We start from the raw sequence: 55761 nt of genomic DNA, 5'->3' as shown, positions 1-55761 counted from the left end.
GATCGCCGAACCCGTGCAGAGCTTTCACATCATCATCCCGCCGGAATACAGGAGCCGAGGCTGTCTCCCGGCGGAGCAGTTCATTCCGCAACTGATGGGGCTGATCGGAGAGCCCTACTACTTTGCGCTGCTCAGCGCGGCTCAGAGACACGGCGCGGCCCACCAGCGTCCGCAAGTCGACAAGGTCATGATGCGAAAGAACCGCCCCTCCATCGAGTGCGGGCAGGTTCGCGTCGAGTTCGTCGCACGTCGTGATCTCCGCCGAATGCCTGTGCGCGAGTTCAACACACCGCGCGGGACGGCTCGCTACTCCACCCCGGAACTGACGGCGCTGGAACTCGTCGGCTACCCGAACCATGCGGGGGGGTTAAGCAACGTTCTTGCGGTCCTGCACGATCTTGTCGACGAGATGGAGGCCGAGAGTCTAGTGGAGGCCGCACACCTCTCACCGGTGAGCTGGTCGCAGCGCCTCGGATATCTCCTTGAACGCATCGAGGAAATTGATCTTGCCCGAACGCTGCGTCCGTTTGTCAGCGCGCACGCTCAAAGCTTTACGCCCCTTCGCCGCGCCGTCAGCCGCACCGGGGCCGACCGCAATGGAACCTGGAAGCTCATCGTGAACATCGACATCGAGCCGGACGAATGATCCCTCGGGACTACATTACACGCTGGCGCGCCCAGGCGCCGTGGGTGATCGACGCGCAGGTTGAGCAGGATCTTGTGATAAGTCGAGCACTGGTCGAGCTGTTTCGAGTGCCCGATCTGGCAAACAGGCTCGCCTTCCGCGGCGGCACGGCACTGTACAAGCTCCACCTGACGCCGTCGCCAAGATACTCGGAAGACATCGACCTCGTTCAGGTCCGCCCTGAGCCGATTGGGGATACGCTTGACCAGATGCGGTCGCGGCTCGATCCGTGGTTGGGAGAACCTCGACGGACTCTCAAGGAGGGTGCGGTCAAGCTGATGTACCGTTTCGCTTCGGAAGATGTGCCGCCGCTGAAACTACGCTTGAAGGTTGAGATCAACACCCGAGAGCACTTTTCCGAACTCGGGCTCAGGAGTGTAGCGTTTTTCGTCGACAGTCCATGGTTTGGCGGATCTGCAGAAGTGACCACTTACGCACTCGAGGAACTGCTCGGAACCAAGCTCAGGGCGCTCTACCAGCGCAAGAAGGGGCGCGATCTCTTCGATCTCTGGTATGCCTCGGAGATGGGTTCGGTCGACCCGCGTACCGTGCTGACGTGCTTCCTTCGTTACATGACGGAGAATGGCCACTCCGTCACGCGGGCACAGTTCGAGGAGAATCTCCACGGTAAACAGACACTGCACGACTTCCGCGAAGACATGGACCCCCTGCTCCGACCTGGACTCTTGTGGGACATCCGCACAGCCATGAACGTCGTTCGGGACCGGTTCGTCGCCCTCGTGCCGGGCGACCCGTGGAAGGGGTCGGCTTCATTCCCTGATTCCAGCGATTCCCAGGAGAGTGCCCTATGACTTCAACCCTCCCCTCCCGCTTCCCGACGCTCGCCACACTGGCCGCCCTTGGCGGTCTCGCGCTCGTCCTCCCCTCCCCCGCCTCCCCCCAGGACCGCCCCCTCGTCACCCCCGACGACTACGGCCGCTGGGAAGGACTCGGCGTCGTCGAGTTCTCGCCCTTCGGTGAGTGGGTCGGTTACGTGGTCACCCGGGTGGACGAGAAGTCGGAACTCCGCGTGCGCAAGCTCGAAGAGGACTCCGTCCGGATCTTCCCATGGGGCTCAGCGCCGCGGTTCTCCCCCGACGGCCGCTGGCTGGCCTGGACCATCGGTCTGCCGCCGGAGGAACGGGAGCGGCTTGAGAAGAGCGACGAGCCGATCCGTGAGAAGGCTTCGGCGATGGATCTGCAGACCGGAGAGACCCATGAGTTCGACGCGGTCTCCGAGCAGCGCTTCGACGCCTCCGGCAGTTTCATGGCGCTACGCGGCTACCCGCCGGACGAGCCCTCGGGCAAGGGCGCCGACCTCCGCATTGTCACGCTGGCAACGGGGACGCAAACCAGCTTCGGCAACGTGAGCGAGATGGCCTGGAGCCCGGCCGGATCCCTGCTTGCGCTCGCCATCGCGACGGGCACCGATGTGGGCAACGGGGTGCAGGTGTACGATGCCGCTGCCGGTATCCTGCGTTCCGCCGACGCTTCCGGTTCCGCCTACCGGAGCCTCCGCTGGCGCGATGACTCCGCAGATCTGGCCGCCCTCCGCTCCAGGGATGCCGCTTCCGCCGACGGCAGCGCCTACGACGTTCTGGCATGGCGCGACCTGGACCGCCGCGTCGAGACGACGGTCCTCGGTGCGAACACCGCCGGTATCCCCGACACGCTCGAGGCGGTCCATCACCGCGCCCCCGCCTGGTCGGACGATGGCCGCATGATCTCTCTGGGGCTCCGGCCGATCGAGAAGGAAGAGGGCGACGATCCCGGCGACGGCACGGAAGACGAGCCGGAGGTAGAGACGGAACCGGATCAGGGCGCCCCGGACGCCCCGGCCTCCGACTCCGAACCCGACCTCCCCGCCCTGCAGATCTGGCACACCGGGGACGTCCGCCTCTTCCCGGAGCAGCAGGTCTCCGAGGACCGCGACAGCACGCGATCGCTGCTGGCCGTCTGGCACCTGGACGACGACCGGGTGGTCGTCCTCGGGTCCGACCTGATGAGCGCCGCTCAACTCCTGCACGGCTGGGAGTACGCGCTGGAGGACATCAGCGAGCCCTATCCGTGGGGCGCGATGTTCGGCCGTCCGTACCACGATGTCCGGGCCGTCGACGCGGGCACCGGCGAGCGCCGCCAGCTCCTGACCCGCGTGCGCTACGAATGGCCAAGCGCGAGCGGCGACTGGCTGCTCTCATGGGACGGCTCCGCCTACCACAGCCTCCATATCGCCACGGGCGCGAAGCATGACCTGACGTCGGGGTTGGCCGCCGAGTTCGCCGACACGGACTACGACACGCCCACCGACGTGACGCCCCCGCACGGTTTCGGTCCCGGCGGGTGGCTGGAAGGCGACAACGCGGTTCTGCTCTACGACGAGCACGACGTCTGGCGCGTCGCACCGGACGGCTCGGGCGGCGAGCGGCTGACGCACGGCGCGGAGACGGGACTCACGCACCGCATGACCCGCGTCACGGACGACGACGATGAACCCGGTCTCGACCCCGACTCGCGCCCCTACCTGTCCCTCTACAACGAGAAGACGGAGGAGCGCGGCTACGCCCGCTTCACGACCGGCTGGGCCGGGGCGCCGGACCGGGACCTGGCCGAGACCCTGATCCTGGAAGATGCCTACGTGCGCGGCCTCGAACGCGCCGACAGCGCCGACGTGCTCTTCTACCGCGCCGAGCGCTTCGACGACCCGCCGGACTACTTCGTGGCGGGGCCCGACCTCGCCGACTCCGACCAGGTGACCGGCATCAACCCCTTCATCGACGAGGTGGCGTGGGGCCGAGCGGAGCTGGTCGACTTCGTGAGCGGATCGGGCCGCGACCTTCAGTTCGTCCTCCTTCTTCCCCCGAACTACGAGGAAGGCAGCGCGGTCCCCACGATCGTGTACACCTACGAGATCCTCTCCCCGCAGATGCACCTCTTCGAGGTCCCCAGCGAGCGGGACTACTACAACTACACGGCTTGGACCCAGCACGAATACGCGGTGCTGCTGCCCGACATCGTATACCGGGTGCGGGATCCGGGGGTGAGCGCGCTGGAGTCCGTGCGGGCGGCGGTGGCGAAGGCCGTCGAGATGGGAGTGACGGACCCGGACGCGGTCGGCCTGATCGGGCACTCGTGGGGCGGCTATCAGGCGACCTTCCTGCCCACGCGGACCGACATCTTCGCGGCTTCCGTGGCGGGCGCGCCGCTCACCGACTTCGTGAGCTTCATGGGCGCGCTGCACTGGAACCCGGGCATCGCCGAGCTGAGCCACTGGGAGACCGGCCAGGCTCGCATGGAGGTGCCGTTCTGGGAGGATCCGGAGGCGCATCGCCGTAATTCGCCGGTCCACGAAGTGCACAACATGGAGACGCCGCTGCTGATGGCCTTCGGCGACGAGGATGGCGTGGTGGACTGGGATCAGGGGACCGAGTTCTTCAACTTCGCCCGCCGCGCCGGGAAGCAGATGGTGCTGCTCGTCTACGAAGGGGAGGACCACGGTTTCCGCGAGGAGGCGAACCAGAAGGACTACCACCGGCGCATCCTGGAGTGGTTCGGGCACTACCTGAAGGGCGAGCCGGCGCCGGCGTGGATCACGGACGGGGTGGCGCTGGACGCGCTGGAGGAGGAGAAGAAGCGGGTGGCGGGGAAGCCGCGCGGCGCACGTTGACGGGTATACGGTAATACAGCTATCATGGGCGCCATGAAGGCGACCATCGATATCCCGGATGACCTGTACCGGCAGATCAAGTCGGAGGCAGCCCTGCGGGGCCTTACGATTCGCGAAGTCACGACGCAACTCTATCGGCGCTGGCTGAGCGAGGACGAAGGTGCGGATACCCGTGAGGCCCCCAAAGCATGGCTGCGCTCCTGGCTGGATGCGGCCGACGAAGCGCTCAAGCGTGCGCCCGGGGGCCGTTCGGCGAGGGAAGAGCTGGCCGCCGACCGGAACCGGTTGGGAGCCGAGTGACGGCGCTGGTCATTGACGCCAGCGTGTGGGTCTCGGCGGCAGACGCAACCGATGGATTGTCCGAGTCAAGCCGAGCCTTTCTCTCCCTGGTAGCGGAACGAGAGCTCCCGATTTCTCTCCCGGAGCTGGCGAAGCTGGAGATTGCCTGCGCGCTCGCCCGGAGGCTGCGCGACGCCGAGCGCGGCCGGAGCCTGGCCGATCAAATGCTGGGCTCTCCGCTGGTCACCGTGCACTCATTGAACCGGGCGATGCTCCGACAGGCCCTCGAGGTCGGCACCCGAGACTTACTGCGCTCCGGGGACGCTCTCTACGCCGCCCTCGCCGATTGGCTGGGTGCCGAGGTCGTGTCGTGGGATGGGGAGCTGATCGATCGGGCCGGGGCTTTCACTCCCACCGATTGGATCGAACGGAACGCGTAGGAGAGAAAACGATGTCGGAGTCCAGCCACGACAGTAAATTGCCCGCCGCCACGAGCGAATGCCCGAACTGCGGACGCGAGCGGCCGGAGAGCTTCTGTTCTCAATGCGGGCAGAGCGACCGGTACTACGCGCGTTCGCTCGGCTCCGTGGTTGTCGAGTTTCTGCGCGAGATGTTCGAGCTGGATTCCAGGCTCTTTCGCACGCTGAAGCTTCTCCTTTTCAGGCCCGGAAGCCTCAGCAGGGAGTTCTCGCGCAATCGCCGGGTGAGCTTCGTGTCACCGGTCAGGCTCTACATCTTCGCCAGCTTCGTGTTCTTCCTCCTGCTGTCGCTGGTGGGGGACCTCGGCGAAGCGGTCGTGATGGGCATGACCGAGGAGGACCGGGGAAACGCGGCAACCCCGCTCCCGACGGAGGAGCGCCTCGCGGCTTTCAGGGCGGCACTACCCCCGGAGCAGCGGAGGAAGGTCGACGACATTCTCGGTCGTTCGGAGGACGATCTCGGGAGGCAGGCCGTCCTCTTCGCAGCCTCGGCAGGGGACTTCGAGGAGCGAAGCTGGATTGAGAGATTCGGACTGTTGGGGATGATCGACATGTTTCACGATCCCTCGGTCATCCCCCGGCGTTTGATCGCGAACATGCCGATCGCGATGTTCTGCCTGCTTCCGTTCCTCGGGCTGGTGCTCGCGGCTCTCCATTTTCGGAAGAAGCGCTTCTACGTGGAGCATCTGGTCTTCGCCATCCACATCCAGACCTTCACCTTCTGCATCTATGCGGTCGCGCTTCTGCTCCCCGATTCGGGGCCGGCGGAATGGCTCCGGGTGGGTTGCCTGCTGATCCCGTACCCCTATTTCGTGATTGCCCTCAGGCGCTACTACGAGAACGGCTGGATATTGACGGTGGCCAAGTCCGTCGGCGCGTACATGCTCTACTCGCTGGTGCTGATTCCCGCGTTCGTGATCTCCGTGTTCGTGACCGGCTAGCCCGACATCAGTTCGAGCGCCGCCAGCGCGAGCACCTGCGTGCTCGCCACAAGGTCGTCGACCGCGCAGGACTCGTCCGGCTGGTGGGCCTCCTCGAGGGGGCCGGGGCCGTAGGCCACGCAGTGCTCGATGCCGGCGATCCGGGCGAAGTGCTTCTGGTCGTAGGTGCCGGGACTCGCCACGAGTTCCGGGGGACGGCCGCGTACCGTCTCCACCGCACGGGACAGGGCGGCCACGAGCGGCGAGCCGGACGGCGCGGACGTCGGGTGCACCACCATGCGCTCCTGGATCGTGAAGCGACGTTCCGGGTCGTCGCCCTCCACCGACGCGACCAGGCGCGCGATTTCGGCGCGGACCTCGTCGAAGGGCTCCTCGGGGATGAAGCGGCGGTCGAACGTCGCCACGCAGCGGTCGGCCACGCAGGGCGACTGGCCTGCCGCGCCGGACTGGCCGCCGGTGACCGCGTTGACGTTCAGAGAGGGGCGCCGGGAGGGCTCCGGCACGACGGGCAGCGCGGAAAAACGCGTTGCAAGCTCGGGGGCGAGTCTGGTTCGGAAGGCTTCCAGCAGGGCGCCCATGTCATCGATGGCGCTGCGGCCGAGGTGGCTCATGCTGCCGTGGGCCGTGTGGCCGTGCGCGATGACGTCGAACCAGTAGACGCCCCGGTGCCCCAGGCACACGCGAGCGGGTCCGAACGGCTCGGGGATGATGGCGTAACTGGTGTCATCGCTCGAGATGATCCCGGCCTCGCACAGGTGCGCCACCCCTGCGAAGCCGCCGCTCTCCTCGTCGACGGTGGCACTGATGTCCACGGCTCCATCGAGTTCGACTCCGGCCCGTCGCAACGCCTCGAGCGCGAAGACTGCGGCGGCGATCCCGGATTTCATGTCCGACGCCCCCCTCCCGTAGATGCGCCCTTCGCGCACCACGCCCGCAAACGGGTCGACCGTCCACCCGTCACCCGGGGGGACCACGTCGAAGTGGCCGTTCAGGTGGAGCCGCGGGCGTCCCGGAACGGCCAGGCCCCGCCCCACCACATTCACGCGGGGGTATTCGGCAGTGTGCTCGGGGCGCCCCTCGGCCGCCACGTACTCCACTGCCAGGCCCGACATTCCCAACCGCCGACCGATCAGCTCGGCGCAGTCCCGGTAGCACTCTCCCGGGGGATTCACCGTGGGGATCCGGATCATCTCCGCCGTGAAGGCCACGATCTCGTCGCTTGCCGCCTCCACTTCGGCGAGGACGCGGTCCTCCCGGCGGATGCTGGCAGATGGGTTTACGTGGTGCATGCCGTTACATTGTGCCCCGCCCCTACACCACACGAAACCCTGCCAAAGACTCCCCATGACCACGATGTTCAGCCTGGAGGGACGCACCGCCGCGGTCGTCGGAGGCGGCTCCGGCATCGGCGAAGCTGTCGCGATCGGGTGTGCGGAGGCGGGCGCGCACGTGTCCTGCCTCGACATCGATGCGGACGCCGCGACCCGCACCGCGGCGACCATCCGCGCGGTGGGGGGCGAGGCCGACTCCGCCCGCCTGGACATCCTGGACGGCGCGGCCGTCACCGGCGCGTTCGAGGACATCACCACCGCTCGCGGATCCCTCGACATCGTGGTCTGCACGCCCGGAGTCAACGTGCGCAAGCCTCTCCTCGACTACACGGACGAGGAGATCGACCGCGTTCTGGGCCTGAACCTCAAGGGCGGCGCGCACGTCCTCCAGGCGGCGGGACGGATCATGAGCGCGCAGGGATCGGGGTCCGTCATCCTCTTCAGTTCGATCCGGTCAGTCGTGGTCGAGCCGGGCCAGAGCATGTACGCGGCCACCAAGGCGGGGATCGTGCAGATGGTGCGCGTGGCCGCGGCCGAACTGGGGCCCCACGGGGTGCGGGTGAACGCGGTCGCGCCGGGCGTGATCGACACGCCGCTCACGATCCCGATCAAGGACGACCCGGACTGGTACGGTGCCTACGCCGCGCGGAACATCCTCAACCGTTGGGGAAGCGCCAGGGAGATGGCCGGCCCCACGGTGTTCCTCGCCTCGGACGCGGCCAGCTACGTGACCGGGACGGTCCTGTTCGCGGACGGCGGCTGGACCGCCATCGACGGGAGGTACACGCCGCCTTCAGGCTGACCTCGATCGCCCGATCGCCGGTATTCGACCGCGCGTAACCTTCTTCCGGGAGAAAGAACATGGAAGACGCCAAGCCGGCGACCGGCGAAGAGACAAGCTCGCACTCCGGCTTCCGCGACCCGACCACGCTCACGAAGTGGACACGGGTCTTTCTCTACGCAGGCATCGCGCTGGCGCTCGTGTCGGCATGGGAGGTTGCCGGCGGCCTGCAGATGGGCGGAGGTGAGGGATCGCAGGAAGGCCTGACGCCAGGCGCGATCGTCTGGCGCTTCGCAGAAATCGCGATCGGGCTCACCACCGCGATCCTCGTGCTCACCTGGATCTATCGCGCTAATCACAATGCCAGGCAGTTGGGCGCGGCCGACATGCACTTCACGCCGGGTTGGGCGGTCGGGTGGTATTTCGTACCGATCGCGTGGTTCTGGAAACCGTACCAGGCGATGAGAGAGATCTGGCGTGCCTCCGTGAGCCCTTCCGACTGGCGCGCGGTACCGGTATCAACCCTGCTGCGCTGGTGGTGGGGTCTGTGGATTGTGCGGTTCGGGGGAGCTTTGGAGATCGTGGGTTGGGTGGCGAATCGCAATCTGGACGAGGCGGGCACGGAGACCGTGGAGGTGGCCACAGAGCTGGTCGATTGGGTTTTGGAAATTCCACTGGCTCTCGTTCTCCTGGCCATCGTCGGAGCAGTCAGCCGGATGCAGGCGGCACACTACCGGCGCCGAAGCGAGGCTTGACCAAGGGTCAAACATTGCGATCGACTTCATGTACGCCCTCCCGTACCCTGGCGTGGGGCGTCGCGGTGATCCTCACCGCAGCCCTGGCCACCAACCAGGTACCGGGGATCCACAACGTTCTTGTCCTGGACCGCGTGTTCGTGTCAGCCTCCTCGGCCGACTTCACGCTGTACTGGCACTACGACAAGGGATTCGCGGGCATCCTGCTTTACGCGGTGTGTGTCCAGCCGCAGGGAAACACCGACTGGAATCGCGCGATCGTCGCCACCGGGAGAATCGTCATTCCGACGCTGGTCGTTGTGCTCGGGACGGCGAAGTTTCTGGATGAACCTGTGCAGGACGCCATATGAGCAGGGGCGCACCGGCGGGCCCCAAGCGCACACGCAGCCAGATTTTCCACGCCTTGGATCCGCTCCGTGACCTGCGTAACCGCGTCTCTCACCATGAGGCCGTTTGGGACCGGAAGCTCAACCGAAGCCACCGGGAGATCCTCGAAACCATAGCCTGGATCAACCGTGACTTGGCGGCACTGATCTCCCTGCGTCACAGCTTCAGCGGCCGCCTCTCGATCCTGCGGAGTCCGAGCCACGCGATACCGGTCCACAGGACGAAGTGATAGACGGCCAATCCCGTCGCTCCCCAGTCCCAGGCCGCGCCGGACCCGAAACCCGCGACGAGATCGTCTATTACTCCAGCGGGAAAGATGACGAACGGCAGGACAGCCCGGGCCGATTCCGCCGCTGTCGAAGTCTCTAAAAGGGGGTTTCCGAGCAGCGCCGCCACAGCCCCCGAGAGCAGATAGTACAGCAGCCCGATGAGCGCGGCACGGCGGATGCCGAGTGCGGTGATGGCGAAGCTGATCGCGCACGCGAGCACACCGGTGAGGCAGACGTTCACCACCCCTCCCAGTTCCGTGGTCGGCGCCGCCCCGGGCGGCAGGGCAGCGACAGCGCCCGTCAGACCGAAGATTGCGAACGCGGCGAACGTCGCGACCTGTATGCCGACGTATCGCTGCAGATAGAAGGAGCGCAGCGGCATCGGATGTTGCGCCCACAGCATGATCGCACCGCTGCGTCGGTCGTGCGCGACGATCCCGCCCGGCATGAGGAAGGCGAAGAGAATCGTGCCGAAGCCGAAGGCGAGGTTCAACAGGCTGAAGAGGGCGAACGCTGCCGCGCCGCGCGCCATGGCTTCAACCTGCTCGCCGGACGGCTCGGCGCCTTCGCTTTCGATCTGCTGGCTCACGGCCTGTATACGTTCGAAGGTTTCCGCCACGTCGTAGGCGTGCGTGAGGACGACGACCCCGGCGCCGAACAGGAACACCACCAGCGCAAACTTCCACTTGCGGCGCACCGCGTTCCGGAGGGAAACCTTGATGATGTTCATGACACCGCCCCTTCCAGCCCGACGAACTCCGTCTCCAGGAACTCGCGCGTAAACCCGCCTTCCGGTTGCTGCACGACGCGCCCGCGCCCCTGGTCGATCAGGAGCACGCGGTCGCTCATCATCGCCAGTTCGCCGAGGTCGTGGCTGGCGACCAGGATCGTAGTCCGGCCGCGAATCTCCTCGATCCGCCTGCGGAGGCGGATGCGTTGCCCGGGATCCAGTCCCGATTCGGGCTCGTCCAGGAAGAGCAACCCGGTCGGTCGCATCAGAGCCATGGCGAGCGCCAGTCGGCGCCGCATCCCTTTGGATAGCGAGTCGGCGAGACCGCGGGTGTCGAAGTCCAGCCCGGCCAGACGACACGCGCGCTCGATATGGGCCTCGGGACCGGCCGCGGCGGCCGCCAGCGCCAGCAGCTCGTCGCATGTCCAGCGCGGCGGGAGCACCGTGTCTTCCGCCAGATAGCCGATACCGTGCCGGCGCCGGTAGTCCGCCGGGCCGGCGCCGGACACTGTGGCCTCGCCGTCAATCGGAGCCAGCACCCCCAGAAGCGTGCGGAAGAGGGTCGTCTTGCCCGAGCCGTTGGGTCCCACCACCGCGAGCACCTCGCCGGGCACGATGTCGAGGGAGAGTCCACCCAGCACCCACTGCCCCCGGCGATACCCGACACGCAACGTGCGAAGCCTCAGTTCGGCCGGTCCGCTTTCGATGGTCATGTCCTCCTCACTTGATCTATTTCACTCTTTAGGGCGTTTTCAGCGATTGCTGAAATGCCATCATGTGCCCCGGCGTGACCAGACCAGTACCCCCTCGATGCCGGATCTCGAGTTGGCACGGCACTACGAGGGGTACCCGTACGACTGAGCGGGTATTCTGGCGTGCCTACCTCAGGGACACATGCAGATGGTCGGCCGTGCCCACGTGGCGGAGCGTGTGGAAGCCCATCGCCCGGAACGCCAGTTCGGCCAAGAGGTTCCGCCATTCGGGCCGGTTGATGGTGCGAAGATCCAGCGCATGGACGAATCCGTCGTCCTGGCGGAGGTGTAGTGAAGACTCGTTGGATGGGAGCCCCGCGCGAGCGTAGAATTCGGGTGTGCGAGCCGCATCGGTGATCACGGCGTCGGCGTCGGCCAGGACGAAGACCGATACGGCCATCCGCAACAGCGGATGAAGACCCAGGTACTCGGCTCGCACCTCTTCCGATTTCACGTTGCCGCCCGCGATGACCAGCAGCGAGTAGAGCACGAACGCGGCGGCGGCAAGAGCCGCGACCCGAATCGTGAACTTCCGGAGCCGCTTGCCTGCCCCCAGGCGCCGGCTTGCCGCCCACGCGTAGAACGCCAGGAGTAGCACGGTGGCGGCCGCCGAGACGGCCAGCGAGGGCCATGCCCCGAGCCCCCATTGCTGGTAGGCGAAGACGCCTCCGCGGACGAGGAGGATGAAGGGAAACACCGCAAGCAGGACAGCGGTCACACCCCACCGCACGACTCTGCCAAGCAATCGCCGCGGTTGTGTCCCAGCGCGCCGGTTCGCCTCCCTTGGTCCGGCCGCGGCCTCGGCACCCGGATACCTCACCAAGGCTTCCTCGCGACGAAAAACATCCTGCCTTCGTGCGACGCGCCGCCCTCTACGATGGGTTCGTTCCCATCGACAGACTGCAACTCTTCGAATCCGGCTCTTCGCAGTCGTTCCCTGATTTCACTTTCTTCGTACCAGCGCTGAGTCAGAGAGAAATCGGTCCGTTCCCATCCTGAACCCTTCGGTTCGAACAGAGTGACATCGACTCTTCCGATTCTCTCGTTCGCATCATGTGAAGATCGACCCGCGCAGACGTGATCCCCCTCCACATATGCGAAGGAACCACGCCACCTGGACCGGTAACCTTCTTCCATGTTGAGGTCGAACACGAAGTAGCCGCCGTCTTCCAGGACGGCGAATACACCTTGAAACACCTGCTCCAGTTCGCCCAGGCTCATCACGTGGTTCAGGCTGTCAAAGGTCGAGAAAACCGCCCAAAAGCTGCGAGGCAAGGCGATGCTCCGAGCGTCCTGGACGACGAATTCCACGTCCGGAGCGTTCTTCCTCGCGATGGTCGAGGATCGGGCACACGTTCGTCGCGAAGAACCCCCAGTGCCCATCGTAGATACGCGCAAAGGGGTCATATGCGTCGTAGCGGTTCACTCCTTGACCTCCTTCCGCGAGTGTCCTGACCACCTCACCTGCGCAGTCGGTTCCGACAGGGTGGGCGAGTCAGACTACAAACGGAAGACTTCTTGGAGTGGTTTCACGACGGCTTTCCAACTCTCGTGCCCGCAGATCGGCTACCGCCTAGGGGCGAGCGCGTCGGCGCGGGCGTTCACGGCCCTGGCGATTTCGATACTCACGGCGCCGGCGTCGCGTTCGGGGAGCCAGGAGACCGGCTTCCCGTACTTGCGGCGCCACGCAGCCGCGGCGCCCGGGTCTTGGCGCTCGATGCGCTCAAGGACGTCGCAAAGGGGCTCGCCGGGCACGAGGCGAACGACGGGCTGTAAGTTCACGCAAACAGCCCCGAGCCGGGAATCGAGGGCGTCAGGATGCATGTCCCTCCCTCCGCATAAATCCCATGAGTTTCGGTCCAATCAGTAAGCGGGGAACCTTCGCCGCGCCACTCGGCTGCGAGGACGCTGATCAGTCGCGCCGGAGTCGGTTGCGGGTGAGACGCCTGATGCCTACGTAGTAATGCGAAGGCTTTCGATCTCGCTCGTCCAGCGCAGGAGACTCCATGTCTACGTTCGTGATGGTTCGTCGTGTCCAGGCATCGGACACCCAGGCGTGCGGACCTCTCGCAGCACTTCCTCCGGAGCAGGTCGCTTGCGGCTAGCCTGATCGCTCAGGCTCCCGTCAAACGAAGCGATCTGGTCGTCGAGATCGGGCCGGGCCGTGGCATTCTCACTCGAGAACTGGCACGTCGATGCCGTGAGGTCGTCGCGGTAGAGTTCGACGGAGCGCTGTCCGAGGCGCTCCGCACGCGCTTCCTGAGTGACAACCGTGTCACGATCGTCAGGTCCGACTTCCTGCGTTTTCGGCTGCCCGATGTCCCCTACAAGGTCCTGGGGAACATTCCGTTCAACCGGACCGCCGCCATCGTCCGGCGGCTTGTCGAGGCCGATTCTCCGCCGCAGGACGCCTGGCTTGTGATCCAGCGTGAAGCGGCCGAACGGTTTGCCGGCGGTCCCTGTTCCCGGGAGACCCTGTCCTCGCTGCTGCTCAAGCCGTGGTGGCAGATCGAGATCGTGCGGCGCTTTCGCCGTACCGACTTCGATCCCCCTCCCAGCGTCGACGCCGTCGCGCTCTGGCTCGCCCGTCGAACCAGACCGCTTGTGGACCGATTCCAGGCCGTGGACTACCGGCGCTTCATCCAGAGTTGCTTCGGTCGCGACGGCCGCTCGATCAGGTGGTGTCTGCGATCCGAATTCACGCGAACGCAAATCTACCGGCTGAGTCGAGATCTCAGGTTCGATCCTTCCGGACCACTCCGCGGCCTCACCTTCGACCAGTGGCTCGGATTGTTCAGGTTCCGGAGGCTGACGCGATCGTAAGCTCCGAATCTCACGACGCGGGTTCCCAAAGCTCGATCGCGTTTCCTTCGGGGTCGTGGATGCGGGCGAAGCGACCGATACCCTCCATCTCGCTTTCGTGGCTGACCTCGATATCCGCGGACTTCAGTTGTGTGATCATCGCGTCCAGGTCGGCCACGCGGAAGTTCAGCATGAAAGTCTTGTCCGCTGCGAAATAGTCCGTGTCAGCAGCGAAGGGTGAGAAAACCGTGACCCCGGACTCGGTCACCCAGGCGCCATCTCCATGTTCGTCGGAGCAGGATTGATGCCAAGGTGATCCTGATACCATTTCGCAAGTCCTTTCGGGTCCTTTGCCCGAAAGAAGAACCCGCCGAATCCCTGAACGTTTTGCACGCTACGTCCTCTCGATGATGGACTGCACGATCTGCTGCATCGGGAGTTTCGCGGAGAGAAGCCGTCTCCGCCAGACGGAGGACGGCCCGCTTGTGTCGTCTGGTGCTTTGGTCCTGTTGCCGTAACGTCCGAATCGAGCATCAAACGGGAGTCGGTATTCGCTCCACGTCGATCCGGCCGGCATTCTTCATGGCCTGCGCAAGGTCGTAGGCCGACTGAAGGCGATACCAGGTTGCAGCCCCGCCTCCAAACGCCTTGTCCAGGCGGATCGCCATTTCGGGAGAGATGCCCGAACGGCCGTTGACGAGTTCGGAAAGCTGCTTTCGGCTGACACCCAGCCTCCGCGCCGCCTCCGTCACGGTGAGCCCCAAGGGCTCCAGACAATCATGGCGCACGGACAGGCCCGGATGCGGCGGGTTCTTCATCGGCATGTCGCGGGTTTCCCAATGGTAGTCGGTCAAGTCCACGTCCCTGACATCGCGCCCGTCGAAGCGGAAGACCACGCGCCAGTTGGCGGAGACCTTCACGGCCCAATATCCTGCGCGGTCGCCTTTCAGCGGGTGGAGCCGAAGACCCGGCAGGTTCATGTCCTCGACCTTGGCGATCAAGTCCGGGGGAATCCGGCTCCGGTCTCCCTTCTCGAACAAACGCTCGAGGCCTCGGTGGCGAAAGCCAAGAATCATTGCGTGGGAAGTGTAACGTATCACCACGAGGGCATCGTTCTAAGCAGACTCTGAACTCCCTTGGCGAGCGCGTCAATGAGTCTTGCGTACTCGCATTTACTATTCCCATAGTAGGTGGGCCCCGTTGGGAGTGACGCCTCTTGCTGGCGGGGAATGAATTGTGCGGAAGCCTGCCACCCGAACTCGCCGCACTCAGCAGACTCGAGACCTGAATCTGTCCTCTCGCGTGAGAGACGCCCGGGCACATGATCAAGGTGACGGGGTACACCCGAACTCGATGGGGCTCTGGCGCGGCGTTTCGTGGAGCGGACCCCGTAGATTCTCGCCGAGCAGAGGAGGGTGAGCGAGGTCCGAACTCCGAATCCGGGATCTGGAGCAGTTCTTGGGCAAGAGCCCGGAGGCCGGGCGTCCAAGTCTCGGAGATCACGATACGGACAGTTAGTTAGGCGGTATGGAGATATGAGGAAGCTGCTAATACCACTGCTGGCTTTCATGGGAGCATGTGGAGATGAGATGGTGGTTTCGGAGGGGCCGTTGCCACCTCCGCCACCACCACTACCTCCGATTATTCCGCCTCCGCCTCCACCACCGCCTCTAGGACCACCTGCGACGACGGGAGGTCCGTCGAACGTGTACACGACTTATGCCTTTCGCGGCGGGTATCACGAGAACCTGGAGTGGACGTTTCGACCTGTGGTAGCTCCGCCAGCGAGTCTGCATGAGAAGCGTCAGCGCCACGACTACTCGATGCAGTTCGCTGTGGGACCTCGGAGGTTGCCTGGATTTGCCGGGTTTCAGACTGATGGGACGATTGGAGGTCATCGGGGTCTGGGACGGGGGATCCATCTAGTGATTCAGCATGCACAGGACTGGCGAACGAGAAACGGCAGGATCAACAGGGATACGAGACACTCGTATTTCGGGTGTCATTCTTGCGGTCAGATTCAGCACAGTTACGAGTGGGAGGTAGGGAAGGAATACCGATTCAGGATTGCTACGGGACCGAGTGTCTCGCCGGAGCGTTCGCGATGGATTGGGCTCTGGGTGACGGATGTCGAGATGGACTCGACAGTCTACGTTGGCGAGGTACTGACGCCGCCGAACCAGAAGCTCATCGGCTCCAATCTGACTGCCCGGAGTGACGATTCACATCGATGCCCTCTCTGCCAACGCGCGAGACACGAAGGGAGAAAGAGATTAGAGTAGGGCGAGGCAGGGAGATGAAGGATGGAACGAGGAAAAGGAATGAAGTTGAACGGAACGCCCCTCCCTTCGGGGGAGGGCAAGCGAAGCGCGGCAGCGGGGCCGGATCCGGAGGTGTCGGCGAAGGCGACGCGGCGGCGTTTCACGGCGGCATACAAGCTTTCGATCGTGGAGCAGGCGGACGCCTGCCGACGCCGGGCGAGATCGGAGAGTTGCTTCGGCGCGAGGGGCTGTACAGTTCGCACCTGTCGTCGTGGCGGAAGGCGGCGCGGGAGGGGTCGCTCAGGGGGCTGGCGAAGAAGCGCGGCCCGAGGCAGGAGATGCGCGACTCCGCAAGGCGCGCATCATCATCGATGTCCAGGGAAAAGTTGCGGGGCTGCTGGGCGTGAGCCCCGGGGACGGGAAGCGCTCTTGCGCGGCCGGGGATCTGGCCGGGCACGTACGCGCGGCGTGCGACCCTCGGGGTCGCGCGCGCCACGTTCTACCGTCTCCCGCCCGGGCCCTGGGCGAAGCGGAGCGCACGGAGGTCTTCGGCGTGCTGTGCTCGCCGCGCTTCGCGGACCGCGCTCCCGGAAGTGTACGCGACGCTGCTGGACGAGGGCGTCCATCTGTGTTCGGAGCGGACGATGTACCGCGTCCTGGCCGAGAACCGGGCGGTCCGGGAGCGCCGGGCCCAGCGCAGCCACCCGAACCACCCGAAGCCCGAGATCGACGAGTGTGGTCCCTGGGACACGCGGCTCCTCGGGCCGGAGAAGTGGCGGTACTTCTATCTCTACGTCATTCGGACATCTTCAGCCGCTACGCCACCGGATGGCTGGTGGCGGAGCGCGAGACCGCCGGCCTCCGGACACCTGGTTGGCGAGACGTGTCTCAATCCCCGGGTGCTCACGCTGCACTCGGACAGGGGATGACGGCCAAGTGCACGGCGCAGCTCCTGGCCGACACGCAGTCGAACGACAACCCCTACTCGGAGGCCACTTCAAGACCGTCAAGTACCACCCGGCGGCCGGTTCGGTTGCATCGAGGAGGCGAAGGACTTCTGCCGGGAGTTCTTCCAGTTACAACACCGAACACCGGCACGGCGGCATCGGCCTGCTCACGCCCCAGCAGGTCCACCTCGCGAGGACTTCGAGTCATCCGCAATCGCTGTGCTGGACGTGAAGTTGGGTGAGCATGCGCCATCGGAGATCAAGGCGTGGACCAACGGGGATTCTGTCCGTGTTTACCCGAATGGCCATGAGGCACCGATCTGCAATACAGCAAGTGTGTACGTAGACGGTCTGGATGTTCAGCAGAACCTGGGATATTGGACAACGCCACCTGTGAATTCGTTGGAGGGGGATAGATGATGTTCTCGATGCAACTCCGTGAAGAGTCAGCACATGGTGTTGCCAGGGGTCTTATTGCATGTAGATGGGACATGGAATTAAAGGCGTATATGCCTATTCCGACGAAGTCGTCCATCGATTCCGAGCCAAGGCGTCCACCGGTTCCGGGCGGAGTCGTCCACCGGTTCCGGGCGAAGCCGGGGCGTACAAGAACGGTAATCACCTGACACCCGGCCTCGCCGAGGTCAGCGCGTCAGGCTGCGGTCTTCACCTCCTTAGTCCTGGCGAAGACTTCACATGGTTTCATCCAGCCGAGGGTTCGCTTGCGGCTGGCCTGATCGCTCAGGCTCCCGTCAAACGAAGCGATCTGGTCGTCGAGATCGGGCCGGGCCGTGGCATTCTCACTCGAGAACTGGCACGTCGATGCCGTGAGGTCGTCGCGGTAGAGTTCGACGGCGCGCTGTCCGAGGCGCTTCGCACGCGCTTCCCGAGTGACGACCGTGTCACGATCGTCAGGTCCGACTTCCTGCGTTTTCGGCTGCCCGATGTCCCCTACAAGGTCCTGGGGAACATTCCGTTCAATCGGACTGCCGCCATCGTCCGGCGGCTTGTCCAGGCAGGTTCTCCGCCGCAGGACGCCTGGCTCGTGATCCAGCGTGAAGCGGCCGAACGGTTTGCCGGCAGTCCCTGTTCCCGGGAGACCCTGTCCTCGCTGCTGCTCAAGCCGTGGTGGCAGATCGAGATCGTGCGGCGCTTTTGCCGTACCGACTTCGATCCCCCTCCCGGCGTCGACCAGACTGCTTGTGGACCGATTCCAAGGCGGCTAACTCCCGTCTAAGAACTCGTTCAAGTCGGCCGAACGCGGTCCACCAAGTGTCCCCCCTGGGTCGAGGATCCACCGGGCGGTTGGGATCAGCACCCATCTGCGCGGGGGACCCCGCCGTGCTCGATCCCGAACTCCGAGAGGCTCCTCCGCCTGCTGGCGAGCCATGCGGCAACGAACCAGACGACGATCGAGAGCGTGGCCGCGATCACTCCTGGACCTCCTTCCGCCTGACCAGATGCGGTCGGTTCCGACAGAACGGGCGAGTCAGATCTCGTGGACTTGGCGCGCTCTGACGGCTCAGAGGCACGGTGCCGGATTGAGCCGAGGCCGCCAAGCACAGGCGACACAGGTGGCATCGACGCGTCTGACAGCAGCTGGGGATAGCCCGCGGCGAGGTCGATCGGGCTGGCCTTTGACGCCTGGCGGTGGCGTGGGTGCGACCGGTCGCCGTCGCGCTCTGGCTCGCCCGTCGAACCAGACCGCTTGTGGACCGATTACAGGCCGTGACTACCGGCGCTTCATCAAGAGTTCCTTCGGCCGCGACGGCCGCTCGATCAGGCGGTGTCTGCGATCCGAATTCACGCGAACACAAGTCTACCCGCTGAGCCGAGATCTCAGGTTCGATCCTTCCGGACCACCCAGCGGCCTCACTTTCGGCCAGTGGCTCGCATTGTTCAGGTTCCGGAGGCTGCTGCGATCGTAAGCGCCGATGGCGCATCGGAGCACTAGCTTCCGTTGGAGTGACGACGGGCCATGCGAGGTCGAGGTCGTGGATTATCATTGAGAGGCGTGTGACATGAACGCGAGGAACGGCATGAGGCCGGTGCACCCGGGTAACCATGATCCTCAACGGCCAGCGCGGCGTGAGCGCTGATACGGCGTTGCGGTTGGCCAGGTACTTCGGGACGACGCCGCAACTGTGGTTGAACCTTCAGAAGACCTGGGAGCTTCGCCGGACGGCGATCGAGGCGGGTCGCGAGATCGCCGAGCAAGTCACGCCGCGGCATGCGGTGGTGTAGAGAAGGCGACCAGTGCCGTCTCCACGCTCCAGTCCGGGCCTCCTGCCGCGCATCACGGAAGTGAGTCGATGCGCCATCTCAAGGTGTCAGGAATCCGGCTGGCGGCGAAACCCTCCAAGTCTATGTGCCTGTTCGAACATGTGCCCCTCGTGCGGTTCATCCCGTCAGGTATCAGGCATGCGAGGCCATCGGACTCCGACGAGGTTCCGCGTAAGCGGCCACCAAATGCCTTACAATCCGAACCGGAAAGGCATCCCCCACACCCGCGCGGTCACTCACCAGGGCGAGGACGAAGTGGACCAGCCAGGCACCAGAAGCCCGCACCCCATCGGCCTGTTGGGCCTCGGCGTCTACCTGCCCGAGCGCGTCATGACGAACGACGAATGGACGGAGTACGTCGACACCTCGGACGAATGGATCGTGACGCGCACAGGCATACACACGCGCCGAATTGCAGGGGATGAAGAGAGTACGGCCGATCTGGCGCTGGCCGCAGCCCGGGCAGCTCTGGCCGACGGCGCCTTCGAGCCTGCGGATATCGACGAGATCGTCCTTGCGACCGACACGCCCGAGGTCTTCATCCCCGATACGGCGGCGTACGTCCAGACTCGTCTCGGCGTCGGCCACATCCCGTGCTACGACCTGGGCGGCAGCGGCTGCGCGGGGTTCGTGCTGGCACTGGACATCGCCCGCTCTCGGGCCCTCGCGGACGGCCGCCGGGTGCTCGTGATCGGCGTGGAGCTCCTCACCCGGCTCATGGACTGGGAGGATCGCAACACCTGTGTACTCTTCGGCGACGCGGCAGGCGCGGCGGTCGTCGGACCGGACCCGGGCGCGGTCGAAATCGTGGCCGCTACGGCGGGAACGGACGGCAGCAAGAGTCACATTCTCGGGGTGGAGGCGGGCGGCACGCGCGTGCCCACCACCGTCGAGCGGGTGGAGCAAGGGCTCCACAAACATGTCGTCATGCGGGGACGGGAGGTATTCCGCGAGGCCGTCAGCCGCATGAGTGCGGCGTCCCACCAGGTGCTGGAGAAGGCCGGTGTCTCCATCGACGACGTAGCGCTCGTCGTGCCGCATCAGGCCAACCTGCGGATCCTGGATGCGGTCAGGAAACGGCTGAACCTCCCCGATGAACGGGTCTTCGTCAACGTCCACAAGTATGGCAACACAGGCTCGGCGTCCGTGCCCCTGGCCTTGTGGGAGGCCCGGGATCAGGGGCGGATCAAGCCCGGTGACCTGGTCCTGCTTACCGCATTTGGCGCCGGGTTCCATTGGGCGGCGGCACTGCTGCGCTTCTAGGGAGCCCGCGGACAAATCCTGCCAGCATTCGAGCGGCGATGCGGTTGGCGGAGATCGGAGCCGGCGGGAGAGAGGGCCCGGGTGGAGTTGGTGAAGCACCGACCTCACGCCTATCAGGTGTGCTTGAGATGGCGTGAATCCGGCAAGACATCGTCCAAGTTCTCGGCCTGTTCCGGCGGTAGAACCTCGCAGGCCGTCAGCAGCAGGCTGCACAGGAGGAGGGCGGCGGAAGACGGGCGGGACGTCATGGCTTCGATCACGTCCGGCTCAGGTGGCGATGGGCAGGTGTGGTCTCGAGGGGAAGCCTATTGGGGCCAAGTCGGGGGGCAAGCGGGGGGGCGTGTCCATCCTCATCTGACCTGCCGGCGAGTTCCGATGCGGTGTTGGGGAGTGGGATCTGTGCCTACTACCCCCGCGTCGACAGGTGGTCCAGATCGAGCGGGTCGCTCTCGACGTAGTCGCGGGCGGTCAGGTCATCCAGAGTTAGGACCACGCCATCCACACGGACGAAGCGCCCCGATGTCGAATGCGGCTGAGGCAGAGCTGTCAGGCAGTGCTCCCAGTCTTCGGTCTCGAATGCTGGCTCGTCGTCATTCCGGATGAACCAGAACATCAATTCCACGGCATCGGCGTCCCACGATGGGGCCGCTCTAACTCGGATTTCGCGGAGCGAGCGGAGGGCCCGCCCCTCATCGCTCTGCCTGTCGTGTCTCTCCGACATCCGGTCCATCAACGGCCTGGCGAACACGACAAAGTCGTCGGGGAACGCCGTCCTCGATCGCTTCCGGGCCAGTGCGAGGGAGAAGCGACGCATCTCCTCGTCCGTCCGGCATCCCTCGATCCGCTCCCAACCTGCCACGACCGCCTTCTCGACCGTCATCACTCGGTCGAGTTCTGCCACGAGGCGGCGGTCGGCCACTCCCGGGATGAAGCCGTAGTTTGGCCTTCGCCCGCGCTCGATCTCGCGGAGCACCCGATCATCCACGTCGACCAGCGGGCTGACCTCGGCGAACGGGCGATCAATGCAGCTTCGGACCAGGTCGCAGGTCTGCGTGAGGACCGCGAAGCCGCGCACGGACGACTCGGCGTTCTCGGCTCCTTCAACGACCGCCGCTTTGCCGGCGTCGGTCAGCGGGTTTTCCGCGCTTGTCCGATACAGAAACCAGTCGTCCTCGACGACGCAGTCGCCCTGACGCCAAGTCGCGATTCTCTCGTCGACCTGCTCACCGCCGGCACTTTCAACCGCGCCCACGCCGCTGGCCCCTTGCGGTTCGAGCGGCGCGTGCACGCCCCGGTTCCTGGTGTACACGGTCGCTCTTCGCGTCGTAGAGCTCGTCGGGCGGGAGGGGCTTACGCGCCGTCTGCGCCGCTGCACTGAGCGGGGTTAGCGCCGGCACGAGGCGCGTGCGCCCTCGACCAAGAGCCAAATATGCCTCCCGAAACTGCTGGTCCGCCAACATTTCGAACGGAGTCGTACCCGCACGGGCATCGAGCAGAGCCGCACGCGTGCTGCGTGCCGTGCCACGGTCGGCATCCCGGACAACATCCAGCACACGCATGAGCCGCTGGTGGTTGCCGGCGTTCAGCGGTTTCCCGCTGGCCCAGAAGTGGACGCTGCGACGCGATACCCCGAACAGCCCGGCGAGCTGTTCCCAAGTCAGGCCAGAGATTCGACGCAGTTCAGAGACGGCCTTACGGGTGGCCTCGGTCTCGCTCTCCATCTGTGTCGCCACCGCGTCGCGGCTTGGTCCGCCAGCGGTCGTATCGGATTCGTGTACGTACGGTGCCCCCCAGATTGTCGTAGGCTCTGCGGACGACGTGCCGGCGATCGACAACGCACCGCTTACCATGATCACCGACAGCGAGGCACGATCCCGGATGCCAGCGCGACCGGAAAAGGATGTCGTTCCGTCACCGACGGCCGACTCGCGTAGCAGGGATTCAAGGGTCATGGGTCACCTCCGTACCGTCGCAGAAACTCATTCGTTACCGCCCAGCGGAAGATGCTGTAGATGCGTTCGGCGAAGCCTCGCGCCTGCTCGACCGCCGAGTCGACATCGAGCCGCCGGCTGCCTGTCTGAAATGACTGGAAGGCGTCGGTATCAAGGATCCAGCTGGGCTCGTCGATAGCGTCCAGCGCCCCGGGGTCAATCGTGCTTCGCGGCGCCAGCAGCCCCCAGCGGGCGGTAATCTGACCCGCGTTCCCGGGCAGAATGAACACGTTTTCCGAGACGGCGCGGTGAGCACGTGCGGCGAGTGGGGATCCCAGAATGCCCGCCACTTCCGGGCGAACGAGCTGGGGAAGAGCGCTCAGGTTCTCCCCGGACACGCGATCGATGTAACGCACGCCGAGGCGATCCAATACCTGCGGATCGACGTGCTCCTTGAGTGCTTCCAAGACCAGCCTCAAGCGCTCCATGAAGTCTTCACGGCTCGTGTATTTCGTGGTCTCCAGCGCGAGGAAGTCGGGTGCCAGTGTGACACGCCATGCCCCTCTCGCTTCGTTGAAGCGCCATAAGGTGTTCGAACGTGTGTCCACCGCTCCCTGTGAGCCCAGGACGACGCTGCGTCCCTCCTCTGGACGCAGCACCGGGTAGAACTCCCGAATGGCCTCCTGAAATGACGCGATGAACTCCCGCTTCTCCAACGACGCGATGAGCGGAAAGCGCACCTGGGCGATGACCCGCACGAGCGGCGGGTCAGTCAGCGGTACCTCGGGCGGGGGCGGCCCGGTCAGAGGCGTGTCGGCAGCATTCACGTGATGGCTCGTTTGTCGATGAACGGCGTGGCTATGCGGTGGCTCGCCAGGGAATCATACCGCAGGGTGTCTCGTTTGTGAAGTAGAGTGTGAAATAGGCTCGGAGGGTTGCCCGGATGACCTTGTGTTCCGGAGCGAGCGGGTTCAGGCAGCTCGTAGAACGGCGAGCCAACTTGCGGAGGTCGATCAGGCAGGAAGCGTCGTTGACAGTGACACGCGTCACTGGTGGATCGGACCGGTGATCTGCTGCTCGACCGCGTCGAGGGATTCATTAAGGAGAGTGGCCGCCCGAACCGGCGAGATCAGCTCTTCGCCGACGGCGCGCAAGACGAGGCCCTTGAAGCGCCGAGGCTTCTCGAACGCCGCGAACCCTTGGTTGCCGTGAATGGGTTCCGGTTCCGACTTGCGCCAGGAGCGGGCGAAGGTTCGAAACGCGCGCTGGACCGCGGCACGAGGCAGCACGCCGACTTGACCAAGGCGTACCAGCATGGCCGCCGCTGACACGCCGTACATGTGCTTGAGGCGGACGATTTCATGATAGGTGATGCGGCGGCGGCCTTCCCCGGCTTCTTGAATGAGATGTTGGCCCGGGACAAGGAAGGCGCCTGCGAAACGGTTCATGGCCGCTTCCAGCTTGATGGCCGGGTTGCCGGTGGAACGGATGATCCTGTGCGCGAGTTCGTGGGCCAGGGTGGATCGTTTCCGCTCCACGTTGGTCCGACTCGATACGAGGACGGCGTCGGCGACCGGCTTGCCCTCTCGCAGGACTCGGCAGGCCAGCCCGTTGATGCGCTCGGGGAGATCGTCTTCGATCACCTTTATCCCCTTCTCCTCGAGGAGGGCGCACAGGCTGGGCACGGGATCCAGGCCGAGGTCCCACGCGTTGCGGAGTTCATCGGCCCTGTCATCGATCTCTTCGACATCGGCAACGCCGTCGTACCGATGGCCTTCAAAACGGTCGCTCGCAGGTGGAATACCGAGGACTTCCTCGATGGTCAGATATCGCTCGAGGTTGTCGATCAGCACGGCTTCGGCCTTGGCGCGATCCCGGGCGGAGGTGCTGGAGTGCTTCCGGAACTCAAGGCCGTCGAGGACCTCGACCTGGGAGCTCATGAGGAAGTCCAGCGACACATCGAGAGCCTGCCCGAGACCGACCAGGACGGCCGAAGACGGCATCATCTTCCCCGCCTCGTATTTGCTGATGGCCTGAGCGGTGATTTTCGGATCCATCCGCTCGGCCAGCGCCCGCATGGAAAGGCCGGCGCGTTTACGGGCGAGCCGTAGTCGTTTTCCAAACATGCCGTCCCCTCTCTTCGCGTAAACGATGGTTGACAAACTGCGTGAATCGTCTCCATAATGTCAACTACAGGTTGCTCGCCGGCTGCGTCGAGATCTCAGGTTCGATCCTTCCGGGCCGCCCCGCGCCCTCACCTTCGACCAGTGGCTCGCATTGTTCAGGTTCCGGAGGCTGACGCGATCGTGAGCGGCGCTGGCCCGCGGCGAGCAGCATGTCCAGCAGGTGGAGCTTCGCGGCGATCACCGACCCGAAGGAGTTGGCATGCAAGTCCACGCTTGTATAATCATCAAGCCGTGGCATGCAAGTGGACACTTGCCTTAGGCTGGCATGTGGACGTTTATCGCGCGATCTCTGACCGAACCAGGCGGGCCATCCTGGATGAACTCGTCGATCGGTCGGGCCAATCGCTCTTCGAACTCTGTGCGCGCCTGACCATGAAACACGGGATCAACTCCTCGCGGCAAGCGATCTCGCAACACCTGGACGTCCTGGAAGCCGCCGGGCTCATCCGCACGAGGCGCGAGGGGAGGTCGAAGCTCCACTGGTTCGAGGGCGCCCCGCTGAAGGCAATCGGGGAACGGTGGCCCACCTCGACAGACGAGGACACTTCACACTCAACGGATGAGGGCGTAAGGAAATGAGAATCCACCTGACCAGCGTCTTCGTGGACGACCAACAGAAGGCGCTTCGTTTCTACACGGAGACGCTCGGCTTTCGGGTAAAGCACAACATCCCCATGGGAGATCACGCCTGGATCACCGTGGTATCCCCGGAAGCTCCCGAGGGGACGGAGTTGCTGCTCGAGCCCGATGGCCACCCCGCAGTCCGTCCGTTCAAGACTGCGCTTATGGAGGACGGGATCCCCAGTGCCTCCTTCGCAGTCGATGACATCGAAGCCGAGCACGAGCGTCTCACGGCAAAAGGCGTGCGATTCGTGCAGCCGCCACCAGACCTCGGGAGTGTTACTGTCGCAGTTTTCGACGATTCGTGCGGCAACCTGATCCAGATTTCAGAGGAGAACCTTCAGGGAGGCACATGATGCTCAGGAACATCCTCGCCGCCATCGTCGGCTACATTGCCATGGCCGCCGTGCTTTTCGCACTCTTCTCGCTTCTGTGGCTGACGGTGGGGCCCTCGCGGGCCTTCCAGCCGGGTTCGTGGGAGGTACCCGGCGGCTGGGCACTCGGCTCGGGCGTGCTCGGGCTCGTGGCGGCGTACATCGGCGGACGAGTCTGTGCCAGGGTGGCGCACGATGCCAGGGCCGCCACGATTCTGATCGCCATGGTGATCGTACTCGGGGTGGTGAGGGCCCTGATGCCGGTGGAGATGCCGGCGGGACCGCGCCCCGATGACGTGTCGATGATGGAGGCGACCGCGGGCGCCCTCCACCCGGCATGGTTCAACTGGCTCAACCCGCTGATCGGGGCCGTGGGCGTCTGGTTCGGATCGAGAAAGTTGCGCGCGTAGCAGTCCATTCCCGGGCTGCCGGAGTCGCGCCCGGCCTCGATCAGCAGGGACTCAATGGATGGCCGGACCGGCGATCTGCCGCTCGACCACGTCGAGGGATTCGAGTTGATGGCCGTGCAGGGAGTTTGTATCCTTCGGTACATGTCCGGCATACGCGCCTGACCGCCGCGTTCATGTAACCCTCAGGCCCAGTTCTCTGAGCCATGCGTCAACCTGTCCGAAGGCGTCTTGCTGCCATTGATCCGCGGTGCGGTCGCCGAGCAGGTCGGCTTCCTCCACGAACCGCCTGACGCTCGTCGGTCCAAAGTCTTCGACGTCACGGAACTTGTCGGCGATCAAACAGTAGCCTCGCCGTGCCGATGGTACGTCAAGAAGAGGTCTGGTTGCTTCTACAAGTGCGTCCATCCCATCCGGAAAATTCCGGATCGAATAGTAGATGTCATAGGCGTCCTTGCGTTTGAACCGATTGGCGATGGCGTAGCCTTTCATGGCCAGGAGGGCTGGAATCGACGCAACGGCGATACGAACGAGATTCCTGCCCCCATCGGGCATATCTCCTTCGATGGCGGCCATCTGATAGAATCTGAGCGCCAGGTCGGCCCCGTCGGCTCGCTGGACGGCAAACTGGCTGATGAGCGGCGGCCTGTTCCTTACAATCTCGGCGTCGCGCGGCATCAGGAAGTCGACGACTACGTCGATGTCGGGTCCCCCATCCCTGGTGGGTACGGTGCGGACGAGCTGGAAACGCCGCAGACTCTCCCGTTGCTGGTAGCCGTGTGTCTGCAGGGCTTCGACAAGTCGAACGTATTCGCCGTCGCCCAGGGCGGAGGCGTCGAGACCGAGGTCCACATCGAGGGTTCCGATATGGGGCATGTCGGCTTCGCTCAGCAACAGCCAGGGAACAGCCCCGCCGATAACTGCAAACTTGCCCCTGAAGCTGCCGAGGACCTGGCCGATCTCGACCAACACGGACTTGACCGCCGCCGTCGTCCGATCATCGTAGTCGCCGGCGGATTGAGGCTCCGTCACAGCCACGGAAAGCACCTCGAAGCCAAGTGGTCGGCCGCCTCACGATCCCGATCGTTGCCGTTCCAGAGATCGAGGTACGTGACGATCGGGCATGTGCAGAAGACGCTTGGCGCCGGCTCAACAGCGTCCTTGAGCAGACTCTCATCCTTGAGGACCCACACGGTAACATTTGCTCCTTTCTCGGCACGGGTCAGCTTCAACACCTCCTTCAACACCCGAGCGCCCGGTTCGTCGGCGTAGAAGTTGTGCGTGCCACCACGGAGGAAGGGCGCCAGCCATTGGGCGGCTGAATTCGACGAGTAGATTGCGCGCGGACGCTGTGGTTCCGAATTGAGCTTTCCCGACAGCCGCTCGTGGAGTTGCTTGCCATGGAAGAGCGTGTACCCGCTGATGCGGCGGCCAGTCGGCCTGCGGTATTCCTCGCGCCACGTCTTCAGTAGCGCGTCCGGCTGGACGAGGATGACACCGTCCTTCTGCGTCTCGATCCATTCCCGCGCCAGCAGGGCTTTGCGAACGTTACTCACGTGGCCGAGGCTCGCGTCGGCCGCTTCCGCCAGTTCCGTTACGCGCCATGCCCGGGCAGTATCGCGAAGGAGCACCCGGAGAATCGCGGCCGCCTTCGGCGTGAACATCGATCTTAGAGCGCGGGTTGCAGACTTGGGCCTGTCAGCGACGGTCCGATCGATATAGACGTTATCGAAAGCGAGATGTGCGTTCCCGACCAGGTCCAGGTAAGCGACGTCGTGATCCATGCAGATCGACCGAGACTCGGGCGACAAGTATGGGCTCACGAGCATGGGGATCCATCGTTGGCCGGGGTCCCCGGGGGCGGACTCGCGAGCATGCGCCAGGTATCCCTTGAGCTGATAGACTGCGGAACGGACGAAACGAGGAGCACCGCTCCGCTTGACCTCGATGAGGAGGGCATAGGCCTCATCGCCGTGCTCGAACTCGATGCATCCGTCGATGCGAGCGTGGCCGAGCCGGTGCTCCTGGCGGACCGCACCGGCCTCCAGGTGCGGCACGTGTCCGAGCAGGTCGCGGGCCGCGTGCAAGGCGGCGATTCCTGGGTCGTTTACTGAATCATGGGTTTTCATCATACGCTGAAAATAGCACATACGGTGAAAAACATCAAGTGAATTTCACCCATATGGCGTTTTCAGCGTACCGGTGAAATGCCTCTCTCGAGAGAAAACCGGGGTGCTCCCGAGGCTGGCGCGCGATGGGAGACTACCGCCGACCGTCCCCGTGCGTCAGCGGGCTCAGGTAGTCCCGGTTTCCGAGTCCCAGCTTCCTGAGCGCGATCCCCGTCATGCACTCGTCCACGACCTGCTTGGCGTTGAGCACGGTCGTGTAGCCCGGGTCGACCAGCGGGTTGAGTTCGACGAGGTCGAAGCCCACCACGTTGGCGAACTCGATCGAGTGGTCTCCCCCGATGATCACGGGGATGGCGCCGGTCTCCGCGATCTCGCGCACCATGCGGCGGATCGGCGGCATGCTGCGCTCCACGCTCAGGTTGTCGATGGGCGCGTTGCCGAAGTCGACCGCCGTGAGTTCGCTTCGCCACTGCACCATCGTCTCCATGCTGCCCACGCTGCGCCGCATGGCGCGGAGCGCGGTCGGCCCCTCGCCCGCCCCGCGGAACCCCACCCCCATGTCGACCGGCCCCCAGAAAGGCGACTTCGACCTCGCCCGCGACGAGGTCCTCGGCGGTGCGCGCGATCGGCAGCCCGAAGAACGTGAGGACGGATCCGACCTGGATGGGTCCGGGTTCGCGAGGAGGATCCCCGGAGATGTCGCGGTCGCGCCACACTCCGAGGTCGGGGTCGCTCGCGTCGAGCCGGATGATGGCCGAGTCGGCCGGGAGAGGCTCCTGCTCGGCGGCGGCGTCGGCCACGGTGTCGGCCGGTGTGTCCGAAGGTGCAACCTCAGCCTGTTCCGGCTGTTCCGGCGGTGGAACGTGACACAGCGTGCGCATGAGCGCGGAAACGGGCACGATACCGGATGAATCGCTACGTTCCCACCGATCCGATTCGCACTATCCCAACCGGAGGCTTCCATGGCCAGTGCCGAGCAGCTCAAGGCGTTGCTGAGGTCGCATCTGGAGGGCGACAACGACCGATTCATCTCGGTCGCCATGCAGGTCGCCGCCCACGAAGCGAAGGTCGGGCACGGGAAACTGGCCACCGATCTGCGCGACATTATCGATAAGGCCAAGAGCCGCGGTGAGGCAGGATCCCCGGTCCCGATTGGTCGGCCGCGCGGGGAGCTGGCCAACCTGCTCCAAGTTTCCTACCCCAAGGCGCGGCTCGGGGACATGATCCTCGGAAAGGCCTTGGCAAGTCGCATTTGCCGGGTCGTTCGCGAACAGCGCCACGCCGGCGAGATCCTCGACCACGGCCTCTCGCCGAGGCGCAAGCTCCTGCTTGTGGGCCCTCCAGGCACCGGGAAGACGCTGTCCGCCTCCGTCCTGGCCGGGGAACTTCGTCTCCCCCTGCTTCAGGTTCGGCTCGACGGCCTGATCACCAGGTTCATGGGAGAGACCGCAGCCAAGCTGCGCCAGATCTTCGACGCCACCGGCCAGACAAGGGGCGTCTACTTCTTCGACGAGTTCGACGCAATCGGTTCGGAACGCGGGATCTCCAACGACGTGGGCGAAATCCGGCGTGTGCTGAACAGCTTCCTCCAGATGATCGAGCAGGACGACTCCCACAGCATCGTGATGGCAGCGACGAATCATCCAAAGGTGCTCGACCGGGCACTCTTCCGTCGCTTTGACGACATTCTTCACTTCGAGATGCCGGACGTCCCCCAAATCGCCGAGCTACTGCAAACGCGGCTTGGTCCGGCCGCCTCGCGGGACATCGCGTGGAGCGATCTCGCCGACTGCGCTATGGGACTGAGCTTCGCCGATGTGGCGCGAGTAGCAAACGATGTTCTCAAAGACGCACTGGTCGGGCAGCGGGCGCGGATCCGGGAGGAGGAGATTCGGGTCGTGATCGACGAGCTCAAGGCGGTCAGCAACAGGCTGGCGGAGCCAAACGCGTAGTCGGCGCACGGTCCCCACAATGGCGAACGGAAACGATGGGCGGAATCGGCACTTTATTCTCGAAGGCGTAACAGAGACCGTGCGTATTCCGACGAAGTCGACCACCCATTCCGAGCGAAGCCGTCCACTGGTTCCGTGGGGAGTCGTCCGGTGATACCGGGCGAATGCGGCCGGGGGCACGGGCGATCCTCAGCGACAACGTGCGCGAGTTCTGCGGTCGGGAGGACCATCACCCCTACGAGCTGTTCCTGCAGGCTCGAGGAGATCGAGCATTGGAAAGACCCAGGTGGGCCGTCCGCAGTCGAACGGGTTCATCGAGCGTTTCCACTGCACGCTCCTGGACGAACACCTCAGGGTGAAGGGAAGGACGACTTGGTACGAGTCGGTGGAGGAGATGCAGACTGAGGTGGTCCCAGTTTTTTGGACAACTGAACAGCTTAACTATCAGGCCGCCCTGCAGCTTGCCGATACCGACGAAGTCGTCCACCGATTTCGAGGGGCCCGTTGCCGCTAGAGTCCTTTCACCATGGGCCCGAAGACCTCGGAGAGACGATCCAGGCGACTCCGCAGCCACTCGTGTTGGTCCGGCCAACTGGAACGATCTTGTATGTCAGCGGTCTTGCGGAGATAGGCTCTCCACGTCTTCGTGTCCTGTGGGTTGTCCCAGGTTAGGTCCTCGCCCAATTCTTCCCGGATCTCATCGGCATGGGCATGCAGCGGAGCGTACAAGTCGTTGGCGTCGTGGCGCTTCACGACAAACTCGGCGCGCAACTCCCCGGAATCGTAGTTGCCATCCCGGGAATCCCACGTCGAAGTGATGGCTCGGATCCGGAATCCGGCGGCGCCGACCGCCATCTCCATCCAGGACTCGGAGTGTGGCTTGCGAGTACTGAACCTCGCCCCTTCCTCGGCGACATGATCGCAGAACGCGTGCCAGAACTCCAGGCGCAGCCTTTGGATCTCAGAAAGCTTGGGCGGTAGGGGGTCGAGCCAGTCATTGGGCTGCGACACCACGTTGAACTTCGGCGCAACCGCAGAGTCACCGATCCTCCAGAGTTCGATCTCCAGCCCGAAGAAGTTGATGCGCCGATCGGTCACCTCGTTGAGCCAGTCGAGGGTGGCCCTATGCTGTTCCCTCACCCTGCGAGCGATCCATACGATGGTGACGGCCTGCAACCCCGCCGCGTATGTGAGCAGCTGGCCCAAGTGCGAGTGGTCCGTCCGCTCGAGCTGGTTCTCCACGAGAACCCAGGAATCATCAGCCGTGCTCTTGTACAGAAGGTCGGCCTGAAAGGGACCGACGGGTTTCTCCCCCGATTCAAGCTCCAACTCAAGGCCGATCGTGTCGCCCAGGAGTTGGGTGTTTTCCTCGCGTGCGAGCCAGCGCGTGAAGTCCGTAGCCTCGTTCTTCCAGCAGTCGCGCAGGTCCACGGGCTCGAGTCGCGCGAGGGCATCGAACCTAGGCATCTTCTCGGTCATGGGTGACATCCCCCAGCTTCTCCGTTTGGGAAGGCTGCTTCGCGTTCGCTAGGCCCGGTTCGGGGATCTTCTCAACCCTAAGACTCAGGCCGGCATGAATCGCCCACAGCCGGCTGTCCCCGATTCGCCTCAGGACTCAATCGAAGAGCACGAGACCGAGAACACCACCACGGCCTTATCTCGTACACCAAGCCGCGCCAAGAGGAGAGGGGTTGACAACAACCTCGAACCCTTAGAAATTCCAAAACTGGAGCCGGGAGTGGTGCCCGGAGAGGGTCTTCTTGATCCTTGGTGCCGCAACTGGCTCCCGTCTTTTAAGGAGGGATAGGTTACTCCTCATAACGGAAATGATCCTTCCCCATCGTACGGATTCCCCAAAATCTCACGCCATCCTCATCCCAATCGAAGGTCTTCTGTCGGATGATGTCCGCATATCGCTTGATCGTCGCAAGGTAGGGGTCACCGCGCGGCTCCTGCCGATCAAGCCCCTGCTCGTAGTAGACTCTGAGAATGTAGGCGCAGAAGTCTGCTAGTTTGATACCCGGCGTGATCTCCGAATCCACAAACAACACCCCAGGCACGATCCGCGTCATCGCGCGGCCTTCTGCCGTACGGAAAAAGAAGCTGGAGAAGCACTTGTCGAGTCTGATGTTCTCGGAGGGAGAGCGCCCGTCGAAGACCACCGTCGCCATACGTCCGGTCTCCTTCCTCTCGATCAGGGTGTCGACCCTCTCCAGGATCCATCGGTGTTGGGTCTGGAGGAAGTCATCTCCGCGGTAGATTGGTCTGTCCGGGCGCTCCATCACCATAGCGAAGATCGTAACATCAAGGTTCCGGATGAGATCCATCACGGAGTCCACGTACACGGCGAAGGCGACGCGGCGGCGTTTCACGGCGGCATACAAGCTTCGATCGTGGAGCAGGCGGACGCCTGCCGGACGCCGGGCGAGATTCGTCGTGGCGCGCGCCAGCGCCCCAATATCGCCTTCCGACTTAGGAAGGCGGTGGCTTTTCCTTCGCGCTCGTCGCGTCGGAGCGTGCCGAACCGCCAATACTGCTTCGCGGACCGCGAAGTGTACGCGACGCTTCACTCCATCTGAAACGATGGAGGGCTCCTGCGAACGAGGTGTGCCTCACATCCTCTCGTCATTAAGGCTATACGCGAACCGCCGGCCTGGCCGGATCCGTGTCTCAAGCACGGTGTTGAGCCCCGGGTGCTCACGCTGCACTCGGACAGGGGATCTCCCATGACGGCCAAGTGCACGGCGCAGCTCCTGGCCGACCTCGGCGTCACGCAGTCGCTGGGCCGCCCCCGGGTCTCGAACGACAACCCCTACTCGGAGGCGCACTTCAAGACCGTCAAGTACCACCCGGGCTTCCCCGGCCGGTTCGGTTGCATCGAGGAGGCGAAGGACTTCTGCCGGGAGTTCTTCCAGTGGTACAACACCGAACACCGGCACGGCGGCATCGGCCTGCTCACGCCCCAGCAGGTCCACCTCGGCCGCGCCCCCGAGGTGATCGAGCACCGCCGGAACGTGCTGGCCGCGGCCTACGCCGCCCGGCCCAACCGCTTCGTGGGTGGCCCGCCGAGGGCCGCGGAACTACCGGCGGAGGTCTGGATCAACCGCGCGATCCCCGTCACGGCGGCCGATGGAGCAGAGCCGGCCAACGGGCGAAAGGAGGGTTCACTAAACTGAATCGTCATGTGTCTCAAAGTCGTTGGCAGGTTCCGCACGGAGTCCACGTACACACGTTTTGCGCGCCAGCGCCCCAATATCGCCTTCCGACTTAGGAAGGCGGTGGCTTTTCCTTCGCGCTCGTCGCGTCGGAGCGTCGCCGAACCGCCAATACTGGCACGGAAGTCTTCACTGAAACGATGGAGGGCTCCTGCGATGTGCCTCACATCCTCTCGTTTAAGGCATACGCCAACATCCACCGGTCGTGGGTGGTCGTTCGGGTGTGGGTGGCCGGATTCATCGATGTAGACGAACAATGGCAGCCTCTCTTCTGAAGGCAAATGGACATGTGAGTCTAGGAAAAGGGGGTCCCCTCCGGTGGCGGTCAAGATCGAGTTTTGATGCGGATCCGCGCGCCGGCATTTCCAGACCATCGCGTGTGCCGCGGACAGGTCAAGCCGAGAGTTGGAAGCGCCCCAGCGCCCCAGCGTCCCATCGCCGTCCGCGCCAGCGACGGCTTGACTCCTCTATCGGTGTCCTGCAGAGATCGCCGCCTCACTCGGCATCGCCAACAGCACGGTGAGCGACTGCGCAGGCCGAGACGTCACCCTGAGGCTGTTGTGGCTGGAGTACCGGACGGTGCATCCGGACGGCTACCGGTACAGCAGTCGTCCACGCCGCAGCATGTGGGGAAGCGCCGGCAGTCGACCGCACTCGCCGAGCTCGGCGTTAAAGAGTGCAGCGGCATCCGACAGGAGATCGGACGCGGCCAGCTTGCAGAACGCGTCGCTGTCAACGAGAAGACGCATCGGAGCCGGGAGGCGACCCAGGGACAATCACCCTCATGAGTTCCTGGTCACTCAGAGACGCGCCCTCCACGTCTACGAACCTCTTGAAGTACTGCCGTAGGATTCGGGTGGCTCCGGTTGCGAGGTACAGGGCTTTCGTGGCCCTGGTGGCAGTCGCGTAGTCGCCCGTAGTACGCACCCATGAGAAGATGATCGATCCCGCGTCGACGCCTGTTTCCCGCGCCGCCGCTGCGGCCTGAGTGGCCAGGTCCCTGAAGTTGCCAAGAGCGCTGGGGCTCGGCACAGGAATCGCGGCTTCGCCAACGAGCGCTCGGACCGCATACTCGTCTGCGAGTTCCTCCATCTCGCCGTCCTCCAGAATCTCCTCATCCTCATCGACCACGGGAGCATCAGGCGTGCAATCCCCCCTTGCGATGTGGCCAATCTCATGGGCGATGCGGAAAGCGACCCGGCCCAGTTCGTCATGCCTGTGACCCAAGACGACGACGGGCCTGTCCTCGACCACCGCGGCAAGTCCCTGGAAACCAGGTGTCGGCAGCAGGTGGGCTGGAACGACGGGAATCCCTCGAGTCCACAGGTCTTCGACGATGGCGTCCAAGACTGAGCTGCCGTCGAAACCCCGGATCTCCTGGCGCCACGCGAGTCCGTCGGAAGGGGGGCGCGCGGGCGCCGGCACCGGCTCCTTCAGGTTGCGCACCACGGCGCCGGCGATCCTCATCGCAGCGTGGATTGCTGGCGCCAGACGGTCGCGGCCGATGTCACGGACGCACCGAAGTCGGGCCTCGGGGTATCCCAAGGGCTCCAGCGTTGTTTCGGGGTCGCTCACGGTCGAGAGGGGGACTGCCAAGAAGCGGCCTACCCGGATCTCGATTTCGGGGAGGAGCTCGGGTTGGTTCACACAGCTCTGATCCCACCAATCGGGTAGGATCGCGGCAGAGACGAACTCGCTTCCGAAGCCTGCCTGACGGAGCCGACGCATCAGCAATGGTATGGATCGTTTTGCCAGATTACTCCTCCAATCGATGGTCTCGCCGAGATATCTGAGGGCACCAGAAGGCATCTGCTTTCTCGGGTGCCCAGAAATGTAACCTGACACGCTCACATCGGTCCCTCCGCGGCGATGGGGCCGCGCGAGGCACGATAACGACACCTTGGCCGGACAAATAAGCTCGATTACAATACGATCGTGTCCGGTCATCGCGAGTGGAGGAGGTGCAAAGCATATGGTTGGGCAGTCAGGCGCGCGGGTAGCCCGAAGGCGACGAAGGTCGGGACCCCTACTCCCCTCGGGGATGAGGCTGTCCGCGGATGAGTGACGCGAGACCGTTCAGCCACATCGCTTTCTTCGGGATGGCGAAGGACTGCTTGCCGGACGCCGGGTTTCGCGCTTTGGCGAAACAGCTGTCGGCCGCCGCTCAGGCCGGACCGTCTCCGAGCCTGGTCGTGGCTCTGGCAAGTGAGCTGCTGGGCCGGGACGGGCTCCGGCTGCCGGATTGGGTGGATACGGATACACGCTACCTGGTGGTGCTGGACGTGCCGGAGCAGGCGGTGCTTCGCCTCGCCTCGACACTTCGACTCCACAAGCCGGATCGGCGGCTGCAGGTGTGCCGGGATCCTTCCGTCGTGAAGCGGCTGGTCATCGCGCTCAAGCGACCGGCCGCGTGGGAGGGCATCCTTGACGCTTATGTCCTCGAGGACTCTCTGGTGGTAGTCCTCGGGGACATGAGCGTATGGCGGTTCCCGGTCGGACGGCTCCCCAAGGTCGGGCGGTTCGAGCCGGCCGAGGTCCGCCGGTTCGAGATCGATTCAGCCGGGTCCTGCCTGCATTGGCCCGACCGGGACGTACATATGGGTCCGTCGCAGATGTTGCAGGCCGTGGATCCCGTGTACCTGGCTGAGGTGGAAATCCGTCGGTACGAGATGGAGAATGTGTCGCAGGCCCTCCGTCACATGAGGCATGATCGGCGGCTGAAGCAGACGGAGATCCCGGGGCTGTCGGAGAGGCACGTCCGGCGGTTGGAAAGGGAGGAGATACGCCTCACGGTCGACGCGGCGAACAAGTTCGCGCGGGGGCTCGAACTGACGCTGTCGGAGTTCTTGGACGAACTGAGTGAACGGATAACGGGTCTGCGGGAGGATGGGATGACGAAAGCCACACCGTGGTTGCCCCGCACCACAACTCCGACTTCGTCGCCAGCGATACGATCGGCGCGATCCTCCAACCGTACGGCAGCCGGATCACCGGAGCCGCGATGAGGGTGATGGGGCCCCCAAAGCGGAGCCGTACTTTTGGCGCTGCCTGCCGAAGGTGAGGGACGAGTTCCCTCGCGAATCCAGAAGCCGACAGCACCGCAACATGAACCGTAACCCATACGCCCGTGACGGCACTCGGCCCCAGCTTGATGACGAACGGTTGAGATTGCGGCGGACCGTTGAGTTACAGCCGCTCAGGCTCCGAGGACGTTCACCTCCGGTGCCGGGGCCGATACCTTTGCAACCAGCATGGCAGGGTCCATCTTGAACACACCATCTCGGGTCACGGCCCCCTTCCTGGAAAGGATGATCGCCTTGGAGGTCATAGGTCACGTCCCGGCCGACTTGTACCTCGACCCCGAAAACCCGCGGCTCGCGAGCGAGTTGTTTTCCGTCGACGACCAGGAAGACATTCTCCGCTGGCTCTGGCGCAACAAGTCGGTCAACGAGTTGGTGGATTCGATCCTCGCGAACGGCTTCTGGGACCATGAGGAGCTATTCGCGACCGAGGAGGGAGGCCGTTGGGTTGTCGTCGAGGGCAACCGGCGGCTCGCGGCCGTCAAGATCCTCTTGGATCCCGGCCTTCGGGAGCGACTTGGGATCCACCTGACCGAGAAGCCGTCCCAGAAAGTTCTCGAATCGATCCAGGAACTCCCGGTGATCCACTCGACGCGAGAGGATCTGTGGAGCTTCGTCGGGTTCAAGCATGTTAACGGGCCGCAGGCTTGGGACTCCATCGCCAAAGCCGAATACGTGTTCCGCGTACGGCGCAACTTCGGCCTGAGTCTCGCCGACATCGCGTCGGGGATCGGCGATCGTCACGAGACCGTGGCGCGCCTGTACCGAGGGTATGTCGTTCTTCAGCAGGCGCAGGACGAGTTCGAGTTCGATACGACCGACACCCAGCACAAACGATTCCCCTTTTCCCACCTTTGGACCGCGCTGGGCTACGTGTCCATCCGGAACTACCTGGGAGTCGATCCCACGGCGCTTGAGCGCGAGAACCCCGTCCCCCGTGATCGACTGCGGAGATTGCGGCACCTCATGGAGTGGCTCTTCGGGAGCCAGTCTGGGAACATCGAGGCAAGGGTTCGTCGCCAGAACCCGGATCTTCGCAACCTTGCGCGCGCGCTTGAGGTTCAGCGGGGCGTGAACTTGCTGGAGAGCGGAAGCTCGCTTTCCGTAGCGCTGGACGCTTCACTTGGCGACGCCCACCTGTTCCGTACTGCGCTCACGAAGGCTGAAACGAGCGCAAGGGAAGCCATGAGGTTTGTTTCGACCGGGTACGCAGGTGAGGAGGGCCTGCTGGAGACAGCAAATAGCCTCCTTCGACAAGCGGAGTCACTCAATGCCCTCATGAGGTCCGACGATTCCTGATGGTCGACTCGAGTTGGGCCGACGAGGATAACGCCGACCGTCTCGAATGGGCATGCGCGGCAGCTTCCGACGGCTACTTGGCGTGGGCCGACGTGAAGCGCGAGCTCCGGCTCACGACCTCCGAGGCTGAAGCGGTCGCGACCTACGCGGACCCGACGATTCGTACCCGTTTGAAATCACGCAGGAGGGGCTGCAGCTTCGCGACGAGCCTTCCGCCGCATATCTGTTCCAGCTCCTCGTGTCCGTCGGCATCGCGGACGACCACGAGGATGGAACCACGGTCTACAAGCTGTTCGAGGAATTGAGTGCGGTGGCGGCGGGCCGATATCTCGGTGACAGCAAGACGACCGCGGTATTCGGATGGCCTCGGCAGGGCCTCCCTGCGGGATTCCGTGACGCCGTCACGCACCTGGTCGATCTCCTGCGCGAAGGGAAGGCCTGCGGTGACCGGGAGAACTTGAATCAATCCAACGATGATGGCCTCGATGTTGTGGCGTGGAGGGATTTTCCCGACCGGAGAGCCTCGAAGCTGATACTATTTGGCCAGTGTGCGGTCGGTCGGCATTGGAGAGAGAAGACACATGAGCTGAGGCCGAAAAGCTGGTGCAAGAGGAATATCGCCGGGGCAATCGCCGTGGATCCGATTCCGGCCTTCTTCGTGCCAAGGGCCCTGTCGGAAGAGGACGCGGGCGATGCCAGGGTCGATCAACTCCTGCTCGACCGTTGCCGCATCTCCTCACTGTGTGGGCGAACGTTGGATGATCCGCTTGAACAGCGTCTCCAGGACTGGATCGACACCTCCCTGAAGCCGGGGCGTCATGGGGACTGCTAGCCCTCTCCGTTATCCGGGCGGGAAGTCCGCGATGGCGGGGCTCTTCAATCGCGTGCGGGTCGCCAATCGATTGCGAGACCGGGATTTTGCGGAACCGTACGCGGGTGGAGCCGGGGCTGCGTTGACTCTGTTGCTCCGGGAGGAGGCGCCCGCAATCCACATCAACGACATCGATGAGGCTGTTTCGGACATCTGGTGGGCGGTGCTGGAGCAGGCCGACCAGTTCTCCGAGATGATCCACACGGTACCGCTCACCGTGGACGAGTGGCGCCGTCAGCGCGCGATCTACCGGGACCCGGGGTCGGCGTCACGTCTGGAACGTGCGTTCGCCGCGTTCTATCTGAACCGCTGTAATCGCTCCGGAATCATCCGTAACGGGGGTGTGATCGGCGGAATCAAGCAAACCGGGAAATGGCGTATCGACGCACGGTTCAACCGGAAGGGGCTCGTGGAGCGGTGCCAACGAGTCGCCCGGTACGGGGCGCGGATCCGTTTGTCCGCGCAGGACGGGATCGACTTCGTTCAGAGACTCGCGAGCGACGGCGTGTTCTTCTTCATCGATCCGCCGTACTTCGGGAAGGGGCCGACGTTGTACCTGAATGCCCTCGATCCGCCGTATCACGCGGCGCTCGCCGAGGTTCTGCGGACGCTGAAAGACAGCCCGTGGATCCTGACGTACGACAACTGTCCTGAGGTGCGAGCGCTCTACGAGGAGTGGGCGACGGTCAGGTCCTATTCTCTCCGCTATTCGGCCTCCAGCCGTCGGCGCGGAGGAGAACTCTTGATCGCCCCACGTTGGATGATCCTACCCACGGAAACGGGCTCGGCGTCGATTCGCTGGCATTCGGCCTGAGCTTTCCGCCCGACGCCGTTACCGCGCCAACTTCTTTCACGCTCCTTCCCGAATATAGCGTACCCGGTTTTTCTGGACACTCGGTTAGCAGGGTTCAACGTTACGGGGTCCGGAGAGAGGGGGTGCGAAGATGTCGGAGAAGCCGACGGAGGCCGAGGGCCTGTCGAAGCGCTGGAGCGCGCGCCGGAAGTCGGAGGTGGTGCTGCGGCTGCTTCGGGGCGAGGACATCGGCGAGTTGAGCCGGGGGATCCGGGTTCCGCCGCGGAGCTGGAGCGCTGGCGGCGGAAGTTCCTGGAGGGGGCCTGTGAGGGGCTGAAGACGAAGAACGCGCCGGACGGGGAGCTGATGCGAACCCGTGCGAAGCTGGGGGAGATGACGATGCGGGTGGAGCTTCAGCCGGAGCGCCTCGAAAAAGACTTCGAGACGCTCGAGGAGGCTCGGGAGGTGATGGGCGCCTTCATCGAGCGCCACAGCCGCGCCTGGGTCCCTCCAGCGGCACATGGGCGCGGACGACCCCATGGGTCGACGGTGGTGGCGTTTCCTGCCAACCGCTCAGGAAGGCTCGCTGGACCCTCCGCGAGGTGAGTGGCGGTTCAGGAACTCGTCGGTGTGCTCGGGAAGGAGCAGGTTGTCGGCGATCGCCGCGATCTCCTCCGCTTCGCGCCACGCTTGCTCCAACTGCGCCAGTTCGCCTTCAAGCGCGCGCCGTTCCTGCTCTTCGTGCAGCGCCATCTCCAGCGCGAGGCGCGTGGGCTTGGGCATCTTGCGGATCCATCCGGGCCCGGTCAGCCGGACCTTCTTCCCGCGCCCGGGCGCAGGGAGTTCGCGCGCAGTGGTAGCGGACCCTCGCTCGGTGGAATCGGCGATGAACCGATGCGGGTCGCCGTGGGATTCGATCTGGGACACCGCTTCCCGGATGTGGCGAGCCGCAGCGCCGGCGCCATTGACCAGGGGAAGGAGAGCGTTGATGGCTCGTCCGGCATCGTCGCCCTCGAACGAGTGCGGGCCTTTCCGTGAGAGCGGTCCCTTGTGGATCTCGACGCGAAAGCCGGGTTCGTCGTCGTCGGCCCGTATCCGGGCGAATTGGGCGGCGTGTTCCCGTGCGAGCTTGTAGCGCGTGCCGTCGGAACGCCGGAACTCCGCTACATTGGCCTGCCTGTTCAGCAATCGTTGCACCGTCACCAACGCCAGCCCGGCGGCGCCACCACCCAGCGCGGCTGCCCCGGCTGCCCCGATCAACCCGCCCGTCGCCAAGTTGATGGTCACCGAGGTACCGAGGTTCGCCACCACCCCCGCCGACCCGGCCGCGATCCAGCGCCGACGCCGACGGCGGAACTGGTCACCGTAGCGCCAGGCGGCGAACTCGGGACGGAGGGGCTCGCCGATGCGGACCAGTTCGAGGCCTTCGGTGTGCCGGGCCAAGCCGACATTCTCGGTGGAAGTGCGGATCCGCGTCGCGCGGAAGAGCCTTTCGCAGGTCTCGACGGCCTCCCAGCGCTCTTCGAGGGGGGTGAGGTTCCAGCGCTCACAGCTGCGGCAAACCACCCAAAGGCGACCCTTCGCCGGATCGAAGGCAAGGCGACGGCCGACCGGGAAGGCCTCCACCACCTCGTTCGAGCCGAGGGGCTTCTTGCAGAACATGCAGGTCCGGTACACGGCGGTCGGGAACGCTCGGATTCAGGGGAGTTCGACGGGAGTTGCAAGTCACATTTGCGGACCGCAGACGAGCGGGATCAGGAGTGGACCCCGACTCCAAGAAAGTCTGTGGGCTTTACGATTCTGATGCCACGGAAGGGGTCCAGTACGAGAAGATCGGCATCCCCCGTGACGATCCAGTCGGCACGACCGCAGACTGCCAACTCAAGCACCCGGTCGTCCTTGGGGTCGCGACAGGCCCGGATCGTCTCGGTGATCTCTACCAAGTGCGCGTCCCGGAGCAGCAGTCCAAGAAATCGTTCTCGCTCGCTCGGCGTGACATATCGGTCAAACTTCGGGCGAGACACCACGTCATGAAGTTCCCTCATCAAGGGGACTGATACGAGAATCTCGCCCGTGTCGTAGGCATGCGCGAGGGCCACTCCGGGCGTCGCATTCTTGGAGAGCATGGCACTGATGATCGCGTTCGTGTCAAAGACATATCGCATCACCTAGTCTCTCAGGAGCTCCTCCAGAATCTCGGGAGTCAAGCCCCGCGTCCGCGCGTTGCGCGTGATCTCCGCCATGACATCGTGGAGGGACTCTCCGGTCCGCGTGACATCACGCAGGCGAAGATTGAGGAGGAGATCCAGCTTGCGACGATCCTGGTCCGACGCGGCCCGATAAGCGTCGGCCAGATCCGGATCCACGGCGATAGTGATTGTGTCCGTCACTCGCGTCCTTCCTCCCGAGGTGAGCTCGTGGTCGGTTGCCTCCATAATAACGAATGGAATATAGCTCGGGACGGCCTCCCAAGGCGATGCCGGCGGAGTTGATTTCGACGCAGGCCGTCCAGCCATTCCGAGCCATGCCGTCAGGCTGTTGTGGCTGGAGTACCGGACGGTGCATCCAGACGGCTACCGGTACAGCAGTTGTCCACGCCGCAGCATGTGGGGAAGCGCCGGCAGTCGACCGCACTCGCCGTTAAAGAGCGCAGCGGCATCCGATAGGAGACCGGACGCAGCCAGCTTGCAGAAGGCGTCGCTGTCAATGAGAAGACGCATCGGCGCTGACCGTAAAGTCGAATCTATGGGCCGATCAGGAAGGCTCGCCGGACCCTCCCGGAGGTGAGTGGCGGTCCAGGAACTCGTCGGTGTGCTCGGGAAGGAGCAGGTTGTCGGCGATCGCCGCGATCTCCTCGGCTTCGCGCCACGCTTGCTCCAACTGCGCCAGTTCGCCTTCGAGCGCGCGCCGTTCCTGCTCTTCGTGCAGCGCCATCTCCAGCGCGAGGCGCGTGGGCTTGGGCATCTTACGGACCCATCCGGGCCCGGACAGCCGGACCTTCCTCCCGCGCCCGGGCGCAGGGAGTTCGCGCGCAATGGTAGCGGACCCGCGCTCGCTGGAATCGGCGATGAACCGATGCGGGTCGCCGTGGGATTCGATCTGGGACACCGCTTCCCGGATGTGGCGAGCCGCAGCGCCGGCGCCATTGACCAGGGGAAGGAGCGCGTTGATGGCTCGTCCGGCATCGTCGCCCTCGAACGAGTACGGGCCTTTCCGTGAGAGCGGTCCCTTGTGGATCTCGACGCGAAAGCCGGGTTCGTCGTCGTCGGCTCGTATCCGGGCGAATTGGGCGGCGTGTTCCCGTGCGAGCGTGTAGCGCGTGCCGTCGGAACGCCGGAACTCCGCTACATTGGCCTGCCTGTTCAGCAATCGTTGCACCGTCGCCAACGCCAGCCCGGCGGCGCCGCCGCTCAGCGCGGCTGCGCCAGCTCCCGCGATCAACCCGCCCGTCGCCAAGTTGATGGTCACGTAGGTACCGAGGTTCGCCACCACCCCCGCCGACCCAGCCGCGATCCAGCGCCGACGCCGGCGGCGGAACTGGTCACCGTAGCGCCAAGCAGCGAACTCGGGACGGAGGGGCTCGCCGATGCGGACCAGCTCGAGGCCTTCGGTGTGCCGAGCCAAGCCGACATTCTCGGTGGAAGTGCGGATCCGCGTCGCGCGGAAGAGCCTTTCGCAGGTCTCGACGGCCTCCCAGCGCTCTTCGAGGGGGGTGAGGTTCCAGCGCTCACAGCTGCGGCAAACCACCCAGAGGCGACCCTTCGCCGGATCGAAGGCAAGGCGACGGCCGACCGGGAAGGCCTCCACGACCTCGTTCGAGCCGAGGGGCTTCTTGCAGAACATGCAGGTCCGGTACACGGCGGTCGGGAACGCTCGGATTCAGGGGAGTTCGACGGGTATCATGTTCGCCCATCGCATCCTGCAACGGCAACGGTCAGCGAACCTTACGTACGTCCCGGTCCAGCTCCCGGCGTTGATCCAGCGGTAGATTCCTGCCGAGGGCCGACGTTCTCCTTGCCGTACACATCCGCGTGATGGCGTTGAACCACCGACTGCGGCACCGTCAAACCCTTCGGGCCAGTGATTCGAGCCGCTTGGAGATCTCCTGTCGAGGGAGGAAGACCGTCCTGTCGCCCTGCCAAGTCTGGAGCGCCTCGATCAAGAGGGATGTGGGGCACGCTCCGGCGGCGGCCAACTCGTCAATCACCCAGAGGACGCCGTGCACGCAAAGCCCCTCGTCGGTGGCGACTCGACGGAGTTGGGCGTCTCCCGTCAGCAGGATCCCCCGACGAACACGCGCGGTAACCAGACAGAAGCAGTCGTTCGCAGACAGGGCACGGTGGCGCTCCGCGAGCGCAACGGCCTGCCCGACCTCGGCCGGTGTCAGGTCGTGGGTGATCATGCCGTGGTCGTCGAGGTGCTTCCATTGCTCGTCGGTGACGTTGAGGACTTCAGAAACGCGTACAGGCAGCGGGATCACCAGTCTGTAGGGCAGCCTGTGAAGAACTTCCAGCAACTCACCCTTGCGGAGGTCGATCAGGCAGGAAGCGTCGTTGACAATGACACGTGTCAATGGATGGCCGGACCGGTGATCTGCCGCTCGACCGTGTCGAGGGACTCGTTGAGGAGAGTGGCCGCCCGGACCGGCGAGATCAGCTCCTCACCGAGCGCACGCCAGACAAGGCCCTTGAAGCGCTCGGGCTTCTCGAACGCCCCGAACCCCTGGTTGCCATCGATGGGTTCCGGTTCCGATTTGCGCCAGGAGCGGGCGAAGGTTCGAAACGCGCGCTGGACCGCGGCACGAGGCAGCACGCCGACCTGGCCAAGGCGTACCAGCATGGCCGCCGCTGATACACCGTACATGTGCTTGAGGCGGACGATTTCATGATAGGTGATGCGGCGGCGGCCTTCCCCGGTTTCCCGAATGAGATGTTGGCCCGGGACAAGGAAGGCGCCTGCGAAGCGGTTCATGGCCGCTTCCAGCTTGATCGCCGGGTTGCCGGTGGAACGGATGATCCTGTGCGCGAGTTCGTGGGCGAGGGTGAGGCGTTTGCGCTCGACGTTGGTCCGACTTGATACGAGGACGGCGTCCGCGACCGGCTTCCCCTCTCGCAGGACCTGGCAGGCCAGCCCGTTGATGCGCTCGGGGAGATCGTCCTCGATCACCTTTATCCCCTTGTCCTCGAGGAGGGCGCACAGGCTGGGCACCGGATCCAAGCCGAGGTCCCACGCGTTGCGAAGTTCATCGGCCCTGTCGTCGATCTCTTCGACATCGGTGACGCTGTCGTACCGACGGCCTTCGAAACGATCGCTCGCGGGCGGAATGCCGAGGACGTCTTCGATGGTCAGGTATCGCTCGAGGTTGTCGATCAGTACGGCTTCGGCCTTGGCGCGATCCCGGGCGGAGGTGCTGGAGTGCTTCCGGAACTCGAGGCCGTCGAGGACCTCGACCTGGGAACTCATGAGGAAATCCAGCGAGACGTCGAGAGCCTGCCCGAGACCGACCAGGACGGCCGAAGACGGCATCATCTTCCCCGCCTCGTACTTGCTGATGGCCTGAGCGGTGACCTTCGGATCCATCCGTTCGGCCAGCGCCCGCATGGACAGGCCGGCGCGTTTACGGGCGAGCCGTAGTCGTTGTCCAAACATGCCGTCCCCTCCTTTAGTATGAACGATGGTTGACAAACTGCGCTCATCTCCTCATCATGTCAACCATAAGTTGTTTCTTGATGTGATGTAGCCGCGGCCGTTACAGGAGGAACACCGCGGAGGGGCAAGGGCCGAGTTCGGTTCCGCCCCAAGCAAATGAACAAGCAGAGGGGGACCAAAATGGAATGGGGTACAGAGATTTTCGTGAGCGGTCGGCAGCACAAAGTTCCGGGCGACGTCGTCGGCTACCAGCAGATAGTTGACATCTGGAACAAGCTCCACGAAGCGGAGGGCAAGTACATCGAGGGCACGCCCGGGATCGACTACGAGAACGACGCGAAGGGCAAGAGTGCTGTTCTTCTTCCCAACGGGACCATTCAGGTCAAGGACGGGACGAGTTTCTCGGTTGATCCCGAGCATGTTTCTTGATGGACGACCGTCTCTCTGCTTTTGGGCGCCAGTGCGGTTTTATTGTCACAGTGGGATCTGACCTGCTGGACGCCGAGAATGTTCCCTGCCTCCTTAAGGATGGCGTCGTTGGTTCCTGCACTATCACTCAATCTTACGATCCCGAGACCGGCAAATCGAATAAACAGATCGGCAACGCGCCCCATGCCGTGCGAATCACCACTGACCAAGAGTGCGACGGGCGTGTGTACGCCGCGGACGGGAACCCGATCGGGGCCTATCTCGCTGGCGACGAAAAGACCTGGTCGGACATCTCTGTCCGCAAGGGCAGCCCAGACCGTCCGGAAGACGACGAGTCGGCGCGGGACTCGGTGTACCGCTACGCGAAGCGGATCGTCGGGGCCGTGGCCGCCTTTGACGCTGCCAAGACGACCTCCTTTTCGCAACCGGAGGAACCGTTCAAGATACCCAACGCCTTTGAGGCACGAGCGGGGATAGGGCCGGTCCAAGATCGGATCCGCGATCAGCGAATTGCGATCATCGGTTTGGGCGGAACAGGTTCCTACGTCTTGGACCTCGTAGCCAAGACACCCGTGCCGAAAATCCACCTGTTGGATTCCGATCACTTTGGCTGGCACACCTTCATGCGAGCACCAGGCGCGCCTACCGACGACGAGATCGAAGGCCAAAGAGAGAAGGCTTGGGGCAAAGTAGCGTATTATCGTGCGAAGTACGACGCGCTTCGGACGGGCATCGATGCGCACCCCGATTGCGTGGAGGACTCGGCTTGGTTAGCCGAGTTCCTCTCCCAGCATCCGGTCGACTATGCCTTCGTGTGTATCGACCAGCGGTCGGAAAGTGATTCACCGCGTCAGGATGTCGTGTACGCCGCGCTCACGGAGGCGGGCATTCCGTTCATAGACTCCGGAATAAGCATCACGGTGGAGAACGACTCGGTTCGCGGCGCGGTTACAACAAGCGCCTACGATGCCGGTTCGCTCGAGTGGCAGAACGCCATCCCGAACGCGAGGATCGCCAGCAATGCACCCGGCTATAGGAACGTCCAGCTACCGGAAATGAACGCGCTGGCAGCAGCGCTCGCGGTGATGGAGTGGCGGCGGCGCACGGGGCAGTATGTTTCGGAATCCAGATCGTTCCTCCATAAGTTCCGGATCGAGAGGCCGCACATTGTCACGCCGCGCGCCGCTGCTGAGGAGTGAACGTCGGTGAAACTCCGTCCTATGTTCGTAGAGGTGCTACCCGGCTTTGACACCATAAGAGCCGGTGAGATCTGGATCAGCCTCACGCACAGAACCGTCAACTTGCGTTGTCCGTGCGGTTGCGGTGATCTGACCGTTCTTTCTCTTCACCCAAGCCGGTGGCACGTTCATTTCGATGGCAAATCGGTCTCCCTAGGTGGCCCGACGGGGGGTTCGGTCTGGGCCAATTCCGGCTGCGGCAGCCACTACTTGATCAGAAACAGTACGGTGATATGGCTAGAAGGCATCGATCCGGATCTCCATGTGGAGTATGAAGACCGCGAGCGAGAGCGGATGATTGGATCTCAACCGAGGCGTCGGCGCTTCCGCTCATGGCTAGACTCTGTATTTCGTACGTTCAACCGGGACTAGTCGACCACCCATCATACTGGGGCGAAGGGAAGGGAGCATGAGCGAGGACGAAGGACGCAAGGCGATCAACACTGCGGCTGAGCTCTTGGCGGCCGCCGCCCGTGCCCGTGGATCGGACGCAGCGCGGGGGAGAGAGGAAGACTCCGCGGCAGTCGAGGGGCTGGGGCGTTCGATGGCCAAGCTGACCGCCAACTACGCGGCGACGCTGGAGAGGGTTCTTGCGTCGGTCCCGAAGGTACACTTCCCCACCGTCTCGCTGGGGAGGCTAGAAGGTCTTGTCGAGTTGCAGAGAACCATGGACGCGTACCAGCGGCGGTGGCAATCGCTGGCCCGACAGATCGTGCCGCCTGTGACACCCGGACCGGACCTTTCAGCCATCGCCGCATCGGTTCGGGTCCCGCGCCCCGCCGCGACGCGTGATGACGTAACCGCGCTGAAGCAACGAGTGATCGCGGGGGAACAACGGAACCGAGCGCTGGAGCAAGAAATCGTCGCGCTGAAGCAACGGGTCGACGCACTCGAAATGCAGCGGGTCTTCCCCCCCGACCCGGACTTCACTCACTAAACCCCAAGAACCGGCGGGGCGAGGAAGTATCGGGCGGCAGCGGCAAAGAAGGCGCCGATCTGCTGTCCGTTCCCCTGCCCGCCTTCTTGCCTCTCATCTTGCAACCGAAGGAAGAAACGTTAGACACATGCTGATAGATCCACTTCCCGCCAGAGTGCAACAGATGATTCGCAGCTACGAGAACGAGCTACATGAGTCCGTCAAGGCACACTACTCACCGTTCGACGAAGCACGGGACCCTGTCTCATGGAAGAGGGCCGATGAACGCTACCGGGCTGACGCTAAAGAGGCTCGCGGAAAGACGGAACGCGCGATTCGCGACTACTTCGTGGCGAATCCGGATGAAGCCAGGTCCGACTTCTTCTCCGTCCTCGTTCAGCCGTGCCTCAATCAAGCCGAGCTTAAGGCACAAGCATGGTATCAGGCGCAGGTCGTCCGGCGGGTGGGCTCAGAGTAATCGGCAAGGAGAAAATGGAGCTGTCCTCGCCTTCGCGGACGGCTGATTTGGGGCTTGATCACCTCCGGTGTGTACAAGTGCCGCCTCGCCGAGGTCAGCGCGTCAGACCGCGGTCCTCACGTCCTCTTTGGCTGGCGTTTTCTCCGGCTCCGGGGCTCCGCTGCCCAACTCCTGGGCGAGTTCTCGCGACAGGCCGGTGACGTGACACAGCGTGCGCATGAGCGCGGAAACGGGCACGATACCGGATGAATCGCTACGTTCCCACCGATCCGATTCGCACTATCCCAACCGGAGGCTTCCATGGCCAGTGCCGAGCAGCTCAAGGCGTTGCTGAGGTCGCATCTGGAGGGCGACAACGACCGATTCATCTCGGTCGCCATGCAGGTCGCCGCCCACGAAGCGAAGGTCGGGCACGGGAAACTGGCCACCGATCTGCGCGACATTATCGATAAGGCCAAGAGCCGCGGTGAGGCAGGATCCCCGGTCCCGATTGGTCGGCCGCGCGGGGAGCTGGCCAACCTGCTCCAGGTTTCCTACCCCAAGGCGCGGCTCGGGGACATGATCCTCGGAAAGGCCTTGGCAAGTCGCATTTGCCGGGTCGTTCGCGAACAGCGCCACGCCGGCGAGATCCTCGACCACGGCCTCTCGCCGAGGCGCAAGCTCCTGCTTGTGGGCCCTCCAGGCACCGGGAAGACGCTGTCCGCCTCCGTCCTGGCCGGGGAACTTCGTCTCCCCCTGCTTCAGGTTCGGCTCGACGGCCTGATCACCAGGTTCATGGGAGAGACCGCAGCCAAGCTGCGCCAGATCTTCGACGCCACCGGCCAGACAAGGGGCGTCTACTTCTTCGACGAGTTCGACGCAATCGGTTCGGAACGCGGGATCTCCAACGACGTGGGCGAAATCCGGCGTGTGCTGAACAGCTTCCTCCAGATGATCGAGCAGGACGACTCCCACAGCATCGTGATGGCAGCGACGAATCATCCAAAGGTGCTCGACCGGGCACTCTTCCGTCGCTTTGACGACATTCTTCACTTCGAGATGCCGGACGTCCCCCAAATCGCCGAGCTACTGCAAACGCGGCTTGGTCCGGCCGCCTCGCGGGACATCGCGTGGAGCGATCTCGCCGACTGCGCTATGGGACTGAGCTTCGCCGATGTGGCGCGAGTAGCAAACGATGTTCTCAAAGACGCACTGGTCGGGCAGCGGGCGCGGATCCGGGAGGAGGAGATTCGGGTCGTGATCGACGAGCTCAAGGCGGTCAGCAACAGGCTGGCGGAGCCAAACGCGTAGTCGGCGCACGGTCCCCACAATGGCGAACGGAAACGATGGGCGGAATCGGCACTTTATTCTCGAAGGCGTAACAGAGACCGTGCGTATTCCGACGAAGTCGACCACCCATTCCGAGCGAAGCCGTCCACTGGTTCCGTGGGGAGTCGTCCGGTGATACCGGGCGAATGCGGCCGGGGGCACGGGCGATCCTCAGCGACAACGTGCGCGAGTTCTGCGGTCGGGAGGACCATCACCCCTACGAGCTGTTCCTGCAGGCTCGAGGAGATCGAGCATTGGAAAGACCCAGGTGGGCCGTCCGCAGTCGAACGGGTTCATCGAGCGTTTCCACTGCACGCTCCTGGACGAACACCTCAGGGTGAAGGGAAGGACGACTTGGTACGAGTCGGTGGAGGAGATGCAGACTGAGGTGGTCCCAGTTTTTTGGACAACTGAACAGCTTAACTATCAGGCCGCCCTGCAGCTTGCCGATACCGACGAAGTCGTCCACCGATTTCGAGGGGCCCGTTGCCGCTAGAGTCCTTTCACCATGGGCCCGAAGACCTCGGAGAGACGATCCAGGCGACTCCGGAGCCACTCGTGCTGGTCCGGCCAACTGGAACGATCTTGTATGTCAGCGGTCTTGCGGACGTAGGCTCTCCACGTCTTCGTATCCTGTGGGTTGTCCCAGGTTAGGTCCTCGCCCAATTCTTCCCGGATCTCATCGGCATGGGCATGCAACCGAGCGTACAAGTCGTTGGCGTCGTGGCGCTTCACGACGAACTCGGCGCGCAACTCCCCGGAATCGTAGTTGCCATCCCGGGAATCCCACGTCGAAGTGATGGCTCGGATCCGGAATCCGGCGGCGCCGACCGCCATCTCCATCCAGGACTCGGAGTGTGGCTTGCGAGTACTGAACCTCGCCCCTTCCTCGGCGACATGATCGCAGAACGCGTGCCAGAACTCCAGGCGCAGCCTTTGGATCTCAGAAAGCTTGGGCGGTAGGGGGTCGAGCCAGTCATTGGGCTGCGACACCACGTTGAACTTCGGCGCAACCGCAGAGTCACCGATCCTCCAGAGTTCGATCTCCAGCCCGAAGAAGTTGATGCGCCGATCGGTCACCTCGTTGAGCCAGTCGAGGGTGGCCCTATGCTGTTCCCTCACCCTGCGAGCGATCCATACGATGGTGACGGCCTGCAACCCCGCCGCGTATGTGAGCAGCTGGCCCAAGTGCGAGTGGTCCGTCCGCTCGAGCTGGTTCTCCACGAGAACCCAGGAATCATCAGCCGTGCTCTTGTACAGAAGGTCGGCCTGAAAGGGACCGACGGGTTTCTCCCCCGATTCAAGCTCCAACTCAAGGCCGATCGTGTCGCCCAGGAGTTGGGTGTTTTCCTCGCGTGCGAGCCAGCGCGTGAAGTCCGTAGCCTCGTTCTTCCAGCAGTCGCGCAGGTCCACGGGCTCGAGTCGCGCGAGGGCATCGAACCTAGGCATCTTCTCGGTCATGGGTGACATCCCCCAGCTTCTCCGTTTGGGAAGGCTGCTTCGCGTTCGCTAGGCCCGGTTCGGGGATCTTCTCAACCCTAAGACTCAGGCCGGCATGAATCGCCCACAGCCGGCTGTCCCCGATTCGCCTCAGGACTCAATCGAAGAGCACGAGACCGAGAACACCACCACGGCCTTATCTCGTACACCAAGCCGCGCCAAGAGGAGAGGGGTTGACAACAACCTCGAACCCTTAGAAATTCCAAAACTGGAGCCGGGAGTGGTGCCCGGAGAGGGTCTTCTTGATCCTTGGTGCCGCAACTGGCTCCCGTCTTTTAAGGAGGGATAGGTTACTCCTCATAACGGAAATGATCCTTCCCCATCGTACGGATTCCCCAAAATCTCACGCCATCCTCATCCCAATCGAAGGTCTTCTGTCGGATGATGTCCGCATATCGCTTGATCGTCGCAAGGTAGGGGTCACCGCGCGGCTCCTGCCGATCAAGCCCCTGCTCGTAGTAGACTCTGAGAATGTAGGCGCAGAAGTCTGCTAGTTTGATACCCGGCGTGATCTCCGAATCCACAAACAACACCCCAGGCACGATCCGCGTCATCGCGCGGCCTTCTGCCGTACGGAAAAAGAAGCTGGAGAAGCACTTGTCGAGTCTGATGTTCTCGGAGGGAGAGCGCCCGTCGAAGACCACCGTCGCCATACGTCCGGTCTCCTTCCTCTCGATCAGGGTGTCGACCCTCTCCAGGATCCATCGGTGTTGGGTCTGGAGGAAGTCATCTCCGCGGTAGATTGGTCTGTCCGGGCGCTCCATCACCATAGCGAAGATCGTAACATCAAGGTTCCGGATGAGATCCATCACGGAGTCCGCGTACACACGTTTTCGCCGGATCGAAGGCAAGGCGACGGCCGACCGGGAAGGCCTCCACGACCTCGTTCGAGCCGAGGGGCTTCTTGCAGAACATGCAGGTCCGGTACACGGCGGTCGGGAACGCTCGGATTCAGAGGAGTTCGACGGGTATCATGTTTGCCCATCGCATCCTGCAACGGCAACGGTCACGCACATGATGGCGGTGGAAGACCGGGCCTCCAAGGGCTCCGCTTTTTCGAGGGACAGGGGGTGAAGGTCCAGGCGGGTGCTGAACAACGACGGCGGGAGTTCTGCGGGCGCGGTCGAACGGGTAGATCGAGCGCTTCCATCGCAGGCTCCTGGGCAAGCGCGTGAGGGTAAAGGGGCGGACGACCTTGGGTACGAGTCCATCGACGAGATGCAGCCTGATCTCGCCGCCTACATCGAGACCCATAACCGGAACCGCCCGCACTGCGGCCGCGCCATGGCGGACGCCGTACCAGGTGTTCACGAAGGGGAGCCGGAGGCCCAGGAGCCGGAAGAAGTCCACCAAGAAGGAGGTGACGACCGCCGTCTGAAGCGGTGATCTCGGCAAGGTCGGGTGTCAGGTGATTACCGTACTCGTACACTCTGTCCAGCAAACCGGGATCATTACACCCAGCTCCACCTGGCCGTCCCGCCTCCGCTCAATTCTCCTCTGCCAGCCACTCCTCGCCAAAACCAGTGGCACGCCCCCGAGCCACTGCCTTCTGATACGAAGTGAGTATACCTCGCTGAAGACTACGGACCGACTGCGGGCTCTTTAACTCGCGCTTGTAGTCAAACGGATGATCAGACCTCTCTCGTTCCTCCATCTCTGCGTTGAAGTCTATCACGAGATCGTCCAGAACACGGCCAAAACTTCTTCGAAGCTTACTTGCTCCGTTGGGTTCAGAAATGAACTCGGATGGTCGTTGGCAAAACGCTCGTCCCGTCTCATCCGTTTCTAACGCGATCCTAAGCAGATAGAGCAGAATGAATTGGAGGAGGCGATACTTTGCCATGACTTCGAGCGTGATGTTTGGAAGTACATCGAGTACAGCTCGGTGAGCTTGTTGCAGCGACACGAGTCTGTCCGCAGTGACCTCCGGACGCGCGAATATGTCGCCATATAGTTCATCGAATAACTTGTAACTCTGATGACAAGACCATGGTTGTTTGACGTCAAAAGCAAGAAGGATCCTTGCGGCATCTTCATTGGTTAGCACATCGGAACCGGTCTGTCGCTCCCCCCGCTTGATCTCGTAGAAAATGTCGGGATATTTTTCCCGCATCTCGTTCTGGAGGCGACGTTGGATCAGGTTATTTGACTGTAGATCTCGGGCACTGATGGAGTTTTGATTATTGCTGTGGCGAGTGATGCGTGCGGCCAACTCGCTGTCCGGTGCAAGTTGTATGAGCCTTCCCAACAATCTTAGGTCGCTACTTATGGTGTCCCGGTTCTCGAAGAGGCTCGTAATGCTCTGGCAGCCATTCACGATCGAATATCCCGATAACGTAATGCGATCCGATTCGTGTTCAAGTTGCGTCGTGAGAATAGTCAAGCCATTGTGATAGAGAAGGAAGTTTTTGTGCTCCGCTTGGTCCTTAACACTCTGTGCGATGGCTTTGTTGACCTTTGTCCTCCCTAGAGATTGTCGGACGTTCCAGTCGAACAGATCGCCACTTCGAATCCCGTTTAGTGATACAAGCTCCGAAGCCAGCAGTGGTGCTACAAGCACTCTAGCCGCAGACGTCCGATAATCAATCACATCGAAGCCGGAGACATCGAAACGCGCTTCGCTCGCCACGGGCTGGGAGGGGCCCACGGACACATATCCCTCGGACAAATAATCGGCGTCAAACACAACCACGCGATCGTTGCCGGCTGCGAAGCTGCGCGCATTGTCATCTGCGGGGGCGTTAGTGACGAACACTCCCCGAACCTCGTAGCCGTCTTGGACCTTTCCCGTTACACCCTCTGACTCGAGACGATTCTTCAGCTCAACATTTCCGGTTGTTGCGACGAGATGCTCGATGGCGGCCGACGTGTCGAACTGTGCGAGAGTCCCGGCCAGTTCGCGGAGTGGACTATCGCCAATGGTCCTAGCGGGATTCTGGATGATCCGTGCTTGGAGAACGTCAATCCGTTCGAGATTGTCGTCCACGTAGATGCCGTCGACTCCCTTGTCGTCAGGACCATCGCAGACACAATCCTGCGCGGCGAGTTCTTCAAGGCGGAAATAGTGTTCAAGAAACCACGCCAAGAAGGCTCTGCTTTCGGCGCGCCCTTCGGCCGTATGGGCCCGACACTCGTCGAGGAGTCCGGGATACGTAAGATCGGGTGTCTCTGACATTGAACCATCTCCGTGAATTGTCTTCGCGAGGAGCCCGGAGGGGTGTGCGAGGTGGGTTAGAGGGTTTTGGGCAACATGTGCACAGATCATGCTATCGGACTGGTCGCGGTTTGACAACATTGGGTGAGACTGGAGCTGTCCCGCTTTCACGGACGGTTGATTTCTGTGGTTGATCACCTCCGGTGCTGCTCCCGTCAGTCCCTCTCAGACGAGAGAGAGCGGCTCGGGGTGCGCGCCTGCGGTACGCCTCAGGCCGCATGGTTCCTCTCGTAGCTGGCCGGCGACTCGTAGCCGAGGGCCGAGTGAAGCCTGCGCGTGTTGTAGAAGCCCTCGATGAAGCCGAACACCTCTCGCCGGGCCTCGGACGCCGTACGGAACGAGCGCCGCCAGATCAGCTCGCACTCCAGCGTCGCGAAGAAGCTCTCGCACATGACGTTGTCGTACGCGTCGCCCGCCGAGCCCATGGACTGCGCGATGCCCGACTCGCGGCAGCGCTCCCCGAAGGCGAGAGAAGTGTACTGCGAGCCCCTGTCGGAATGATGCACGACACGACCCTCGGGACGACGACGTGCGAGAGCCATCGCCAGCGCGGCCTCGACGAGCTCGGTCCGCATGTGCGTCGCCATGGCCCAGCCGACGACGCGGCGGCTCCGGACGTCGAGCACGACGGCCAGATACAGCCAGCCAGCCCACGTGGGCACGTAGGTGAGGTCGGCCACCCACAACCGGTCGGGCCCCGAGGCCGAGAAGTCACGGTTCACCAGGTCCGGCGCGGGCGACGCCTGGGTGTCCCTCTTCGTCGTCGCCGTCTTGAAGCGCCGCCTGGTCGCGCCCTCGATCCCCAAGCCCCTCATCAGCCGCCCCACGCGCTTCTGGCCCACCCGCTCGCCCCCGGCCCTGAGCGCCGCGTGGATCCGCGGACGACCGTACGTCTCGCCGCTGCCGGTCCAGATCGCCCCGATCCGCGCCTCGAGCTCCGCGTCCCGCCGCGCACGCGCCGAGGGCGGACGCTTGAGCCAGTCGTAGTACCCGCTGGAGGAGAGACCCGGCACCCGGCACATCGCCGCCAGAGGAAACTCGGCCCGGTGCGCCTTCATGAACGCGTACCCCCGTTGGGGATCGATCCGCTCTCCCTCGCGAACCAGGCTGCGGCTTTTTGTAAGATGTCGCGCTCCGTCCGAAGCCGCTTGTTCTCACGCTTCAGGCGCGACATCTCCCTGCGCGCCTCCGTCGTCAGCCCGTCGCTCCGCTCCCCCTCGTCCAACTCCGCCTGCCTGACCCAGTTGCGGATCGTCTGCTCCGAGGGCTCGAACTCCCGAGCCAGCGAACCCGGGCTACGACCCGCCCGCGCCAGCTCGACCAGCCGTTCCCGGTACTCCCGCGGATACCGCCCCGCTCTTGCCGCCACGACACACCTCCTTGGTTGGCCCAATGGAAACGTGTCCGTGAAGGCGGGGCAACTCCAATCAAATCAGGATTGCACGATTCACTTCTCACGAACGCGTTGCGTTCGACCTCACACGCCCCTAGCCTAGGGGAGCACAACGGTCGATGTTGGGACGGTGTGCGAACAACTAGAAAGGAGGCCATGCGAACTAGCA

Annotated in this window: 57 protein-coding genes and 5 pseudogenes (1 of these 62 cut by a window edge); 33 read left to right on the top strand and 29 right to left on the bottom strand. The window is 63.8% G+C overall.

The features are described from left to right. The 6 genes in view from ACN9M6_RS08075 to ACN9M6_RS08050 are tightly spaced (at most 24 nt apart) and all read left to right on the top strand, a layout consistent with a single transcriptional unit that may run on beyond the window. A protein-coding gene (locus ACN9M6_RS08075) for a type IV toxin-antitoxin system AbiEi family antitoxin (protein ID WP_419162416.1) crosses the window boundary here: on the top strand, positions 1–646 show its 3' portion. It extends 137 nt beyond the left edge of the window; the window shows 646 of its 783 coding nt (coding positions 138–783); its start codon lies off the left edge, out of view; its stop codon occupies positions 644–646. Then, the gene (locus ACN9M6_RS08070; RefSeq protein WP_419162415.1) at positions 643–1497 is read left to right on the top strand and encodes a nucleotidyl transferase AbiEii/AbiGii toxin family protein; all 855 of its coding nucleotides are present in this window, start codon (positions 643–645) and stop codon (positions 1495–1497) included. The genes ACN9M6_RS08075 and ACN9M6_RS08070 overlap by 4 nt, the downstream gene beginning before the upstream one ends. Continuing rightward, positions 1494–4349: a prolyl oligopeptidase family serine peptidase gene (locus ACN9M6_RS08065; RefSeq protein ID WP_419162414.1), complete on the top strand. Its 2856-nt coding sequence runs from the start codon at positions 1494–1496 to the stop codon at positions 4347–4349. Before ACN9M6_RS08070 ends, ACN9M6_RS08065 begins: the two co-directional genes overlap by 4 nt. A 24-nt stretch (positions 4350–4373) precedes the next feature. Further along, positions 4374–4649, top strand: coding sequence for a hypothetical protein (locus ACN9M6_RS08060; RefSeq protein WP_419162413.1), 276 nt, complete (start codon positions 4374–4376; stop codon positions 4647–4649). Then, on the top strand, positions 4646–5068 hold the full coding sequence (locus ACN9M6_RS08055; protein ID WP_419162412.1) for a type II toxin-antitoxin system VapC family toxin: 423 nt from the start codon (positions 4646–4648) through the stop codon (positions 5066–5068). Before ACN9M6_RS08060 ends, ACN9M6_RS08055 begins: the two co-directional genes overlap by 4 nt. 11 nt (positions 5069–5079) lie before the next feature. Continuing rightward, a complete protein-coding gene (locus ACN9M6_RS08050; protein WP_419162411.1) occupies positions 5080–6048 on the top strand; it encodes a DUF3667 domain-containing protein in 969 nt (322 codons plus the stop codon). Here ACN9M6_RS08050 and ACN9M6_RS08045 read toward each other — a convergent pair. After that, positions 6045–7337 carry an acetylornithine deacetylase/succinyl-diaminopimelate desuccinylase family protein gene (locus tag ACN9M6_RS08045; RefSeq protein ID WP_419162410.1) on the bottom strand — a complete coding sequence of 431 codons (1293 nt, stop codon included), beginning with the start codon at positions 7335–7337 and terminating at the stop codon, positions 6045–6047. The two genes, ACN9M6_RS08050 and ACN9M6_RS08045, sit on opposite strands and share 4 nt — an antisense overlap. 55 nt (positions 7338–7392) lie before the next feature. Between ACN9M6_RS08045 and ACN9M6_RS08040 the strand changes: the two genes are divergently transcribed. From ACN9M6_RS08040 to ACN9M6_RS08030, 3 genes are all read left to right on the top strand, one after another. Then, positions 7393–8181: an SDR family NAD(P)-dependent oxidoreductase gene (locus ACN9M6_RS08040; RefSeq protein ID WP_419162409.1), complete on the top strand. Its 789-nt coding sequence runs from the start codon at positions 7393–7395 to the stop codon at positions 8179–8181. A gap of 59 nt (positions 8182–8240) precedes the next feature. Beyond that, positions 8241–8915: a DUF4328 domain-containing protein gene (locus tag ACN9M6_RS08035; RefSeq protein WP_419162408.1), complete on the top strand. Its 675-nt coding sequence runs from the start codon at positions 8241–8243 to the stop codon at positions 8913–8915. Positions 8916–8980: 65 nt separating this feature from the next. After that, positions 8981–9265 (top strand): hypothetical protein, encoded by a 285-nt coding sequence (locus ACN9M6_RS08030; protein WP_419162407.1) that lies wholly within the window; start codon positions 8981–8983, stop codon positions 9263–9265. 193 nt (positions 9266–9458) lie between these two features. Here ACN9M6_RS08030 and ACN9M6_RS08025 read toward each other — a convergent pair whose 3' ends face one another. From ACN9M6_RS08025 to ACN9M6_RS08005, 5 genes are all read right to left on the bottom strand, one after another. Then, entirely contained in the window at positions 9459–10301 is an 843-nt protein-coding gene (locus ACN9M6_RS08025; protein ID WP_419162406.1) for a hypothetical protein, read from the bottom strand. After that, the gene (locus ACN9M6_RS08020) at positions 10298–11014 is read right to left on the bottom strand and encodes an ATP-binding cassette domain-containing protein (protein WP_419162405.1); all 717 of its coding nucleotides are present in this window, start codon (positions 11012–11014) and stop codon (positions 10298–10300) included. The genes ACN9M6_RS08025 and ACN9M6_RS08020 overlap by 4 nt, the downstream gene beginning before the upstream one ends. A gap of 166 nt (positions 11015–11180) precedes the next feature. Then, positions 11181–11771 (bottom strand): hypothetical protein, encoded by a 591-nt coding sequence (locus ACN9M6_RS08015; protein ID WP_419162404.1) that lies wholly within the window; start codon positions 11769–11771, stop codon positions 11181–11183. Between the two features lie 98 nt (positions 11772–11869). Then, the gene (locus tag ACN9M6_RS08010) at positions 11870–12436 is read right to left on the bottom strand and encodes a class I SAM-dependent methyltransferase (protein WP_419162403.1); all 567 of its coding nucleotides are present in this window, start codon (positions 12434–12436) and stop codon (positions 11870–11872) included. Positions 12437–12619: 183 nt separating this feature from the next. Further along, positions 12620–12877 (bottom strand): hypothetical protein, encoded by a 258-nt coding sequence (locus ACN9M6_RS08005; protein WP_419162402.1) that lies wholly within the window; start codon positions 12875–12877, stop codon positions 12620–12622. Between the two features lie 207 nt (positions 12878–13084). Between ACN9M6_RS08005 and erm the strand changes: the two genes are divergently transcribed. Beyond that, positions 13085–13876, top strand: coding sequence for a 23S ribosomal RNA methyltransferase Erm (erm, locus tag ACN9M6_RS08000; protein ID WP_419162401.1), 792 nt, complete (start codon positions 13085–13087; stop codon positions 13874–13876). 10 nt (positions 13877–13886) lie between these two features. On the opposite strand, the gene ACN9M6_RS07995 is transcribed toward erm, so the two are convergent. From ACN9M6_RS07995 to ACN9M6_RS07985, 3 genes and pseudogenes are all read right to left on the bottom strand, one after another. Further along, a complete protein-coding gene (locus ACN9M6_RS07995) occupies positions 13887–14123 on the bottom strand; it encodes a VOC family protein (protein WP_419162400.1) in 237 nt (78 codons plus the stop codon). 265 nt (positions 14124–14388) lie between these two features. Continuing rightward, positions 14389–14679, bottom strand: a complete 291-nt coding sequence (locus ACN9M6_RS07990; RefSeq protein ID WP_419163729.1) for a HigA family addiction module antitoxin — start codon at positions 14677–14679, stop codon at positions 14389–14391. A gap of 27 nt (positions 14680–14706) precedes the next feature. Further along, positions 14707–14931 (bottom strand): annotated as a pseudogene (locus ACN9M6_RS07985) (type II toxin-antitoxin system RelE/ParE family toxin); the annotation flags it as partial. Positions 14932–16709: 1778 nt separating this feature from the next. Between ACN9M6_RS07985 and ACN9M6_RS07980 the strand changes: the two are divergent. Next, on the top strand, positions 16710–17045 hold the full coding sequence (locus ACN9M6_RS07980) for a hypothetical protein (RefSeq protein ID WP_419162399.1): 336 nt from the start codon (positions 16710–16712) through the stop codon (positions 17043–17045). 502 nt (positions 17046–17547) lie between these two features. Next, positions 17548–18300, top strand: a complete 753-nt coding sequence (locus ACN9M6_RS07975) for an rRNA adenine N(6)-methyltransferase family protein (RefSeq protein ID WP_419162398.1) — start codon at positions 17548–17550, stop codon at positions 18298–18300. A gap of 74 nt (positions 18301–18374) precedes the next feature. On the opposite strand, the gene ACN9M6_RS07970 is transcribed toward ACN9M6_RS07975, so the two are convergent. Continuing rightward, entirely contained in the window at positions 18375–18497 is a 123-nt protein-coding gene (locus ACN9M6_RS07970; protein ID WP_419162397.1) for a hypothetical protein, read from the bottom strand. A 621-nt stretch (positions 18498–19118) separates the two neighbouring features. On the opposite strand from ACN9M6_RS07970, the pseudogene ACN9M6_RS07965 reads away from it, so the two are divergent. Both ACN9M6_RS07965 and ACN9M6_RS07960 read left to right on the top strand, forming a co-directional pair. Then, positions 19119–19307, top strand: a pseudogene (locus tag ACN9M6_RS07965) (HigA family addiction module antitoxin); the annotation flags it as partial. A gap of 225 nt (positions 19308–19532) precedes the next feature. Beyond that, positions 19533–20609 carry a 3-oxoacyl-ACP synthase III family protein gene (locus ACN9M6_RS07960; RefSeq protein ID WP_419162396.1) on the top strand — a complete coding sequence of 359 codons (1077 nt, stop codon included), beginning with the start codon at positions 19533–19535 and terminating at the stop codon, positions 20607–20609. Between the two features lie 406 nt (positions 20610–21015). Here ACN9M6_RS07960 and ACN9M6_RS07955 read toward each other — a convergent pair whose 3' ends face one another. From ACN9M6_RS07955 to ACN9M6_RS07945, 3 genes are all read right to left on the bottom strand, one after another. Continuing rightward, the gene (locus ACN9M6_RS07955) at positions 21016–21918 is read right to left on the bottom strand and encodes a hypothetical protein (RefSeq protein WP_419162395.1); all 903 of its coding nucleotides are present in this window, start codon (positions 21916–21918) and stop codon (positions 21016–21018) included. Between the two features lie 639 nt (positions 21919–22557). Beyond that, entirely contained in the window at positions 22558–23367 is an 810-nt protein-coding gene (locus tag ACN9M6_RS07950) for a TIGR04255 family protein (protein WP_419162394.1), read from the bottom strand. 219 nt (positions 23368–23586) lie between these two features. Continuing rightward, positions 23587–24666 carry a helix-turn-helix domain-containing protein gene (locus ACN9M6_RS07945; protein ID WP_419162393.1) on the bottom strand — a complete coding sequence of 360 codons (1080 nt, stop codon included), beginning with the start codon at positions 24664–24666 and terminating at the stop codon, positions 23587–23589. Between the two features lie 327 nt (positions 24667–24993). Between ACN9M6_RS07945 and ACN9M6_RS07940 the strand changes: the two genes are divergently transcribed. Genes ACN9M6_RS07940 through ACN9M6_RS07930 form a run of 3 tightly spaced genes read left to right on the top strand, consistent with a single transcriptional unit; the run spans position 24994 to position 26131 of the window. After that, on the top strand, positions 24994–25305 hold the full coding sequence (locus ACN9M6_RS07940) for an ArsR/SmtB family transcription factor (protein WP_419162392.1): 312 nt from the start codon (positions 24994–24996) through the stop codon (positions 25303–25305). Then, entirely contained in the window at positions 25302–25703 is a 402-nt protein-coding gene (locus ACN9M6_RS07935; RefSeq protein WP_419162391.1) for a VOC family protein, read from the top strand. Before ACN9M6_RS07940 ends, ACN9M6_RS07935 begins: the two co-directional genes overlap by 4 nt. Next, entirely contained in the window at positions 25700–26131 is a 432-nt protein-coding gene (locus ACN9M6_RS07930) for a hypothetical protein (RefSeq protein WP_419162390.1), read from the top strand. Before ACN9M6_RS07935 ends, ACN9M6_RS07930 begins: the two co-directional genes overlap by 4 nt. Before the next feature lie 171 nt (positions 26132–26302). On the opposite strand, the gene ACN9M6_RS07925 is transcribed toward ACN9M6_RS07930, so the two are convergent. The 3 genes from ACN9M6_RS07925 to ACN9M6_RS07915 form a co-directional block, all read right to left on the bottom strand. Beyond that, complete coding sequence (locus tag ACN9M6_RS07925; protein ID WP_419162389.1) at positions 26303–27175, bottom strand: hypothetical protein; 873 nt, start codon at positions 27173–27175, stop codon at positions 26303–26305. After that, positions 27157–28215, bottom strand: coding sequence for a type IV toxin-antitoxin system AbiEi family antitoxin (locus tag ACN9M6_RS07920; RefSeq protein ID WP_419162388.1), 1059 nt, complete (start codon positions 28213–28215; stop codon positions 27157–27159). The genes ACN9M6_RS07925 and ACN9M6_RS07920 overlap by 19 nt, the downstream gene beginning before the upstream one ends. Before the next feature lie 175 nt (positions 28216–28390). After that, positions 28391–28816 (bottom strand): arginase family protein, encoded by a 426-nt coding sequence (locus ACN9M6_RS07915; protein WP_419162387.1) that lies wholly within the window; start codon positions 28814–28816, stop codon positions 28391–28393. Between ACN9M6_RS07915 and ACN9M6_RS07910 the strand changes: the two genes are divergently transcribed. From ACN9M6_RS07910 to ACN9M6_RS07900, 3 genes and pseudogenes are all read left to right on the top strand, one after another. Then, complete coding sequence (locus tag ACN9M6_RS07910) at positions 28815–29168, top strand: hypothetical protein (protein WP_419162386.1); 354 nt, start codon at positions 28815–28817, stop codon at positions 29166–29168. The two genes, ACN9M6_RS07915 and ACN9M6_RS07910, sit on opposite strands and share 2 nt — an antisense overlap. A 51-nt stretch (positions 29169–29219) precedes the next feature. Continuing rightward, complete coding sequence (locus ACN9M6_RS07905) at positions 29220–30209, top strand: AAA family ATPase (RefSeq protein ID WP_419162369.1); 990 nt, start codon at positions 29220–29222, stop codon at positions 30207–30209. Positions 30210–30394: 185 nt separating this feature from the next. Continuing rightward, positions 30395–30723 (top strand): annotated as a pseudogene (locus ACN9M6_RS07900) (integrase core domain-containing protein); the annotation flags it as partial. On the opposite strand, the gene ACN9M6_RS07895 reads toward ACN9M6_RS07900, so the two are convergent. Both ACN9M6_RS07895 and ACN9M6_RS07890 read right to left on the bottom strand, forming a co-directional pair. Then, positions 30720–31688 carry a DUF4268 domain-containing protein gene (locus ACN9M6_RS07895; protein WP_419162385.1) on the bottom strand — a complete coding sequence of 323 codons (969 nt, stop codon included), beginning with the start codon at positions 31686–31688 and terminating at the stop codon, positions 30720–30722. The pseudogene ACN9M6_RS07900 and the gene ACN9M6_RS07895 sit on opposite strands and share 4 nt — an antisense overlap. Positions 31689–32017: 329 nt before the next feature. Further along, positions 32018–32593 carry a DUF3800 domain-containing protein gene (locus ACN9M6_RS07890; RefSeq protein ID WP_419162384.1) on the bottom strand — a complete coding sequence of 192 codons (576 nt, stop codon included), beginning with the start codon at positions 32591–32593 and terminating at the stop codon, positions 32018–32020. 288 nt (positions 32594–32881) lie between these two features. On the opposite strand from ACN9M6_RS07890, the pseudogene ACN9M6_RS07885 reads away from it, so the two are divergent. Then, positions 32882–33385 (top strand): annotated as a pseudogene (locus ACN9M6_RS07885) (transposase); the annotation flags it as partial. A 771-nt stretch (positions 33386–34156) separates the two neighbouring features. On the opposite strand, the gene ACN9M6_RS07880 reads toward ACN9M6_RS07885, so the two are convergent. Next, positions 34157–35233, bottom strand: coding sequence for a hypothetical protein (locus tag ACN9M6_RS07880; protein WP_419162383.1), 1077 nt, complete (start codon positions 35231–35233; stop codon positions 34157–34159). 248 nt (positions 35234–35481) lie between these two features. Here ACN9M6_RS07880 and ACN9M6_RS07875 point away from each other — a divergent pair, with 248 nt between their 5' ends. The 5 genes from ACN9M6_RS07875 to ACN9M6_RS07855 all read left to right on the top strand — a co-directional run bounded on the left by ACN9M6_RS07875 (position 35482) and on the right by ACN9M6_RS07855 (position 39804). Further along, positions 35482–36429: a DUF2442 domain-containing protein gene (locus ACN9M6_RS07875; RefSeq protein ID WP_419162382.1), complete on the top strand. Its 948-nt coding sequence runs from the start codon at positions 35482–35484 to the stop codon at positions 36427–36429. A gap of 261 nt (positions 36430–36690) precedes the next feature. After that, on the top strand, positions 36691–37803 hold the full coding sequence (locus tag ACN9M6_RS07870; protein WP_419162381.1) for a hypothetical protein: 1113 nt from the start codon (positions 36691–36693) through the stop codon (positions 37801–37803). Between the two features lie 238 nt (positions 37804–38041). Beyond that, on the top strand, positions 38042–38635 hold the full coding sequence (locus tag ACN9M6_RS07865; RefSeq protein ID WP_419162380.1) for a hypothetical protein: 594 nt from the start codon (positions 38042–38044) through the stop codon (positions 38633–38635). Then, entirely contained in the window at positions 38622–39488 is an 867-nt protein-coding gene (locus ACN9M6_RS07860; protein ID WP_419162379.1) for a DNA adenine methylase, read from the top strand. Before ACN9M6_RS07865 ends, ACN9M6_RS07860 begins: the two co-directional genes overlap by 14 nt. Positions 39489–39618: 130 nt before the next feature. After that, a complete protein-coding gene (locus tag ACN9M6_RS07855) occupies positions 39619–39804 on the top strand; it encodes a hypothetical protein (protein WP_419162378.1) in 186 nt (61 codons plus the stop codon). 236 nt (positions 39805–40040) lie between these two features. On the opposite strand, the gene ACN9M6_RS07850 is transcribed toward ACN9M6_RS07855, so the two are convergent. The 6 genes from ACN9M6_RS07850 to ACN9M6_RS07825 all read right to left on the bottom strand — a co-directional run bounded on the left by ACN9M6_RS07850 (position 40041) and on the right by ACN9M6_RS07825 (position 45116). Beyond that, positions 40041–41129, bottom strand: coding sequence for a hypothetical protein (locus ACN9M6_RS07850; protein WP_419162377.1), 1089 nt, complete (start codon positions 41127–41129; stop codon positions 40041–40043). A 92-nt stretch (positions 41130–41221) separates the two neighbouring features. Further along, positions 41222–41632 carry a putative toxin-antitoxin system toxin component, PIN family gene (locus ACN9M6_RS07845; RefSeq protein ID WP_419163728.1) on the bottom strand — a complete coding sequence of 137 codons (411 nt, stop codon included), beginning with the start codon at positions 41630–41632 and terminating at the stop codon, positions 41222–41224. 3 nt (positions 41633–41635) lie between these two features. Further along, positions 41636–41857, bottom strand: coding sequence for a hypothetical protein (locus ACN9M6_RS07840; protein ID WP_419162376.1), 222 nt, complete (start codon positions 41855–41857; stop codon positions 41636–41638). 364 nt (positions 41858–42221) lie between these two features. Further along, entirely contained in the window at positions 42222–43310 is a 1089-nt protein-coding gene (locus ACN9M6_RS07835; RefSeq protein WP_419162375.1) for a hypothetical protein, read from the bottom strand. Positions 43311–43530: 220 nt separating this feature from the next. Then, entirely contained in the window at positions 43531–44040 is a 510-nt protein-coding gene (locus ACN9M6_RS07830) for a PIN domain-containing protein (RefSeq protein WP_419162374.1), read from the bottom strand. Then, positions 44037–45116: a helix-turn-helix domain-containing protein gene (locus ACN9M6_RS07825; protein ID WP_419162373.1), complete on the bottom strand. Its 1080-nt coding sequence runs from the start codon at positions 45114–45116 to the stop codon at positions 44037–44039. Before ACN9M6_RS07825 ends, ACN9M6_RS07830 begins: the two co-directional genes overlap by 4 nt. 204 nt (positions 45117–45320) lie before the next feature. Between ACN9M6_RS07825 and ACN9M6_RS07820 the strand changes: the two genes are divergently transcribed. The 7 genes and pseudogenes from ACN9M6_RS07820 to ACN9M6_RS07790 all read left to right on the top strand — a co-directional run. Next, positions 45321–45545 carry a hypothetical protein gene (locus ACN9M6_RS07820; protein ID WP_419162372.1) on the top strand — a complete coding sequence of 75 codons (225 nt, stop codon included), beginning with the start codon at positions 45321–45323 and terminating at the stop codon, positions 45543–45545. Further along, positions 45545–46744 (top strand): ThiF family adenylyltransferase, encoded by a 1200-nt coding sequence (locus ACN9M6_RS07815; RefSeq protein WP_419163727.1) that lies wholly within the window; start codon positions 45545–45547, stop codon positions 46742–46744. Before ACN9M6_RS07820 ends, ACN9M6_RS07815 begins: the two co-directional genes overlap by 1 nt. A gap of 21 nt (positions 46745–46765) precedes the next feature. Continuing rightward, complete coding sequence (locus ACN9M6_RS07810; RefSeq protein WP_419163726.1) at positions 46766–47155, top strand: DUF6527 family protein; 390 nt, start codon at positions 46766–46768, stop codon at positions 47153–47155. Positions 47156–47192: 37 nt separating this feature from the next. Next, complete coding sequence (locus ACN9M6_RS07805) at positions 47193–47720, top strand: hypothetical protein (protein ID WP_419162371.1); 528 nt, start codon at positions 47193–47195, stop codon at positions 47718–47720. Between the two features lie 163 nt (positions 47721–47883). Then, on the top strand, positions 47884–48177 hold the full coding sequence (locus ACN9M6_RS07800) for a hypothetical protein (RefSeq protein ID WP_419162370.1): 294 nt from the start codon (positions 47884–47886) through the stop codon (positions 48175–48177). Between the two features lie 300 nt (positions 48178–48477). Further along, the gene (locus ACN9M6_RS07795) at positions 48478–49467 is read left to right on the top strand and encodes an AAA family ATPase (protein ID WP_419162369.1); all 990 of its coding nucleotides are present in this window, start codon (positions 48478–48480) and stop codon (positions 49465–49467) included. Positions 49468–49652: 185 nt separating this feature from the next. After that, positions 49653–49981 (top strand): annotated as a pseudogene (locus ACN9M6_RS07790) (integrase core domain-containing protein); the annotation flags it as partial. On the opposite strand, the gene ACN9M6_RS07785 reads toward ACN9M6_RS07790, so the two are convergent. From ACN9M6_RS07785 to ACN9M6_RS07770, 4 genes are all read right to left on the bottom strand, one after another. Further along, positions 49978–50946 carry a DUF4268 domain-containing protein gene (locus tag ACN9M6_RS07785; protein WP_419162368.1) on the bottom strand — a complete coding sequence of 323 codons (969 nt, stop codon included), beginning with the start codon at positions 50944–50946 and terminating at the stop codon, positions 49978–49980. The pseudogene ACN9M6_RS07790 and the gene ACN9M6_RS07785 overlap by 4 nt on opposite strands. 329 nt (positions 50947–51275) lie before the next feature. Continuing rightward, positions 51276–51794: a DUF3800 domain-containing protein gene (locus tag ACN9M6_RS07780; RefSeq protein WP_419163725.1), complete on the bottom strand. Its 519-nt coding sequence runs from the start codon at positions 51792–51794 to the stop codon at positions 51276–51278. A gap of 677 nt (positions 51795–52471) precedes the next feature. Beyond that, positions 52472–54160 (bottom strand): AIPR family protein, encoded by a 1689-nt coding sequence (locus ACN9M6_RS07775; protein ID WP_419162367.1) that lies wholly within the window; start codon positions 54158–54160, stop codon positions 52472–52474. A 248-nt stretch (positions 54161–54408) separates the two neighbouring features. Continuing rightward, a protein-coding gene (locus ACN9M6_RS07770) for an IS3 family transposase (protein ID WP_419162366.1) occupies positions 54409–55568 on the bottom strand; the annotation gives its coding sequence in 2 pieces (ribosomal slippage) (positions 54409–55310 and positions 55310–55568; 1161 coding nt in all). Positions 55569–55761: the final 193 nt, after the last annotated feature.

It is taken from the genome of Candidatus Palauibacter sp., assembly GCF_965197445.1.
GTDB lineage: Bacteria > Gemmatimonadota > Gemmatimonadetes > Palauibacterales > Palauibacteraceae > Palauibacter.
This window is presented reverse-complemented; position numbering and strand designations above follow the sequence as displayed.

Coding starts and splice junctions, on each gene's coding strand:
- ACN9M6_RS08070 (WP_419162415.1), top strand. CDS start 643: ATGATCCCTCGGGACTACATTACACGCTGGCGCGCCCAGGCGCCGTGG.
- ACN9M6_RS08065 (WP_419162414.1), top strand. CDS start 1,494: ATGACTTCAACCCTCCCCTCCCGCTTCCCGACGCTCGCCACACTGGCC.
- ACN9M6_RS08060 (WP_419162413.1), top strand. CDS start 4,374: ATGGGCGCCATGAAGGCGACCATCGATATCCCGGATGACCTGTACCGG.
- ACN9M6_RS08050 (WP_419162411.1), top strand. CDS start 5,080: ATGTCGGAGTCCAGCCACGACAGTAAATTGCCCGCCGCCACGAGCGAA.
- ACN9M6_RS08045 (WP_419162410.1), bottom strand. CDS start 7,337: ATGCACCACGTAAACCCATCTGCCAGCATCCGCCGGGAGGACCGCGTC.
- ACN9M6_RS08040 (WP_419162409.1), top strand. CDS start 7,393: ATGACCACGATGTTCAGCCTGGAGGGACGCACCGCCGCGGTCGTCGGA.
- ACN9M6_RS08035 (WP_419162408.1), top strand. CDS start 8,241: ATGGAAGACGCCAAGCCGGCGACCGGCGAAGAGACAAGCTCGCACTCC.
- ACN9M6_RS08025 (WP_419162406.1), bottom strand. CDS start 10,301: ATGAACATCATCAAGGTTTCCCTCCGGAACGCGGTGCGCCGCAAGTGG.
- ACN9M6_RS08020 (WP_419162405.1), bottom strand. CDS start 11,014: ATGACCATCGAAAGCGGACCGGCCGAACTGAGGCTTCGCACGTTGCGT.
- ACN9M6_RS08010 (WP_419162403.1), bottom strand. CDS start 12,436: ATGGGCACTGGGGGTTCTTCGCGACGAACGTGTGCCCGATCCTCGACC.
- ACN9M6_RS08005 (WP_419162402.1), bottom strand. CDS start 12,877: ATGCATCCTGACGCCCTCGATTCCCGGCTCGGGGCTGTTTGCGTGAAC.
- ACN9M6_RS07990 (WP_419163729.1), bottom strand. CDS start 14,679: ATGCCGATGAAGAACCCGCCGCATCCGGGCCTGTCCGTGCGCCATGAT.
- ACN9M6_RS07975 (WP_419162398.1), top strand. CDS start 17,548: ATGGGACATGGAATTAAAGGCGTATATGCCTATTCCGACGAAGTCGTC.
- ACN9M6_RS07960 (WP_419162396.1), top strand. CDS start 19,533: ATGCCTTACAATCCGAACCGGAAAGGCATCCCCCACACCCGCGCGGTC.
- ACN9M6_RS07945 (WP_419162393.1), bottom strand. CDS start 24,666: ATGTTTGGAAAACGACTACGGCTCGCCCGTAAACGCGCCGGCCTTTCC.
- ACN9M6_RS07935 (WP_419162391.1), top strand. CDS start 25,302: ATGAGAATCCACCTGACCAGCGTCTTCGTGGACGACCAACAGAAGGCG.
- ACN9M6_RS07930 (WP_419162390.1), top strand. CDS start 25,700: ATGATGCTCAGGAACATCCTCGCCGCCATCGTCGGCTACATTGCCATG.
- ACN9M6_RS07910 (WP_419162386.1), top strand. CDS start 28,815: ATGTCGACCGGCCCCCAGAAAGGCGACTTCGACCTCGCCCGCGACGAG.
- ACN9M6_RS07915 (WP_419162387.1), bottom strand. CDS start 28,816: ATGGGGGTGGGGTTCCGCGGGGCGGGCGAGGGGCCGACCGCGCTCCGC.
- ACN9M6_RS07905 (WP_419162369.1), top strand. CDS start 29,220: ATGGCCAGTGCCGAGCAGCTCAAGGCGTTGCTGAGGTCGCATCTGGAG.
- ACN9M6_RS07895 (WP_419162385.1), bottom strand. CDS start 31,688: ATGACCGAGAAGATGCCTAGGTTCGATGCCCTCGCGCGACTCGAGCCC.
- ACN9M6_RS07880 (WP_419162383.1), bottom strand. CDS start 35,233: ATGCCTTCTGGTGCCCTCAGATATCTCGGCGAGACCATCGATTGGAGG.
- ACN9M6_RS07875 (WP_419162382.1), top strand. CDS start 35,482: ATGAGTGACGCGAGACCGTTCAGCCACATCGCTTTCTTCGGGATGGCG.
- ACN9M6_RS07860 (WP_419162379.1), top strand. CDS start 38,622: ATGGGGACTGCTAGCCCTCTCCGTTATCCGGGCGGGAAGTCCGCGATG.
- ACN9M6_RS07855 (WP_419162378.1), top strand. CDS start 39,619: ATGTCGGAGAAGCCGACGGAGGCCGAGGGCCTGTCGAAGCGCTGGAGC.
- ACN9M6_RS07850 (WP_419162377.1), bottom strand. CDS start 41,129: ATGTTCTGCAAGAAGCCCCTCGGCTCGAACGAGGTGGTGGAGGCCTTC.
- ACN9M6_RS07845 (WP_419163728.1), bottom strand. CDS start 41,632: ATGCGATATGTCTTTGACACGAACGCGATCATCAGTGCCATGCTCTCC.
- ACN9M6_RS07835 (WP_419162375.1), bottom strand. CDS start 43,310: ATGTTCTGCAAGAAGCCCCTCGGCTCGAACGAGGTCGTGGAGGCCTTC.
- ACN9M6_RS07825 (WP_419162373.1), bottom strand. CDS start 45,116: ATGTTTGGACAACGACTACGGCTCGCCCGTAAACGCGCCGGCCTGTCC.
- ACN9M6_RS07815 (WP_419163727.1), top strand. CDS start 45,545: ATGGACGACCGTCTCTCTGCTTTTGGGCGCCAGTGCGGTTTTATTGTC.
- ACN9M6_RS07810 (WP_419163726.1), top strand. CDS start 46,766: ATGTTCGTAGAGGTGCTACCCGGCTTTGACACCATAAGAGCCGGTGAG.
- ACN9M6_RS07805 (WP_419162371.1), top strand. CDS start 47,193: ATGAGCGAGGACGAAGGACGCAAGGCGATCAACACTGCGGCTGAGCTC.
- ACN9M6_RS07800 (WP_419162370.1), top strand. CDS start 47,884: ATGATTCGCAGCTACGAGAACGAGCTACATGAGTCCGTCAAGGCACAC.
- ACN9M6_RS07795 (WP_419162369.1), top strand. CDS start 48,478: ATGGCCAGTGCCGAGCAGCTCAAGGCGTTGCTGAGGTCGCATCTGGAG.
- ACN9M6_RS07785 (WP_419162368.1), bottom strand. CDS start 50,946: ATGACCGAGAAGATGCCTAGGTTCGATGCCCTCGCGCGACTCGAGCCC.
- ACN9M6_RS07780 (WP_419163725.1), bottom strand. CDS start 51,794: ATGGATCTCATCCGGAACCTTGATGTTACGATCTTCGCTATGGTGATG.
- ACN9M6_RS07775 (WP_419162367.1), bottom strand. CDS start 54,160: ATGTCAGAGACACCCGATCTTACGTATCCCGGACTCCTCGACGAGTGT.